The sequence below is a fragment of the Sulfurimonas sp. genome (assembly GCF_047622445.1).
Classification (GTDB): domain Bacteria; phylum Campylobacterota; class Campylobacteria; order Campylobacterales; family Sulfurimonadaceae; genus Sulfurimonas.
This window is the reverse complement of record NZ_JBLHOE010000010.1, coordinates 1-56034: the sequence shown is the minus strand read 5'-3', so window position 1 is coordinate 56034 and position 56034 is coordinate 1. Positions and strand designations below refer to the sequence as shown.

The 56034-nt window shown below is 33.0% G+C and carries 51 protein-coding genes and 2 pseudogenes; 23 read left to right on the top strand and 30 right to left on the bottom strand.

Annotated elements, in window-relative coordinates:
* Positions 1 to 231 precede the first annotated feature (231 nt).
* Both ACI9TV_RS03835 and ACI9TV_RS03830 read left to right on the top strand, forming a co-directional pair.
* The gene (locus ACI9TV_RS03835) at positions 232 to 717 is read left to right on the top strand and encodes a hypothetical protein (protein WP_415249433.1); all 486 of its coding nucleotides are present in this window, start codon (positions 232 to 234) and stop codon (positions 715 to 717) included.
* A gap of 16 nt (positions 718 to 733) precedes the next feature.
* Complete coding sequence (locus ACI9TV_RS03830) at positions 734 to 946, top strand: hypothetical protein (protein ID WP_415249432.1); 213 nt, start codon at positions 734 to 736, stop codon at positions 944 to 946.
* On the opposite strand, the gene ACI9TV_RS03825 is transcribed toward ACI9TV_RS03830, so the two are convergent.
* Complete coding sequence (locus ACI9TV_RS03825) at positions 943 to 1482, bottom strand: RBBP9/YdeN family alpha/beta hydrolase (RefSeq protein ID WP_415249431.1); 540 nt, start codon at positions 1480 to 1482, stop codon at positions 943 to 945. The genes ACI9TV_RS03830 and ACI9TV_RS03825 overlap by 4 nt on opposite strands.
* A 112-nt stretch (positions 1483 to 1594) precedes the next feature.
* On the opposite strand from ACI9TV_RS03825, the gene ACI9TV_RS03820 reads away from it, so the two are divergent.
* On the top strand, positions 1595 to 3601 hold the full coding sequence (locus ACI9TV_RS03820) for an EAL domain-containing protein (RefSeq protein WP_415249430.1): 2007 nt from the start codon (positions 1595 to 1597) through the stop codon (positions 3599 to 3601).
* Here the strand turns inward: ACI9TV_RS03820 and ACI9TV_RS03815 are convergent.
* From ACI9TV_RS03815 to ACI9TV_RS03805, 3 genes are all read right to left on the bottom strand, one after another.
* Complete coding sequence (locus ACI9TV_RS03815; protein WP_415249429.1) at positions 3593 to 4258, bottom strand: DUF234 domain-containing protein; 666 nt, start codon at positions 4256 to 4258, stop codon at positions 3593 to 3595. The two genes, ACI9TV_RS03820 and ACI9TV_RS03815, sit on opposite strands and share 9 nt — an antisense overlap.
* 257 nt (positions 4259 to 4515) lie before the next feature.
* The gene (locus tag ACI9TV_RS03810) at positions 4516 to 5655 is read right to left on the bottom strand and encodes a sensor histidine kinase (RefSeq protein ID WP_415249428.1); all 1140 of its coding nucleotides are present in this window, start codon (positions 5653 to 5655) and stop codon (positions 4516 to 4518) included.
* Positions 5648 to 6301 carry a response regulator transcription factor gene (locus tag ACI9TV_RS03805; protein WP_415249427.1) on the bottom strand — a complete coding sequence of 218 codons (654 nt, stop codon included), beginning with the start codon at positions 6299 to 6301 and terminating at the stop codon, positions 5648 to 5650. Before ACI9TV_RS03805 ends, ACI9TV_RS03810 begins: the two co-directional genes overlap by 8 nt.
* 146 nt (positions 6302 to 6447) lie before the next feature.
* Between ACI9TV_RS03805 and ACI9TV_RS03800 the strand changes: the two genes are divergently transcribed.
* Positions 6448 to 6825 carry a hypothetical protein gene (locus tag ACI9TV_RS03800; RefSeq protein ID WP_415249426.1) on the top strand — a complete coding sequence of 126 codons (378 nt, stop codon included), beginning with the start codon at positions 6448 to 6450 and terminating at the stop codon, positions 6823 to 6825.
* 17 nt (positions 6826 to 6842) lie between these two features.
* Here ACI9TV_RS03800 and ACI9TV_RS03795 read toward each other — a convergent pair whose 3' ends face one another.
* From ACI9TV_RS03795 to ACI9TV_RS03770, 6 genes and pseudogenes are all read right to left on the bottom strand, one after another.
* Entirely contained in the window at positions 6843 to 8720 is a 1878-nt protein-coding gene (locus tag ACI9TV_RS03795; protein ID WP_415249435.1) for a CHASE2 domain-containing protein, read from the bottom strand.
* 148 nt (positions 8721 to 8868) lie between these two features.
* Positions 8869 to 9738: an MBL fold metallo-hydrolase gene (locus ACI9TV_RS03790; protein WP_415249425.1), complete on the bottom strand. Its 870-nt coding sequence runs from the start codon at positions 9736 to 9738 to the stop codon at positions 8869 to 8871.
* Position 9739: 1 nt separating this feature from the next.
* On the bottom strand, positions 9740 to 10426 hold the full coding sequence (locus ACI9TV_RS03785) for a methyl-accepting chemotaxis protein (protein ID WP_415249434.1): 687 nt from the start codon (positions 10424 to 10426) through the stop codon (positions 9740 to 9742).
* Between the two features lie 208 nt (positions 10427 to 10634).
* Positions 10635 to 11000 carry a nitrate/nitrite transporter NrtS gene (gene nrtS, locus ACI9TV_RS03780; protein WP_415249424.1) on the bottom strand — a complete coding sequence of 122 codons (366 nt, stop codon included), beginning with the start codon at positions 10998 to 11000 and terminating at the stop codon, positions 10635 to 10637.
* Positions 10997 to 11632: pseudogene (locus tag ACI9TV_RS03775) on the bottom strand (HD-GYP domain-containing protein); the annotation flags it as partial. The pseudogene ACI9TV_RS03775 and the gene nrtS, both read right to left, overlap by 4 nt.
* A gap of 291 nt (positions 11633 to 11923) precedes the next feature.
* A pseudogene (locus tag ACI9TV_RS03770) lies at positions 11924 to 12097 on the bottom strand (YgaP-like transmembrane domain); the annotation flags it as partial.
* Between the two features lie 135 nt (positions 12098 to 12232).
* Here ACI9TV_RS03770 and ACI9TV_RS03765 point away from each other — a divergent pair.
* From ACI9TV_RS03765 to ACI9TV_RS03720, 10 genes are all read left to right on the top strand, one after another.
* Positions 12233 to 12673 (top strand): DoxX family protein, encoded by a 441-nt coding sequence (locus ACI9TV_RS03765; protein ID WP_415249423.1) that lies wholly within the window; start codon positions 12233 to 12235, stop codon positions 12671 to 12673.
* 5 nt (positions 12674 to 12678) lie between these two features.
* On the top strand, positions 12679 to 14433 hold the full coding sequence (locus ACI9TV_RS03760) for a glutamate synthase-related protein (RefSeq protein WP_415249422.1): 1755 nt from the start codon (positions 12679 to 12681) through the stop codon (positions 14431 to 14433).
* 315 nt (positions 14434 to 14748) lie between these two features.
* Entirely contained in the window at positions 14749 to 15015 is a 267-nt protein-coding gene (locus ACI9TV_RS03755) for a hypothetical protein (RefSeq protein ID WP_415249421.1), read from the top strand.
* Positions 15016 to 15110: 95 nt separating this feature from the next.
* Entirely contained in the window at positions 15111 to 15818 is a 708-nt protein-coding gene (locus ACI9TV_RS03750) for a substrate-binding periplasmic protein (RefSeq protein WP_415249420.1), read from the top strand.
* Positions 15811 to 18162: an EAL domain-containing protein gene (locus ACI9TV_RS03745; protein ID WP_415249419.1), complete on the top strand. Its 2352-nt coding sequence runs from the start codon at positions 15811 to 15813 to the stop codon at positions 18160 to 18162. The genes ACI9TV_RS03750 and ACI9TV_RS03745 overlap by 8 nt, the downstream gene beginning before the upstream one ends.
* Positions 18163 to 18173: 11 nt before the next feature.
* Positions 18174 to 19508: a hypothetical protein gene (locus ACI9TV_RS03740; RefSeq protein WP_415249418.1), complete on the top strand. Its 1335-nt coding sequence runs from the start codon at positions 18174 to 18176 to the stop codon at positions 19506 to 19508.
* Positions 19509 to 19548: 40 nt separating this feature from the next.
* Entirely contained in the window at positions 19549 to 19818 is a 270-nt protein-coding gene (locus tag ACI9TV_RS03735; RefSeq protein WP_415249417.1) for a hypothetical protein, read from the top strand.
* 56 nt (positions 19819 to 19874) lie between these two features.
* Positions 19875 to 21323 carry a hypothetical protein gene (locus ACI9TV_RS03730; RefSeq protein ID WP_415249416.1) on the top strand — a complete coding sequence of 483 codons (1449 nt, stop codon included), beginning with the start codon at positions 19875 to 19877 and terminating at the stop codon, positions 21321 to 21323.
* A gap of 14 nt (positions 21324 to 21337) precedes the next feature.
* On the top strand, positions 21338 to 22213 hold the full coding sequence (locus ACI9TV_RS03725) for a metal ABC transporter substrate-binding protein (protein WP_415249415.1): 876 nt from the start codon (positions 21338 to 21340) through the stop codon (positions 22211 to 22213).
* Positions 22210 to 22956, top strand: coding sequence for a metal ABC transporter permease (locus tag ACI9TV_RS03720; RefSeq protein WP_415249414.1), 747 nt, complete (start codon positions 22210 to 22212; stop codon positions 22954 to 22956). The genes ACI9TV_RS03725 and ACI9TV_RS03720 overlap by 4 nt, the downstream gene beginning before the upstream one ends.
* A 34-nt stretch (positions 22957 to 22990) precedes the next feature.
* Here the strand turns inward: ACI9TV_RS03720 and ACI9TV_RS03715 are convergent, their stop codons facing one another.
* The 3 genes from ACI9TV_RS03715 to ACI9TV_RS03705 all read right to left on the bottom strand — a co-directional run bounded on the left by ACI9TV_RS03715 (position 22991) and on the right by ACI9TV_RS03705 (position 26530).
* A complete protein-coding gene (locus ACI9TV_RS03715; RefSeq protein WP_415249413.1) occupies positions 22991 to 24616 on the bottom strand; it encodes an HD domain-containing phosphohydrolase in 1626 nt (541 codons plus the stop codon).
* 115 nt (positions 24617 to 24731) lie between these two features.
* The gene (locus ACI9TV_RS03710; RefSeq protein WP_415249412.1) at positions 24732 to 25061 is read right to left on the bottom strand and encodes a hypothetical protein; all 330 of its coding nucleotides are present in this window, start codon (positions 25059 to 25061) and stop codon (positions 24732 to 24734) included.
* Positions 25062 to 25150: 89 nt separating this feature from the next.
* The gene (locus ACI9TV_RS03705) at positions 25151 to 26530 is read right to left on the bottom strand and encodes a protein-disulfide reductase DsbD family protein (RefSeq protein ID WP_415249411.1); all 1380 of its coding nucleotides are present in this window, start codon (positions 26528 to 26530) and stop codon (positions 25151 to 25153) included.
* A gap of 117 nt (positions 26531 to 26647) precedes the next feature.
* Between ACI9TV_RS03705 and ACI9TV_RS03700 the strand changes: the two genes are divergently transcribed.
* Positions 26648 to 26944 (top strand): hypothetical protein, encoded by a 297-nt coding sequence (locus tag ACI9TV_RS03700; protein ID WP_415249410.1) that lies wholly within the window; start codon positions 26648 to 26650, stop codon positions 26942 to 26944.
* 38 nt (positions 26945 to 26982) lie between these two features.
* On the opposite strand, the gene ACI9TV_RS03695 is transcribed toward ACI9TV_RS03700, so the two are convergent.
* Positions 26983 to 28926 (bottom strand): GGDEF domain-containing protein, encoded by a 1944-nt coding sequence (locus ACI9TV_RS03695; protein WP_415249409.1) that lies wholly within the window; start codon positions 28924 to 28926, stop codon positions 26983 to 26985.
* 158 nt (positions 28927 to 29084) lie between these two features.
* Between ACI9TV_RS03695 and ACI9TV_RS03690 the strand changes: the two genes are divergently transcribed.
* The 3 genes from ACI9TV_RS03690 to ACI9TV_RS03680 all read left to right on the top strand — a co-directional run bounded on the left by ACI9TV_RS03690 (position 29085) and on the right by ACI9TV_RS03680 (position 31428).
* A complete protein-coding gene (locus ACI9TV_RS03690) occupies positions 29085 to 29276 on the top strand; it encodes a hypothetical protein (protein WP_415249408.1) in 192 nt (63 codons plus the stop codon).
* Positions 29277 to 29344: 68 nt separating this feature from the next.
* Complete coding sequence (locus ACI9TV_RS03685; protein ID WP_415249407.1) at positions 29345 to 29773, top strand: gluconate 2-dehydrogenase subunit 3 family protein; 429 nt, start codon at positions 29345 to 29347, stop codon at positions 29771 to 29773.
* On the top strand, positions 29722 to 31428 hold the full coding sequence (locus tag ACI9TV_RS03680) for a GMC family oxidoreductase (RefSeq protein WP_415249406.1): 1707 nt from the start codon (positions 29722 to 29724) through the stop codon (positions 31426 to 31428). The genes ACI9TV_RS03685 and ACI9TV_RS03680 overlap by 52 nt, the downstream gene beginning before the upstream one ends.
* A 20-nt stretch (positions 31429 to 31448) precedes the next feature.
* Here ACI9TV_RS03680 and ACI9TV_RS03675 read toward each other — a convergent pair whose 3' ends face one another.
* The 5 genes from ACI9TV_RS03675 to ACI9TV_RS03655 form a co-directional block, all read right to left on the bottom strand.
* Positions 31449 to 31643 (bottom strand): hypothetical protein, encoded by a 195-nt coding sequence (locus tag ACI9TV_RS03675; protein WP_415249405.1) that lies wholly within the window; start codon positions 31641 to 31643, stop codon positions 31449 to 31451.
* A 17-nt stretch (positions 31644 to 31660) separates the two neighbouring features.
* Positions 31661 to 32770, bottom strand: a complete 1110-nt coding sequence (locus ACI9TV_RS03670) for a methyl-accepting chemotaxis protein (RefSeq protein ID WP_415249404.1) — start codon at positions 32768 to 32770, stop codon at positions 31661 to 31663.
* 9 nt (positions 32771 to 32779) lie between these two features.
* Positions 32780 to 33163 (bottom strand): PAS domain-containing protein, encoded by a 384-nt coding sequence (locus ACI9TV_RS03665; RefSeq protein ID WP_415249403.1) that lies wholly within the window; start codon positions 33161 to 33163, stop codon positions 32780 to 32782.
* A gap of 62 nt (positions 33164 to 33225) precedes the next feature.
* On the bottom strand, positions 33226 to 34185 hold the full coding sequence (locus tag ACI9TV_RS03660) for an HD-GYP domain-containing protein (protein ID WP_415249402.1): 960 nt from the start codon (positions 34183 to 34185) through the stop codon (positions 33226 to 33228).
* A gap of 35 nt (positions 34186 to 34220) precedes the next feature.
* On the bottom strand, positions 34221 to 35540 hold the full coding sequence (locus ACI9TV_RS03655; RefSeq protein ID WP_415249401.1) for an MATE family efflux transporter: 1320 nt from the start codon (positions 35538 to 35540) through the stop codon (positions 34221 to 34223).
* Between the two features lie 131 nt (positions 35541 to 35671).
* Here ACI9TV_RS03655 and ACI9TV_RS03650 point away from each other — a divergent pair, with 131 nt between their 5' ends.
* Positions 35672 to 37078, top strand: a complete 1407-nt coding sequence (locus ACI9TV_RS03650) for an HD domain-containing phosphohydrolase (protein ID WP_415249400.1) — start codon at positions 35672 to 35674, stop codon at positions 37076 to 37078.
* 34 nt (positions 37079 to 37112) lie between these two features.
* Here the strand turns inward: ACI9TV_RS03650 and ACI9TV_RS03645 are convergent, their stop codons facing one another.
* The 11 genes from ACI9TV_RS03645 to ACI9TV_RS03595 form a co-directional block, all read right to left on the bottom strand.
* Positions 37113 to 40016 carry a CHASE domain-containing protein gene (locus tag ACI9TV_RS03645; RefSeq protein WP_415249399.1) on the bottom strand — a complete coding sequence of 968 codons (2904 nt, stop codon included), beginning with the start codon at positions 40014 to 40016 and terminating at the stop codon, positions 37113 to 37115.
* Between the two features lie 123 nt (positions 40017 to 40139).
* Positions 40140 to 40586, bottom strand: coding sequence for a rhodanese-like domain-containing protein (locus ACI9TV_RS03640; RefSeq protein WP_415249398.1), 447 nt, complete (start codon positions 40584 to 40586; stop codon positions 40140 to 40142).
* A 2-nt stretch (positions 40587 to 40588) separates the two neighbouring features.
* A complete protein-coding gene (locus ACI9TV_RS03635; protein WP_415249397.1) occupies positions 40589 to 41062 on the bottom strand; it encodes a rhodanese-like domain-containing protein in 474 nt (157 codons plus the stop codon).
* Positions 41063 to 41208: 146 nt separating this feature from the next.
* Positions 41209 to 42714, bottom strand: a complete 1506-nt coding sequence (locus ACI9TV_RS03630) for an HD domain-containing phosphohydrolase (protein WP_415249396.1) — start codon at positions 42712 to 42714, stop codon at positions 41209 to 41211.
* Positions 42704 to 43105, bottom strand: coding sequence for a hypothetical protein (locus ACI9TV_RS03625; protein ID WP_415249395.1), 402 nt, complete (start codon positions 43103 to 43105; stop codon positions 42704 to 42706). The genes ACI9TV_RS03630 and ACI9TV_RS03625 overlap by 11 nt, the downstream gene beginning before the upstream one ends.
* Positions 43105 to 44094 (bottom strand): hypothetical protein, encoded by a 990-nt coding sequence (locus ACI9TV_RS03620; protein ID WP_415249394.1) that lies wholly within the window; start codon positions 44092 to 44094, stop codon positions 43105 to 43107. The genes ACI9TV_RS03625 and ACI9TV_RS03620 overlap by 1 nt, the downstream gene beginning before the upstream one ends.
* A gap of 130 nt (positions 44095 to 44224) precedes the next feature.
* On the bottom strand, positions 44225 to 44956 hold the full coding sequence (locus ACI9TV_RS03615) for a DUF4395 domain-containing protein (RefSeq protein WP_415249393.1): 732 nt from the start codon (positions 44954 to 44956) through the stop codon (positions 44225 to 44227).
* Between the two features lie 5 nt (positions 44957 to 44961).
* Positions 44962 to 48078, bottom strand: a complete 3117-nt coding sequence (locus ACI9TV_RS03610) for an efflux RND transporter permease subunit (protein WP_415249392.1) — start codon at positions 48076 to 48078, stop codon at positions 44962 to 44964.
* Positions 48079 to 48088: 10 nt separating this feature from the next.
* Entirely contained in the window at positions 48089 to 49066 is a 978-nt protein-coding gene (locus tag ACI9TV_RS03605; RefSeq protein ID WP_415249391.1) for an efflux RND transporter periplasmic adaptor subunit, read from the bottom strand.
* Complete coding sequence (locus ACI9TV_RS03600) at positions 49063 to 50256, bottom strand: TolC family protein (protein WP_415249390.1); 1194 nt, start codon at positions 50254 to 50256, stop codon at positions 49063 to 49065. The genes ACI9TV_RS03605 and ACI9TV_RS03600 overlap by 4 nt, the downstream gene beginning before the upstream one ends.
* A 10-nt stretch (positions 50257 to 50266) precedes the next feature.
* Positions 50267 to 50647, bottom strand: a complete 381-nt coding sequence (locus tag ACI9TV_RS03595) for a FixH family protein (RefSeq protein WP_415249389.1) — start codon at positions 50645 to 50647, stop codon at positions 50267 to 50269.
* A 155-nt stretch (positions 50648 to 50802) separates the two neighbouring features.
* Between ACI9TV_RS03595 and ACI9TV_RS03590 the strand changes: the two genes are divergently transcribed.
* The 4 genes from ACI9TV_RS03590 to ACI9TV_RS03575 all read left to right on the top strand — a co-directional run bounded on the left by ACI9TV_RS03590 (position 50803) and on the right by ACI9TV_RS03575 (position 55655).
* Positions 50803 to 51948: an FIST signal transduction protein gene (locus tag ACI9TV_RS03590; protein ID WP_415249388.1), complete on the top strand. Its 1146-nt coding sequence runs from the start codon at positions 50803 to 50805 to the stop codon at positions 51946 to 51948.
* Complete coding sequence (locus ACI9TV_RS03585; protein WP_415249387.1) at positions 51941 to 53821, top strand: EAL and GGDEF domain-containing protein; 1881 nt, start codon at positions 51941 to 51943, stop codon at positions 53819 to 53821. Before ACI9TV_RS03590 ends, ACI9TV_RS03585 begins: the two co-directional genes overlap by 8 nt.
* A gap of 75 nt (positions 53822 to 53896) precedes the next feature.
* Positions 53897 to 54544 (top strand): response regulator transcription factor, encoded by a 648-nt coding sequence (locus ACI9TV_RS03580; RefSeq protein WP_415249386.1) that lies wholly within the window; start codon positions 53897 to 53899, stop codon positions 54542 to 54544.
* A gap of 106 nt (positions 54545 to 54650) precedes the next feature.
* Positions 54651 to 55655, top strand: a complete 1005-nt coding sequence (locus tag ACI9TV_RS03575) for a sensor histidine kinase (protein ID WP_415249385.1) — start codon at positions 54651 to 54653, stop codon at positions 55653 to 55655.
* Positions 55656 to 56034: the final 379 nt, after the last annotated feature.

The window sequence follows — 56034 nt, the reverse complement described above, 5'->3', positions numbered from 1 at the left end:
ACAAAAATATCGTTTAATTCCTCTCCTCATACCCTTAGAAATAACATTTTTAGATTGACAATTTATGCATATTTTAGAGCTTTTTTACAGCCATTTGTAAATAAACCTTTGTTTACTCCCAATATACTATAGTTCGAGAGGTGTTTTAAGCACCCATATTTTTCATTAAGTCTTAAATAATGATATTTTCGGTATAATTAATGATAGATATATCGCTTTGAAGGACATATTATGGAAGTATCTAGTAACTTAAATAGTTTTCAAAACTTACAACAGTTTCAAAAAAAACTTGATACTGCTCCTAATCCTGTTGGCACACAACCAGTAAAAGATGAAGAATCTGTAGTAGGCGATAAGCTTTTATATGAAGGTAGTGATGCTAATTTAGTTCGTAACCAAGAGGGAGATATCGCCCTTACTCCTCAAGCTAAAACAACTCTCTCAAGTGAGCAAGAAACAAGTGCTACACAAGTGCAAGAAGAGACTCAAGCACAACAAGATGCCAAAAGAGAAAATGGTGTTGATTATATAGGCGCTCAATCTAAAAAGTCTCAGGTTGAAATTTATTTAGCAGTTGCGACAGACAATAAAGTAGAGTTTTCGGATGATAAAACTCCAAGTATCATAGAATCTTTACGAGATGTTCAAAGACAAAACAATACGGTTGCGGCATATGCAACATATCAAGAAAATCAGAAAAGCGCGGAATTATTTTAGAATATAGGAGGATGTTATGAATGTTCAAAGTTATTTATTCCAATCACCTTCACCACAACAAGTGCAGGTTGGAAGACTAGATGCTAGTACTATAAAAGAAGAAACAGAATCTAAAACTACGTCAGATGACACAGTAAAAAGTACACAAATAATAGAAGAGGTACAAACGCAAAACACACAAAATCCTTTAGAGACAAATCCGAATCATATTTTAGACATTTACGTTTAATTTTTCAAATCTTTTTTTATTTCCTCTAAAATCCAAGGCCACTCGCCGTACCCACTATCCGCATTTATATGTCCAGCATTCTGTAGTATTTTCATTTCTACATTAAGTGACTTTTGTAATGTCTTCGCTTCATCAATATTCATATATGGATCATCTGTTGAACAAATGAGAAGTGTCTCTTGAGCATTAGTGTTTGTTGGCAATTTTAAAGGAAAAAACTCATCAATCTCTTCTATAAGACAAGTAAAACTTGGAGGAGCCACGAGGTAAAGTTTTTTTACTTCACCTATTTCATTTATTGTATGAAACCATAATGTGTTTGCTAAAGAATGACAAATGACAATATCAGGATTAAAGTTCTCTATTTCATTTTTTAGCTCTTGTTTCCAAATTGCCAAGTCAGGAAAATCAAAATTACTTAGTTTTAAAAAACTCACTGTTCCATACTCTTTTGCAAGTTCACCTGCTAACCAACTTTGCCAATGAGGAAAGTCACTCCCACCCCAACCGTGTAATAATAATATTTTTTTGTTCATCTCTTTCTCTTGTTCTATAATGTAAATAACATTATAGCAAAGTGAATTTTAGCATAAGAATATATAATAGATAATTCATGAAGGATTAAGCTTAATAGGATTAGCATAGCTTATGAAAGAATTTTTTACACTGAAGCTAGTAACGATGCTTACTTGGACTGTTATTGTGTTAATATCTTTAATCCTTGGTGGGTATACCCAGTATCAACATAGTGTGGGAATTGCAAAAGATGTACTAGATGCAAATTTTGATAAGGACCAATCCTTTCGCGCTTGGGGTAGTTCTCACGGAGGTGTTTATGTTCCTGTTGATATACCAAGAACACCACCAAGCCCATATATGAAACATATCAAAGAAAGAGATATTCAAACACCTTCTGGTAAAAAATTAACCTTAATGAATCCAGCATCTATGATACGACAGATGAATAATGAGTGGGTTGGTTTATATGGTTCGAAAGCTCATATTACAGCTTTGGAAATTTTAAATCCAAGTAATATAGCAGATACTTGGGAAAGAAAAGCTCTCAAAGCTTTTAAAAATGAACCCGAACTTAAAGAAGTTATAGAGTTCTCAGATATAGATGGTGTGACTAATATGCGTCTTATTCGGCCAATGCTTGTGGGAGATGGATGTTTGAAATGTCATGGACATCAAAAATCCTATAAAAATACAAAAACTGCTGGTGGGGTAAGTGTAAGTTTACCGATGTCAGGTATTTATTTTTTAGGAATAGAGTCATTGAAAAAAACGGCTTTCATTCATCTATTCTTTTTGTTGATAGGTTTGTTACTAATAAATTTTATTTTTAAAAAAGAAAAAAAGGCGATTGATGAACTAGAACATCTTGCAAACCATGACAATTTAACAGGCTTACCAAATAGACATGCTTATAATGATAAAGTTGAATCTTCGCTGAATGATTCAAGCATAGATAATATTTACATGCTATTTATGGACTTGGATAGTTTTAAAATTATCAATGATACATTAGGACATTCTGTTGGAGATTTACTACTTCAAAATGTTGCAAAAAGGTTAGAAAATAGAATTACAGGGTTTGAGATATTTGCTCGTTTTGGTGGGGATGAATTTGTCTTCCTTTTTACAAATGTCTCTAATTCTACTGCTATTGAAAAAATTACACAAAGAATTCAAAAAGTTTTTGAAGAAGGATTTATGCTAAAAGGCTGTGATGTACATACAAGTGTCTCCATTGGAATTGCTTCATATCCAAATCCGGCAGTAGATGCAAAAGCTTTACTCAGAAATGCGGACATAGCAATGTACTGCGCAAAGCGTGCAGGTAGAAGTCAGTATGCATTTTACGATGAGCAGATGAGTACAAAGTCAAAGGGTGAACTTCGTTTAGAAGGAGAACTTCATAAGGCAATCATTAAGGATGAATTATTTTTACTTTATCAACCTCAAATAGCGTTAGATAGTGAAAAAATTGTAGGAGTAGAGGCACTTATACGTTGGAATAATCCTAAAAGTGGTTTGATTTCACCGATTGTATTTATCCCAATAGCTGAGAATAATGGTTTGATTATTTCAATAGGGGAGTGGATTATAGATCAAGCCTGTAATCAGTTGGCATCTTGGAAGGATACTCCAATGGCTCATTTAACTTTGTCTATAAATATCTCAGCAAAACAGTTACTTCACCAGAATTTACATTCATATATTCGTAAAGCTATTACTAGAACATGTATTAATGGAGGTCTTTTAGAACTTGAAATTACAGAGAGTGTTATTATGGAAAATATCAATGAAACTATAGAAATTCTTAGAGATTTAAAAACACTTGGAATTACCATAGCTATTGATGACTTTGGAACAGGGTATTCTTCTTTAAGTTATTTGAAAAAGCTTCCGATTGATAAATTGAAAATTGATAGAGAGTTCATTAAGGATATTCCAGAAGATAAAGATGATATAGCTATTACAAACGCCATAGTAAGTCTTGCAAAAGCATTAGATTTTAAAATTGTTGCAGAAGGTCCTGAAAGAGGTGAACATGTAGATTTTTTAAAAGAGGTTGGTTGTGATATAGCGCAAGGGTATTACTACTCCAGGCCTATATCCTCAAAGGGAGTTGAAAAGTTTTTAAACTAAGTTTTTAAAGTTTTTTAGACTTAGAAGTCTAATACTTTCGCTCTTGAGTGATTTGAGTTCATTTGAGAATCCATTTTTTGAAACAAGTACAAAAATATCTGCATCAATCTTGGCTTTTTTACAATCTTCTTGAAGTTTTGTAAGTACGCTTTTATTCATTTTAGCGTTTGTGTATTTTGAAATCCCAGCTATAACTTTCCCAGATGCAGTTTTACCATAAATTTCTAATTCAATTTCATTATCCCAATAACTACCTATCTCTTTAATCGGGTCTTCTTTAGCGTTGATTTTAAGAACTTCATGTGAAAGCTCAGCGAATGTAAGTTGGATAAATTCACTTTCTCTATTTGCAAAACGCTCCTTTACTTCTTTATAATCCCCATCTCTTACACCTTTAAAAAGTGGGGAAACAAAGGCAAACCAAAAACGTAAAAATGGTGAAGTGAAAAAAAGTTTGTTTGAAATCTTTTCTCCATCTTCTTCTTCCCATGTGGTAAACACTTTTTTAGATTTATCTAGTCGTATGACACCTGCTTCACATAACTCTTCTATTGCTCTGTCTCCAACTTCTTTTGAGGTGTTCGCACGTTTGTAGGCTGTATGAGTTTTTCCATCGCCCATCGCGATACCGGTAAGTATAGAGTGGTAGAGAGGCATACCAGTCGTAAGTTCTGTTATATCATTACGAATGTATCGGAAGTCTGGAAGTATCAGCTTTTCTATGAGGCTGTATGTTGGTTGCGTAGTGTCAATCTTTTCCCATTCAACGGCACCGAAAACTGCAAATTTTTCTATTGCGTCTTCAAAATTTTTAGGATTATGTTCTTTATAGAATGAACGAAATTGTTGGAGTAATGTTTGTGTACTTAAAATGATGATAAAGCCTTTTGCTATATGTAATGTGAAATTATACTCTAAAAGTGGATGATTACTCGAGTGCCTTTGTTTTCTTGTGAATGAACGTTGATACTGTACTCATATTCTTTTACAATACTATCGACTATACTAAGCCCAATTCCAAAGCCACCAGCGTAGCTAGAGGCTCTTGCAAAACGTTTAAAAATCATGTTAATTTTATCTTGCGCAATACCAATACCCTCATCTTTAATGCTAAAAGAGTTCTCTTTAAGATCAATGATAATTTTTGTATTTGGTGGTGAATACTTGATGGCATTACTGAGTAGGTTGTTGATAAGCATTTTGGCTTTAGAGGGTGATATATGTAAAGAACACTGTGTATGTGTAAATTCTAAGGTCATTTTTTTCTTACTGAGTAACTCATTGAAGTATTCAATGGAGTTTTGAACAACATCATCAAAGTTTAGATCTTCATCTTTTTCACTACTAGTATCAAAGTTTAAAAAAGTTAAAGAAGCATATATCTCATATAGTTGTTTTGTACTTATGGAGATATTTGTAACAATCTTCTTATCATAAGATTCTTTTTCTTTTATTCTAGAGGTGCTCATCATGAGTGCAGAGATAGGAGTGTTAAGCTCATGGGTTGTGTCTTTTATGAAGTTTTCAACTTCTTGCATTTTATCTTTAAGAGGTTTTAAAAACATGTAAGAAAGAAGTACTGCGATAAGTATAATAATAAGTGCTACCATAAGAGCAGTATAGGCAACTGTGTTTTTTAACTTAGCAACATTGAAAGAACACTCATTACTTTGAATAACAATATATTCAAGTCCAAGATGACCACCCAGTGTTTTAGAGATAAGAGAGAAGGTCATTTCCTCTTTATAATAATCTTTTGAAAAATCAACCGGGCGAAGCAAAGAACCATACTTTAGATTTTTATTTATGTCAAATAGTGCAATATTGGCGTAAGGAAAACCTTGAAGTTTTAATTCTTTTTTCATCAAGTCTGCATAAATTACATCTGCAACAATTTTGTTTGAAGTGTTGTTCATCTTATGAAAATTGGAGTTCATTTCTGTGGAGAGTTGCGCCGTAAAAAACCAATATGAGGCTAAAGATAAAAATATAAAAGAGGAGATAAGATAAAGTGATAGGAATGAGTAAAATGATTTTTTTGTTATCTTATTCATAAATATACCCTGAGCCCCTGAGCGTACTAATCTTTCCTTTGCCGATGAGTTCGCGTAGGGTTCTTATATGAGAGCGAATCGTAGCATCACTTGGCAAGTGATCAAAATCCCAAAGATTTTGAATAAGTTCATCGTTACTTATGACTCGTTGTGTATTTCTAACAAAGTAGAGTAAGATTGCGCTGTCTTTTGTACTAAGAGAGATTTGAATTTTATTTTTGAGAAGTGTTTTTTCTTCTGGTAAAAAAGAAATGTCTGGTGTAATTTGTATTTCATTTTTTGTGTGTATATTAAAAAGCTTTTGTGTGTTTTGGATACGAACTTTTAACTCCGGAAGTTCAAAAGGTTTTTTGATGTAGTCGTGTGCCCCAGCCTCAAAAGCCTCTTCTAGGTGTTTAGTATCTGTGTAGGCGGTAATAATGATAGCAGGAGTAGTGTTATTAAACTCCCTTAATTCTCGTAAAAGTTCAAGTCCACTTTTACCTGCTACATTGATATCAAAGATGAAAAGACCATACTTATTAGATTCAAGTTTTACATATACTTCTTTGGAATCGTAGGCATAATCAACATCCCAAGATTCATTGAGATAGTCTAAAAGTATATCGGATAATACAGGGTCGTCTTCCATAAGTAATACTTTCATGGTAATAGCCTTTTTAAGTTCACTTCTTCCGTTAGTAATATAAGTGTATCATATTTTAAATGTTTTGAGAAATAAAGATCATACACAAACATTACACAAAACTTTTGTAAAATACTAAAAGTTTAATTTAAAACAAGGGTAAAAAGATGAAAAAGTTTAGTTTAACTGCGCTTATTGCTGGTGCTGTATTATTTGTTTCAATGGGAGCAACATCATTAAGTGCTGAGGCTATGAAATGTGGTGCTGGGAAATGTGGCGCGGCAATGGAAAAACCAGCGTGTTGTAAAACACCAGCTACGGAGCTTAAAAAACCGGCATGTTGTGAAGCGAAAGCTGCTGGAAAAGCATGTCAATGTGACGCAAATGTGAAGTGTTCGTGTAAAGATAAAACTAACTGTATATGTCCAGCAGGGAAGAAAGCTCCTAAAGCTGCTATGAAATGTGGGCCAGGAAAATGTGGTGGGTCAATGGCTAAACCAGCTCCAAAAGAAGCAATGAAATGTGGAACAGGGAAGTGTGGTTGAGTTTTACTCAACCTTCCTTAAACGTTTTGATCAGCATATAACTCTGCGATATACATAAACTCATCTTGACACTCTAGAAATGCATCAACCATGATAGGATCAAAATGTGTACCTCTTCCATCAATAATTATTTGTATAGTATCTTCATAGGAAAAAGCTTCTTTGTATACCCTTTTATTTATAAGTGCATCATAGACATCAGCAAGAGCCATTAAACGAGCCTCAATAGGTATCTCTAAACCTTTTATAGCTTCTGGGTATCCACTGCCATCCCATTTTTCGTGATGGTAGTGCGCTATATTTCTCCCAGTAATAAAGAAATCATTTGCACTATAGCTATTTATGGCATTGTTTATAATATGCACACCTAACATTGGATGTGTTTTCATAACTTCAAATTCCATGGTAGTCAATTTTCCAGGTTTTTTCAAAATGGAGTCTGGAATTCCAACCTTACCTAAGTCATGAAGAGGTGCAGTTCTGTATATAATCTCTATTTTTGTAGGCGATAATTGATCTCTGAAGTGACCTTTTTTATAGAGATGCTGCGCCAAACGTTTTACATACTCTTTTGTTCTGACAATGTGCGCGCCAGTTTCTATATCATGAACTTCGGCAACATGAACCATGCTATCTAAAAGTGCTATGTGCGATTTGTTAAGCTCTTCTATATACAATTTTCTTTCAAAAATTTCAAAAATAATCTCTAAAATAGTAATAATAAAAAAATGCAGTACAAATGGAATAAGAAAGTAACCTAAGGAGATATAAATCCCATCACTACAGTGAAGCAGAGTAAGGAAAAAAGAGACTATTATTGTTCCTGTGAATAAAACAATAGTACTTACGTTACGCTCTGTAAATAATAAGAACAGCATAATAGTACTTAGAATGAAGGAAAGAACAAGATTTATATTTTTGTACTTCTGCGGTTGTACCATTAAGGTACCATTGAGTATATTGTCTATCAGCGTGACATGTATTTGTACTCCAGCCATACTTTTTCCACTTGGGGTAATAACTTGGTCATGAAGTGCTACTGCGGATGAACCTATAATGATTATTTTTCCAGTTAAGTCGTCTTGGGAGACATTATCGTTAAGAATATCAAGTGCAGATATTTTTTTATACCAATTATCTTCATAGTAGTTAAGTAGTACATTAGAATTTTTATCCATAGAGATAGTATGATTTAAAAAATTCATTGTGTTATCAGTAGTAGAGTATATTTTAGAATCAATATTTTGGAGTATTGCTAAAGCTAATGTTGGGATTGTCTGCTCATTATATTCTCTAAAAAGAGGCATACGACGGAGGATTCCATCTTCATCTTTTGATGTGTTAATAAACCCAAAATTGTTTGAAGCATTACTTAATAAAGGTGTATTACATAATATATAAGAGGAATTTTGAAGCTCTAGCCCTTGTACACTTAAATCAATTCCTTTGATAGATGGGCATTCATTATTAATTTTAGAGGTATCACTAAGATAAATACTTAATGCACTTTGGGTGTTTTTAATTGCATTAGCAAAGAGTAGGTCATTGTTTTGTAGTTTTTCGTCTAATCCATGAATACTTGCATCAATATGAAGAAATTCTTTGTAAAAGGAAAGAATTTCAAGAGGTGAAGTTCTGTCTTTCTCAGGAAAGACGATATCTAAACCAACAGAACTTGGATTGTAGGTATTTATTTTACTTAAAAGTTTTGCTAGCATAATTCTTGGCCATGGCCATTGGCCAAGTGTACTTAAGCTTTTTTCATCAATATCTACAATAACTACGTGGGATGTACCATCTGTAGATTTTGTTGAAAATAAATCTTTGGTAATATCATATATTTTATAGTCTACATTTCTTATAAAATTATTATTATTGGAATAGAAGTGTGTGATAGATATTGTAAAAAATATAATAATGTAAAGATATAACTTATATTTTTTTAATGAATTAATATCTTAACCTTTACTCTTAGTATTTAGATAAACTATTTTAGCATAAAGTTAGTAAAAATGATTTTATATTATTTTTACTAACTAGTTATTATAATCTTAATCTCATTGCATCTTCTGCAAATATTACTTCACCATTAAATACATTCTTTATGATTTTAAGGCTTTCTTTTTCGTGCACTAAAGTACGTTTCATTCTATGAGAAAGAACTACTTTTTTTACAGTTGATTGAGATGCAATTGTAGCAATTTGAGATGGTTCCATATGTAAATCTTTAGCAAATTTTCCAGAGTGAGATGTGATAGCATGGTGTGCTATAAAAAGGTCTGCATTTTTTGTGAGGGCGCTGAGGTTTTCATTTTTATTGTTTGTGTCCCCACTAATTACAATGCTTTTCCCATCCACATTAATTCTAAGAGCAAGGGATGGGACTATTCCATGGTGTACGTTAATGAGTTGAAGCTCAAACATTTTATATTTTTTTGTAAGAATAGTGTTTGAATTGACTTCAAGTGGAATAATCTGGAAGGAGTCACTTTGTGGAGTGAGAACATCTTGCATATATTTGTATGCACCATCCGAGCCAAACAACTTTAGTAAATATTCTGAAATAGAAGGAAAAGATTCATTTCCAAAAGGCCCGACAATTTCTAGTACCTCACCTCGAGAACTAAAAAAACCAGCTTTGACAAAAGAAGGTAAATCAACGCTATGGTCTATGTGAAGATGTGTTAAAACTACAGCCTCTAATGTTTTTAGTTTTGCATTTGATTTTTCAAAACCAAGCATAGAACCGCTGCCCATATCTACAAGTAATTTTGCTTCACCATCAATCCAAAGTATGTAAGAACTACTAGCCCTTCCATCAAGCTCTGGTCCACCGGAACCTAAAATTTCTATCTCTATTTTTTGAGCAAAAAGAGTACTTAGTAAAAGAAAAAAGAAAAGAAAAAATTTCACTTTAGTGTTTTAACTCAAATATAAGGTTTTGGGCTAAAGTGACATTGTTGCTAGAACCCTCAATGGCTTGTTTAGTATCTTCCACAAGTTGCATCATGTCTGCTTTAATTGTCTCAGAATCTTTGAGTTGCATATCTATACATTTAAGAGCGATGGAGACCTCTTCTTTATTGTTAGAAGCATTAGATCCAAGTTCTTCTAAGATTCCAACAGTTTTTTCGGCGAGTGAAACGCTATTTTGTATACTCTTTTGCATAACTTCTTGACGTTCCATAACATCATTTGATATACCCATGATGAGACGCATTTCAAGTTGTACTTGATCAGCTGATTTATTTGTACTATCTGCAAGTTTTCTGACTTCGGTTGCAACTACTGCAAATCCACGACCATGTTCACCTGCACGTGCAGCTTCAATAGCGGCATTTAAAGCTAGAAGATTTGTCTGATCTGCTATATCTTTAATGGAAGCCACTAAATTACTAATACCGTTTATTTTTCCATAAAGCTCTGAAATTTGTTCTTGAAATTCATTTGTGAGTTCGTGGTTACTCTCAAGAGCGCTGGCTAAAAGGTTAATGTGTTGATTACTTTGAGAAGTTGAACTCAAGGTGTCATTAGCAATAGTGTCTGATTTTTGAGTTATATTTTTGATCTCTATAGATTGGGAGATAAATCCATCAACCATACTCTTTGTATTTTCTATACTCCCGAGACGTTTTTTAGAAGATTCATTTACTTTCTTAGCATTGTTACAGATTGTAGTTGCAGTTTCTAACGAATTTTGTGCAAGTATGGAGTCTAGCATTTGCGCTTTTTGCTCAAGTTCTTTTATTCTTGATTCTTGAGTAATAATTTCACCATGTTTTAGTTTAATTCCGAACAATGTGCAGCCTTTATTTTAGATTCCAGTGAGTTTTTATGCCACATTGTGGACACTCAGGGATGAGTTCATCTTTATGAACATGTATTTCTTGTGGACAAAGTTTACATTCTAAATCAGCTTCGATGATAGCTTTTGTACCTATGTGGAACTCTACTTTCATAGCAGTTGCAGTATATGTTGTTACGCTATAGGGTACAACATAGGTAAGGAGAAGTTTTACAAAGTTAAGTGTTTCTATGTCAAGGCTAAGTAAACTAGAACCTTGATTAATAAAATTAAGTAAAGTGCCAACAATAAGTGCAACTTTTAATGCTCTGCTTATAATTGGTGAAGATGTAGCAATGTCACAATAAATCTTGAAGTGCTTCACACTCATGAAATATCCTGAAATTTATCTCTAATGACTAAAAAGTCATCTAAGTTATTGAGAAATAAGTCTATGAGTTTTGGGTCAAAATGTTTGCCACGTTCCTCTTTAAAAAGCTTGAGTATTTTATCAAGTTCCCAAGCTTTTTTATATACTCGCTCACTTCCAAGTGCATCAAAAACATCAGCCACAGCAGTAATACGAGCATAAATATGAATATCTTCACCACTAAGAGCTCTTGGATAACCTGAACCATCCCACTTTTCATGATGTTCATTAGCTACTATTGCCGCAGCTTTAAGGATAGGCTTATTTGAACTTTTAAGCATTTCGTAGCCGAGCTCTGCGTGGGTTTGCATAATTTTCCATTCATCAAGGTCTAATTTTCGTGGAGCATTTAAAACAGCATCAGGTATACCAACTTTACCTATATCGTGCATTGGTGAAGCCATATGTAATGTATCTGCTGCTTCAAAAGAAAGTCCATAGAGTAGCGCTAATTCTTTTGAATAGAGTGCTACTCTTTTGACATGGTTCCCTGTTTCTTTAGAACGAGTTTCGCCAATTTCACCCATAGCGTAGATTACTTCCCTTTGTGTATCTTCTATCTCGTGATTGAGTTGGATAACTTCTGTTACATCGGTAAGGTATGTAAGTAAAATCTTTTCTTCTTTTAGCCCCTGTAGCTCTATTTGGTAGAATTTATTTTGATGCTCAAACATAATAGTTTCTATTGTTGAGTGCTCGGTAAGTGCTTGTGCATTTGTGATACCTAAACACTTTGTGGAAACTATATCAGGTAATTTTCTTGCCGCAGCAGAGTTTTTAAAGACTAAGTCTTCTTTTTCATTAAATATAAAAACAGCAGAAGGATTATGTTTTGGTAAAAAAGTTAGATAATAGTTTTTTGAACTAAACCTTTCATTTACTTTTAAAAAATAATAAGTAAAGCAAAATTTGTTAAATCCCGTATAGTAAAGAAAAGCACTTACTATGGCTAAGGCATAACACGAAATATAGATAGCATAGAACAAAATAACAGTGGCTACAAGAATTCTTATAAAAGAATCTAAAGGTTTTACGTTATACCCATGTTTAGCAAACATTACATATCTCCTTGCTTGTCTATATGTGCGAAGAGTATAGCATAAACAATACTCTTAGAAGGTTGAGATTGATACACACAAACTACACACTTAAGGAGTACAATTTTTAAATACTTAAAGCTACAGGAGCTTATTATGAAATGCAAACAAACTTATATGGAATTTTCTCGTTTGAGTGAATACGGAACATCTTTATCATTACTTTTGGCAAGATTTGCGGTGGCGTATGGTTTTTATGAACCAGCAATGATGAAATGGGGTGGTATCGAGAATGTAGCCTCTTGGTTTGGAACTATGGGAATCCCCTTTCCAACCTTAAATGCCTACATGGCAGCAAGTACTGAAGCCGCTGGTGTTATTTTACTTACACTCGGGTTTATGACGCGCTTTATCTCTATCCCATTGATCGTTATTATGTTAGTAGCAATCTTCATGGTGCATTTGCCTCATGGCTTTTCAGCAGGAGAAAATGGGTTTGAAATACCTTTATACTATATGTTGTTCTTATTTATTTTCTTAACAAATGGCGCAGGAAAATTTTCTTTAGATAGATTGATATTTGGCGATAAAAGTTAGACAGTATGGAGGCCTTACTTCAATTTAGTGACAATTTGGGCGCGTATGATTTTGCAATATTGACCTTTTTACTCAAGGCTTCTATGGTAGTATTTTTTCTTTTGGCTTTGTTTATTCTTATCTATGATAGATTTATCCAAAGAGAAGACCAACTCCTTATTAATTACCCGCTTATTGGGAGAATGCGTTACTTATTTTATTTACTTCGAGACCCAATGCGTCAGTATTTTGGTGATGAGAAGTTCTATGAATCTTTTGATAAAGTGAAGTGGGTATATGACTCTGCTGAGAATAAATCTGCATACACTTCCTTTTCTCCTGGGCAACCTCAAAAATCTGCAAGACTTTCTATTAAAAATGTAAATTGTGTTCTAAATACAGAGGATGTGAGTGATGATTTCTCTGTAGTTTTTGGGTCAACTTCACCAAATCCTTTTAGAACAAAGTCTGTCTTTGGCCGAAGTGCTATGAGTGATGGAGCAATTTCCCCTGAGGGAACACGTGCTTTTTCTAAGGGTGCATATTTAGGTCAATTTCCTATAAATACAGGTGAAGGTAGTTTAACTTCTAATTTTTTATATACACATATGTATAACAAAGATGACAACTGCTACATGGACGTCAAGGAAGGGACATTTTTTGCTAAAAGCGTGTACAAAATAATCAAGTTTTTTTCTAATAAAGCGATAGGACAAAGAATATACAAACACCTTGTTATTCATTCCCCTGATTATGAGAGTTATCTCTTTGATTCTGATGCTATAGTTTGTTATAGAGTAAATTGGAATGCTTCTTTAGAATCTTTTCCCACACATGTTCCCTCAGATATACCAGACATAATATTTCAAATAGGAAGTGGACTCTATGGGGTACGAAATGAAGAAGGAAATTTCGATGAGTTAAGATACAAAAAAACGATGTGTTTTGCGAAAATGACAGAAATAAAAATGGCACAGGGTGCTAAACAAACAGGTGGAAAATTACTAGCCTCAAAGGTAAGTGAATCTGTAGCATATTACCGTGGGGTTGAAGCACACAAAGATCTGTTTTCACCAAATCAATTTCCATTTTCGTCATCACTTGAAGAGCTATTTACTTTTATAGGTAGATTAAAAAAGATTTCACAAAAACCAGTTGGAGTAAAGATAGTAATCTCTTCTCAAGACTCTTTTACTGAGTATGCAAACCTTATCAAAAAGAAAATTGATGAAGGCTCAAATGATTACCCAGATTTTATGACTATAGATGGGGGAGATGGTGGAAGTGGAGCAGCTCCACTTGAGATGATGATGACAGTTGGGATGATAATTGCAAAAGCTTTATATATTGCGGACACTACGCTTAGAAAAGTTGGAGTACGAGAGAAGGTAAAACTTATAGCAAGTGAGAAAGTTTTGACACCAGATGATGCAGTAGTCCTTTTTGGAATTGGGGCTGATTATGTAGCGATTGCAAGAGCATTTATGATGAGTGCTGGATGTATTCGTGCGAGGGAGTGTTCTGGTGCTAATGGTAGGGATTGTCCTGTGGGGCTTGCCACACAAAACAAAGCAAAACGCGCCTCTTTTTTAACCGAACAAAAAGCAAAAAATGTAGCGAGATATCATGGACAACTAGTATATGGACTACGTAACTTATTAGCTATAATGGGCATTAATCATATCTCTAAATTGGATAAGAGCAATCTCATCTTTAAAGATCATACCGGAAAAACCTATATGAATGTAGATAGATATTTTAAAGAAAGTATAGTTGACTAAGTGTATTAGTATAGCAATTTACAAGAAAAGGTTTAAAGGTACATTAAAATAAAGAAGAAACTGTGTATATAAAGGGCATATGAATAAGTTAGGATATATTGGGGATGTATTTACTAAGATTCATAATGACCCTTTCTTTTAGCAAGAAGTTCGAGATAACTGAACCTTTACCTACTGGGTGCTTATATTAACAAAAAAAGCGTGAATAAACTCTTTAATAAACAAAAACATTTGTATTTAGTTTTTATATGTCATTATTATGTAGCAATTTATTGATATAATATTGTTAGAAAGTTATTTATTTAAGGATATAAAATGAAAAGATATAGTTGTCTTTTACTGGTGTTTGCTTTATTTCTACCTTTACATGCAGGGAATGTATCTGCAATGATTAATCTACAGCCGACAGCGAAAGATAAAAGAGACCTTGCGGTTGATAGAAGGGATTTCTTGTCACAAGGAAGAGATGTAAGTGTAGATAGAAGAGAGAACCTCGCTCAAAAAAGATACAACAAGCATGATCGTATGGATGCTAAGAGACAAAAACAGTATGATAGGTTAGAATTGAAACTAAAACATTAGATAAAGAGCATCACATTTTTGTTATATATAATTTTTAACAATACCTTAACCTTTGGTAATATATACTATAGTTTATATATTAATAAGGTGAAAAAATGAAAAAAAATCTTTTCTTATTATTATTTCTATTTTTTTTACCTATTCATGTCGCTGCATTATCTTTAAAGATTAGTTCAGGTTTTGATGCTCCGGAGACGTATCTTATTGAATCAGTCTTGAGAGAGGGGTTTAAAAGAGCAAATATTGATTTAGTTTTTCAGACACTACCAAATCAACGTTCGCTGCTCAATGCTAACAAAGGTATAAGCGATGGGGAAGCATCTAGAATATGGAAGATTAATGAGTACTATCCTAACCTTATTCGTGTGCCTGTTTCAACCCACTCGATTGACTTAGTGGTACTGAGTAAAGAGAAAATAGATGTAAAAGATTTTTCCCAACTTAAAAAATATAATGTTGGTGTTGTAAGAGGCATGAAAATAGCAGAAAAACTTGTTCAAGAATCAAAACCACGCTCCTATATAGCAGCGACAAATAATCTAACACTTATTAAAATGCTTGAAAACAATCGTATCGATGTAATTGTTTCAAGCAAAATTGGATTACTTGTTAGCCTCAAAGAATCTAAAAGTAAAGATTTATATATGATAGAAAGACCTTTACTCTCGCTTCCTTTGTATATGCACCTACATAAAAAGCACCAAGAACTTATCCCACGGTTTGAAAAAGCATTTAAGTCAATGATAGAAGATGGAACGTATCAGAGAGCTAGAAACTCATTTATTGGTAGTTTCAATGATTAGGAATTTTATTTTTGATTATTTTGTAAATCAAAAAGTATCTTTTAGACTACTCGTATTTACCCTACTCTTTAGTGCGTTGATTACACTATTTATTACAATAGTACAGTTATATATGGACTACAAAAATGGAATAAAGTCTATTCATACGCAATTAGAACTAGTTGAATCAAGTTATACAGCGAGTGTATCTCAAAGTATTTGGGTGTTTGATGAAGAACAAATTAATCTTCAACTTGAGGGTATAGTTAGTCTTCCTGATATACTCTTCACTTCTTTAACTTTAGGGGATAGTGGATACTATGAATATGGAAAAATTACTGATGAATATCAAGTAGAAAAAAAATTTAAACTCATATATAAATATAATCTTAAAGAGGTATATTTAGGTGAACTAAAAGTTGTTGCTGATTTAGACAAACTCTATGAACAGCTTGAAGAGAAAATATTTGTAATTTTACTTTCACAAGGTGTTAAAACTTTTTTTGTTTCACTTTTCATCCTTTTCCTTTTCCAAATTTTAGTAACAAGACATCTTGAAAGCATCGCTTCTTATGCAAAATCTTTACGAATCAATCAAGAGAATAAACCATTAGTTTTAAATAAGATTGTATCAACAACTAAACATGATGAACTAGATTTACTTGTAAACTCTATAAATGTTATGCAGAGAGAACTTCATAGTTCTTTTAAAAATGTCACAAGGCAACTTGAAAAAAGAAAAAAACTAGAGAAGACATTAGTTGAGTATAAGAAAGCAATGGATGCGAGTGCATATGTGTCAAGAGGTAACTTAGAAGGCAATATAACGTATGTTAATGAGCTCTTGTGCCAAGTGAGCGGATATACGGCAGAAGAACTCATAGGTAAATCTCATAATATTTTTAGACACCCTGATAGTTCTGATGAATTTTTTGCGGATATGTGGAAGACTTTACTCAATAAAGAAGTGTGGAGCGGAGCTACAAGAAACATAAAAAAAGATGCTACTTCTTTTGACTGTTTTCAAACAATTATCCCTATATTAGATGTTGATGGAAATATACGTGAGTACATTGCTTCACGGTATGATATTACAGAATTAGTAGAAAAAAGAGAATCTTTAGAGAAAGCTTATCAAACAGACTCTCTTACCGGGCTTGAAAACAGAATCAAACTTTTAAAAGATATAAAAGAAGTGCAAGAGCCGGCTCTTGCGATTATTGATATTGATTCATTTAAGGAAATAAATGATTTTTACGGTCACGAAATAGGTGATTATGTTATTTTGGAAGTTGCTAAGAGACTTAAAAAACTAAGTGAATCTAGGTATTCAAAAATTTATCGTCTTCAGGCAGATCAGTTTGCACTTTTTTGCACTGATTATCAGAGTAAAGAAAGATTTGAAAAGGATATAACTACACTAATCTCCGAGTTGGTAGACTCCCCTATTTATAAAGATCCTTATGAGCTTTTAATTGGAATAACCGCGGGTATATCATTTGGTAGCTCTAATCTCTTCATTAATGCCGACATTGGATTAAAGGTGGCAAAAAAAGAGAATAAAAATTACCTAGTATATAACAGTAACTTCAATATAGAAAAAGAATATGAATCAAATTTACATTGGACTAAAAAATTAAAAAAAGCTCTACATGAGAAAAAAATAGTTGCCTACTATCAGCCCATTTATAATAATAAAACAGCAAAAATTGAAAAATTTGAAGCACTTGTCAGGATGATTGATGAAGATGGATCGATAATTTCACCATATTTCTTTTTGGATATTGCAAGAAAAGTAAAACTCTACCCACAGATTACAATGATTATGATTGATAGTGGGATTAGGGCAGCCAAAAATCATGACTATGAGTTTTCTATAAATCTGACAATTGATGATATATCTAATGAAGATGTCAGTAAGTACTTTTTAACGAAGGTAAAAGAGAGCGGTGTTGGTCATAAAATAGTGATGGAACTTGTTGAGTCTGAGGGGATAGAAGATTTTCAAAATGTCAAAAAGTTTATTGATAAGATTAAAGGATTAGGATGTAAGCTGGCTATAGATGATTTTGGTACAGGATACTCCAACTTCGAGTATCTACTAAGACTCAATGCTGATTATATTAAAATAGACGGTTCACTTATAAAAGATATTGATAAAAATAAAAATGTAGGCTTGGTTGCAGAGACAATTGTTGCGTTCTCAAAAATATCAAATATGAAAACAATTGCAGAATTTGTATCGCATAAAGAAATTTTAGATATTGTTCAAGGCATAGATGTTGATTATCTACAAGGATATTATATTTCTGAACCTATTGCATATGAGGATATTTCTAAATTTAAAGAATTTAGAATTACTTAAAGGTAAAGAAAATGAAAAAACTTCACATACTACTTATTTTATTACTATTAAGTTTATCCTCATATGCTAAGGATAATAATACATCAGACTTTGGAAAAGTTGAAGGACTGATTCGTCTTTATCATGTTTTTGAGCCTGCTTATGTTAAAAGTGGTCGAGTAAAAGATTACGATATAGATGGAAGTACCATCGGAGGGCATATTCGTTATTACACTCCTGAGCTTTCAGGTTTTGGAGCGACTACAGCTCTTTACTATACAAGAGGAACAGGGCTTAACAACAAATATGACATAAATACAATAATGGCTGCAGGACGTTTTTTTACACAAAACTATTCGCCTAAAGCAGTTTTAGGAGAACTAAATCTTCATTATACAGACAGTATTCATAAAATAGTTCTAGGTCGCTTTAAAGTTGATTCACCAATAACAAATGCTATTTTTACATATATGCCAAATATGTATGAGGCTTTTTTGTATGAAAACTCTTCGCTTAAAAATACTAAGATAACTATAGCTCAGATAGAACGCATGGCTTATGGTAGCAGAGCCCCTGTAGAATTTGGTCTTATTGGTGAAGCAACAAGAACAGGTGGAACTACTCAAAATGCAATTAACATAAGAGGAGACTTTATCGATGTTGAGAAGCAGACTTTAGCCGACCCTTTGGCTAAGACTAATGGTATTACCGCACTCGGTGTTGTAGATACTTCTTTAGAAGACATAACTATAAGAGTATGGGATTTTTATGCGCATGATATTATTAACATGCTCTATGTTGATGCTACGTATAAAGCAAAAGACAGAACTCTTCCTTATCGCTTATCTGCCCAGTATCTTCGTGTAGATAGTATTGGAAAAGATTTAGCTTTAAAATGGATGGATGCAAAGAGTGCATATTTCATAGGTGCAAAAGCGACTCTAAAATATAAAAAAGCATTTGCATATATAGCTTATAATCACTCAGGCAATGCTAAGATATTAAACCCATGGAGTGGTGATCCAGCGTATACTTCATCATTCTTTTCCAAAAATGCATACCGTGCAAATGTAGATGCTTATAAAATAGGTTTTAACTATGACCTTGTGAGTAACCTCAAACTAATTACAAGTCATGCAAGTTATTCAAAATCAACAACTTTAGGTACATTTGCCCCAGCAAGACCTGTTGAAGTACTAAAAGAACCTGAATATGATGCTTTTGAATCTGCTATATTACTTTCATATAATCCCTTTAGAGAGTTAAATATACTAGGTGGATTTATCTATAAAACAAGTGAATACTCTTACGCAGGAGAACAAGTCAAGTTACTTGATGCTGACTTGTTGATTACATATAGATTTTAAACCCAGAGTATGTAATCTAAATTATAGTATAATTGCATTTATGAAACTAAGAGTACTTATATCGATACTTTTTATTATTGCTACAACATTTACTGCTGTACATGAGATTGAACATATACATGGTGAACATGATAGTTCAACGTGTGAAGTATGTATAGTTGATAATCATTTAGTTTCGGCTGATATTATAGATATTGTTTCCTATGAAATATATGTATCATTCGATATTATTACTTTAAAAAATCAAATTCAAAACCCACATTTAAAAAAGACTACGAATCAAGCTACCGCACCTCCAGTAATTTCCTAAATACTAACAATACAACAAAAAACTTTACAAAAATAAAAAATATTTAGGATAAAACTATGAAAAAACTATTAAGTTTATCATTAGTTGCTTCTTCATTACTTTTAGCAGATGCAGATATGGATCAGCTAAAAAAACAAATGGAAACTCAGCAATTAGCGATGGAAAAATTATTACAAAAAATTGAAAAATTAGAGCAAAAAGATAGCTATCAAAAGCAAACACAGATTCAAGTAGCAGGGGATAAAACTCCTACAATTATTAAAAAAGAATTAGCGCAAGAAAAGCAAGCACCCTTTACTATAAGTAAGAAAAAAAGTTTTTTTCAGGCAGCATATATGCCAGATCTCTCGCTTATAGCAGATATGTCTTATGTAAGTAGAGATACAAGAGATGATGCTTTACCTCACTTAGAAGTACCAGGTGTGGCACACGGACTTATGGGTTCACATGGACATGATGGAAATACACATGCACCATATAATGCAAAAAGAGGTTTTAATCTTAATTATGCTGAGCTTGGTTTATCAAAGTCAGTTGATCCAAGTCTAAAGTTAGATGCGATTTTTCATTTTTCTGAAGGTTCTGTAGAGATAGAAGAATTGTATTTTACAACTCCTGCACTTGGATACGGTACACGAGTTAAAGGTGGTAAGTTTAATTCAAACTTTGGTTATTTAAATGAGCAACATCATCATTATTGGAGCTTTGCCGATATGCCTTTAGTGTATGAATCATTTTTAGGAATGCACGGTATCAATGAAAATGGTTTACAAATACAGTGGACTGCTCCTACAGAAACATATTTAATGTTTGGAGCTGAAGTGCTTCAAGGTGAAAATGAACAGATGTTTGGAAATGCAAGTATTGGAGATGCAGAAAACCCAACAGCGGGTTCCGAAACTGCTCCCTCTTTATTTATAGGGTACGTAAAAACATCTTTTGATATTGAAGACACATCAGTGCTTGCCGGCCTTTCATATGCAAGAGGAAGCTCAAGAATAGACCATAGTGATGATGAAGAAGGTCCACATGCATTTGCAGGAGATAGCTCATTATATGGAATGGACTTAGTAATAAAAAATTATTTTGACTCGTACAGCTATATAACTTGGCAAAGTGAAGTTTTATATAGAGATATGGATGGTGTACAATATAATTTTGACAGTTCAGGCGATGTTGCCTCAAGTCCAAACTTAGCTAAGAAACAAGCTGGACTTTATTCTCAACTTGTATATGCTCCAAATAAAACTTGGAAGATGGGTGTGCGATACGATTCAATATTTAAAAATGATGTATTTGCAAATGGGAATAATCTAAACAAATCTACAGATTTATATAAATACTCTGGTATGTTAGAATACAGTACAAGTGAATTTGCACGTTTTAGATTACAGTATAATCATAATAGTGCGCTTTTTGATGAAGATGGTAGAAAGCAAGATATTAACTCGCTTATACTTCAAGTAAATTTAGCGATCGGTGCTCACGGAGCGCATTCTTTTTAATCAAGGACGAATGAATGAATAGATTTTTACTACTAGCTTTTTTACCGCTAACATTGTTTGCACATTTAAATATTGCTGTAAGTTATCCATATATTGGAGCTTTAACTAAGAGTATAGGTGGCGAACATATTAATACAGTAGTTTTAGCAAAAGGAAATTGGGATCCACATTTTGTGGTTCCTCGTCCTTCGCTTATAGCAAAGGTAAGAAATGCGGATGCTTTGATTATGAATGGAGGACAACTTGAGATTGGTTGGTTACCACCTTTACTTAATCGTGCTTCAAATCCTAAAACGCAAGTGGGAGCGAAAAGTTTTTTAAATCTTTCTCATTATGTACATATGCTTCATAAACCACATAGTGTTGATCGTTCTCTTGGAGATGTACATCCTGATGGAAATCCTCATTTTCATCTTGATCCTAAAAATATTTTACGTCTAGCATACACTATAAAAATCTTTCTTACTTCTATGGACAGTGAGCATAAAGTTATATATGAAAAAAACTATGTAGAATTTTATTCAATGTGGGTTAAAAACATAGATATATGGAAAGCTAAAATGAAAGATAAGAAGGGTTCAAAGGTTATACAATTTCATGATAATTTAGCGTATTTCAATCAAGCTTATGGACTTGAAAGTATAGCTACTATTGAACCTCTTCCTGGAATTCCACCAAGTTCTCGACACACTATAAACCTTATTAAACTTATTAAAGAGAAAAAACCTTGTTGTATTTTGCATGATGTGTATCACTCTACAAAAACAGCAGAGTTTATTGTCTCAAAAACAGGTATAGCATTGGTTATTATGCCTCACGATATTGGTGCATTAGATAACGTAGAAGACTTGGTCTCACTTTTTGATCATTTAACAAGTGCAATAAAATGATAGATATTCTTCTTGTCCCTATCGCCCTTGTTATAGTCTTAGTTATGATGCATGCATGGTTTGGGGCTAGGATATTACAAAAGGGAATCATTTTTACAGACTTAGCTATCGCTCAGTTTGCAGCACTTGGTTCTTCTGTGAGTCTTGGATACTTTCATGAAGAATATTTTTATATTTTAACACTTTCCTTTGCACTTTTTAGTGCTTTTTTAATTGCCTATGCATCTCAAAGAACTTTAAAGCTTGAAGCTTTCATAGGTCTTTTATATGTACTAGGAGCGAGTGGGATTATGATGGTGCTTTCCCATTCTGCAGAGGGAATGGAGCATTTTAAATCACTTCTAGCGAGCGATATTTTGTTTACACCTTTAGAAGATGTTATTAGTAGTTCTGTTATTTATGCAGTGATTGCACTTGTGTTATGGAAGGTGTATCCAAAGACAAGTGGATTTTTTAAAGAGTTTTTATTTTTCTCTTTGTTGGCAGTAACTGTAACATCTTCAGTCGCACTTGCCGGTGTGTTAGTAGTTTTTGTACTGTTGATTGCTCCGGCAATGGTAGCACTCTCTTTAGATTACAAGAACAAACTTTTAAGTAGTTTTATCTTTGGATGGTTTTTTAGTATTACGGCTATTGTTATCTCATATTATTATGATTTACCAACAGGCTACACAATCGTTTTTCTAGGGGCATTATTGAGCGCAATAATAGTGCTAGCAAAATCTAAAAAAAGTGAAAAGTAGTATAGAGTAAGGTGGTATTGTAATAGTATCAGCTTTATTCTATACTCATTTCTAATTCTTGCCAAGAATCAATTTCAACATTCTTTAAATCGTAATGCTTTAATTCAATACTAAGACAGGTGTCTTTAATGATATTCCAATTATTTATTGTGTCTACATCTATATCTAAGTGCTCAGGATTTAAGATAATAAAGTCATCGCCATATACTCGATATATATTTTCAATACTAGTTAATTCTAGTAATTTTTCACTAAAATCTTTAAGTAACTGATTGCCTTTATCCCAACCTTTATCAGTATTATATTGACCCATATTATGTATTTTAATAAAATTAAAACACTGATATGTTTGGGTTATATTATTTTCTTGTAAATGTATATTTAAGTAGTCGCCATTATATACATTTGTTAATCTATCTTTAAAAAAATATGAAAACCTTTGTTTTTCAATGTCTGTTTTAGGGAGCTGATTTACCTGTTTAACTTCTGGTAAACTTTCTAAAAACTCTATTGCTTTGTTTAGTAATGTTGGTTCAAACCATGTTCCACTTAATGTTTTAAGTTCATCCATAGCTTGACGTACAGATTTTCTAACTTTATAGATTCGGTTTGTAGTCATCGCGTCAAAGGTATCAGATATAGCTAATATTTGTGAAATAAGAGGAATTTCATCGCCTTTGATTCCGCTAGGGTAACCACTCCCATCATAATGCTCATGATGATGTACTATTATCTCTGCAATCTCTTCATACATAGAAATTGGTTGTAAAATATCATAACCAGATTGTGGATGCTCTCTCATTAGTTTTAATTCTAATTCATTAAAGCTTCCAGGTTTAAGTAAAATAGATTCAGGAACAATAATCTTACCAATGTCATGTAACATTCCTGATTTATATACAAGATTGATAGTATTCATATCCATACCCATATTCTCAGCGATTTTACTTGAGTAAAAAGCTACTCTCTGTGAATGTCCAGCTGTGTAACCATCTTTTTGCTCATTTATATTAATAAAAGAATAAATTGTTTCTTCATAACTTTTTAAAAATTGTTGTTTATACTTTTGCTCATTACTTATATCTTCCAATATGCAATGTGTGTATTCTGGTTGATGTAACTCATTGTATTGGATACTACCATGAACTCGTATCGGAATGATAGTATCATCTTGAGAAAGCATATCAAAATCAGCATCATCTACTCTACCATTTGATACAAATGTACAAAATTTTTCTGATAACACAGTTTGTGATGCTTGGGTTAAAAAGCTTGCTATATTTTTCCCTATTACATCTTCTTTTTTATATTTAAACCTTTCAAGCCATTCTTTATTAACATTTTTTATTATCCCATTTTTATCAAGACTTTGATAAGGTAAAGGTGTATTCTCAAACAAACTTTTATAATCAGAAATATTATTAGCTTCATTTAAATTTTGTATATAGAGATAAAGTGAAATATGTTTGTTTTGGGAGATTGGAGAAGCTATATATTTATACAAATTCTTTATTTCAAGAGAACTTCTACCAATGATATCAGGCTTCTCGTTTTCGGTTTCTAAAAAAGATTCATTTATAAAGAGAATGATATTTTCACTATCTGTAATACATACAGGATTATCTACATATTCATAAGCTAATTTTAATTGCTGTAGCATAACCATAAATATCATCCTTTATACGTCATTATATCATAAGCTTATGATATCCATCGTTATATTTAATGTTAGTTATCAATTATTTACTGTTTATTTTAATTAAAGTATTAGCTTCCTATTCATTATGTTTGAACCCTAAAATAGATATATTATCAGTATTCTCTAAAAATTCAATATTGTGTTGATTCGCCCAAACAACAATATCTCCATCTAACATAAGTAACTCATCTTCATTATATAAATCATTTCTAATCTCTATTAAATCATAATCATCTTTTAAAGATATATAGAAATCACTATGTTGCAAGTATGATTCAAGATCAAGTAATGCTGTTACAATATTAGAAAACTCAGAGTAGTTTTTCTTTATCTGTTCTACTCTATGAAGCGAACTAGAATTTTGTGTATACCCGCATAGTCTTAACAATTTTTTTGATGTGTCCATTTATCTCCTTAATACGGCAATAGCCTAGAACTATTTTATAACTACTTGCATTAAAAGTATCTTATTACAATGTCTACTGCATAAATAAATTACTCATCATCTTCTCCAACTAACTCTAGAGTATCAAGAAATTCCTCTTGGTCTTGGTATCCATAAGATGTTTTACTTTCTTCCCCATCTTTATCAAAAAAGACGAAGGCTGGAGGACCGAAGATATTGAACATTTCTTTTATCTCTTGACTTTGTATATCTCCCTTTGAGCTCATGTTTACTTTTAACGTAATATAGTTTTCTTCTAACTCTGCCACAACATCTGGATCGATAAGTGTAGTAGCCTTGAGTTTTTTACATACAGGACATGTATCTGTATAAAAATAGATGACAAGTAGTTTATCTTCTTCTCTTGCTTCTTCTTGTTTGAGAGTTAGTTCATCAAGGCTTTGTACTGTTTCGAAGATAAAGCTTGGTTTAGCATCTGGATTTTTATTAGTCTGTGATTGACTCAATGAGAGCTTAGCTAATGGTTGCAACATATCTTTTCCTCCATACGCCCCACCAATAAGAAGAAATACACCCCAAATAAGTAATAGTGTAGCAGAAGACTTGATGAGTTTATCCCATCCACTAGCTTCGTGACTTAAGGATTGCGTAGCACCCAGGTAGATACTTATTCCAACAAAAAATGCACCCCACACAATAAGTATAGGTAGGATATCCAAAGTATTGAAAATATAAATAGCTACACCTAAAAGTAAAACTCCAAATATATACTTAATCTTGTCCATCCATTCTCCGGCACGAGGAAGAAGGTGTCCAGCTCCAAATCCGATGAGAACTAGAGGAACACCCATACCAAGAGCCAGAGAGAACATTGTTATTGCACCTAAGATAGCATCGCCGGTGGAGATAGCGACACTTAAAAAGGAGATAAGGACAGGTGAAACACAAGCCCCTAAGATAAGTGCAGTAATCATTCCTAAAACAAATACACCTACGAGGGAACCACCCTTAATACCTTGAGATTCAGAATTAAGTCGTGTTTGGATAAATGACGGTAGAGCAATACTAAAGAGACCAAACATAGATAGGGCCATAATGACAAAGATGAAACTAATACTCCCTATGAAGTAGACATTTTGAAAGTAAGACTGAAGTTGTTCTCCCGTAGCTCCAGCTAATGCGCCCATAACTGCATAAGAGACGGCTGTTCCTAAAACATAAGAAAGAGATAAAGAGACGGCTTTACTTTTAGAGATGTCTTTGCCTTGTCCTGCAATAATACTAGATACTATGGGCATCATAGGGAGTACACAAGGAGTAAATGTAAGTAAAACTCCGGAGAAAAAAGCTCCAGCTAAAGTACTAAGGATACTTTGAGTTAGAGTGTTGTCATTAGACGCTAGTAGTGTGCTTGTGAGAAGCAATACGCTTAAGGGTAAAAATATGAGTTTTATGTTTTGTATTTTCATCTAAGTAGTATAGAGTAATCTTGTGTATAGTTTGTGTATGGATTATTTATAGTAATACACAAAGACTACACACTTAATGAATATACTTCCTATACTTAAAAGATAAAAGGATATAAAATGAAGAAGTTTAACTTAGGCGCTCTCTTACTGGGTGCTGGATTATTAATGGCTATGGGTACAACTACTCTCAGCGCAAAATGTGGTGGTGAAGCTACAAAATGTGGTAGCGAAAAAGCTGCAAAGTGTGGTGCTACTAAAAAAGCTGCGAAATGTGGCACAGATAAAGCTGCTGCAAAATGTGGTACAGATAAAAAAGCTGCGAAATGTGGCACAGATAAAGCTGCTGCAAAATGTGGCGGAGATAAGAAAGCTCCTAAGTCTGCTGAGAAATGTGGCGCTGGGAAGTGTGGTTGATTTAACTTAGAGACTTTTATAGTCTCTAGTTGTTGCTTTTATAATACCTCTACTCTATTTCTACCATTCTTTTTAGCAATGTAAAGTGCTTTATCACATCTGTTGAAAATACTTTTTAATGTATCTCCTTCTTGATATTGTGTCACTCCAAAACTTGCAGTTATTTTTCCAGCTTCCGGGTGTATATTTTCTTCAATCCTGTCTTTGAGCTTTTTGGCCACTACTTTAGCATCTAAAGATAATGTGCTTTTAAATAGAATTACAAACTCTTCTCCTCCCCATCGTGCAAAAGTATCTGTTTCTCTTACATGCGTATTGACTGTTTGAGCTAATACAATCAAAACTTCATCTCCTATAAGATGTCCATATGTATCATTAAATTCTTTGAATCTATCTACATCCAAAATGGCAATAGAGAGAGGAGACTTATATCGTTTCGTACATAAAATTTCTTTTTCAAATATTTCATCAAATTTACTTCGATTATATACATTTGTAAGTCCATCAATATATGCTTTCTTCTCAGCAATTATTTGTAACTCTCTCATCTTTGTTATATCAGATAAAGTTACAAGACAGTTTTGCTTGTCTTGTGTTTTAGTAACATTTATTTTAAATGCTTTAGCTTCAAAATTCTCATCTATAATGGTCACTATTTTATTTTCATCTGTAGTTCTCATTAATAAAGATATAAACAATTCATCTTCGCCCAAGAGACCTTGATGTAAATATCCATCTACATTTTGAAAAATATCCAATACATTGTGAGAGGTTGCTTTATTTATCTCTTGAGAATTTACTATTTTCAAAACTTCTTTAAATTTATCATTTGAAAACTTTACATCTTTAAAATCGGTAATAAACATAATATCGTCCGTTAAATTTAGCACTTCATGTAAAAATTTATGCTTTTGATTTATATCCTTATTTTTTTCTTTTAACATCTCTTTTGAATGACTTTGTTTAATAATAAAGTATATTATGAGTAAAGAAATGAGTAGGCCTATGATTTTTAAAATTAAATCATTAAATAAAGTAGACTTAATAAGAGGACTTTCTTCATACGAAACAATCCATGCAAGAGTTTTATCTTCTATATTTTTTATAGGTAAAAAAGATATGACTTGGATGTGAGGATTATCTTTGCTATGTTCTACATATATACCAAATTGTTTTCCTAGAAGTATATTTGAGTTTATCTCTTTTTTGTAAAGTTGTAATTTGCTTTTATTATCTATAATACATATTTCCATGCTATGCATATTGTTAAGAGTAATCATATACTCATCATTTTCACTAGACTGATGATATTTTAAAACTAAATCATCTCTTACCCAAGCCTTACTATCGAAGATACTTTTTTTAACCAAAAAATGAGAGTGTATGTTACTAATGTTATTTAAATACCATTGAATACTATCACTTGCAAAAGATACTTCCATAGCCCCTATATGAATTCCCTTGGAATCAAAGAGTGGAAATGTATTTCTAAACCCATGCGCTACTCTTCCTTGCACTAGTCCTCTCGTTGGCATTTTTGTCGCATTTGTGTATTTGAAATCTGTTCTTACATCTGTTAAATTATCGCCAAACTTACTTGGTTTATGTGCTCGATAAAATGATTCATTTGTTGGTAATAAAAATTGATACTGCAGGACACCTTTTTGTTTGATAATTTGATATTTTTTATCTAGTAATGTGTGGAACTCTTTTCTAAGTTCATCTTTTTTTTCTTTTGTAGCATTATTAGCTTGGGAAAGTATTTCAAGTACTCTAGGTATTTGTACTGTTGATTGATGAACAGTAGATGCTGTTATTTTTTGTGTTTCAAGCAGAATTTTATAATGTGTAGTAAGTGATTTCAAATTTTCTTTAAAAACCATGTCTATTTTATCTTGAGTGTTTACTTCGATAATAAGGTAGTTGACAGTATTAATACCTAAAAAAAGGAGTATTAAAAGTAATTTTATTTGTATATTCATATTAGACTATTTTATCACAAGTAATATAAATTTTTACAAGAGTACTTAGTAACTCGATTGGAATGTATCAAGCTAAAGCTCCATTTTTACTGTACACAAACCATACACACAACTTCGATATACTTAGAATATAAAAAATTAAGGATAAAGGAGACATTATGTGTATTCCTCATGGAGGCGTTGGTGGCAAAAGCAATGGATTTGTAAAAGAAGAGAAACCTAAAAAACATATAACAGGTGTCTCTCAGTCAGAGTTTGAAAAAGGTGATCCAGATTTTATAGATGAGCGAACATCTGAGTATGAGCCTAAGAAAAAAGAATCATTTTTTTCTTCATTATTTGGCGTATAGTCTAGATGATTTTGAAATCTCGAAGAAACTTTTTTAAAACTACCTTTCTTAGTGGCTTGGTTATGGTTATGTCAAATAACGAGCTTTTTGCTAGCGTAACACCAATGCAAACTTTAGCTATTGTTCAAGAAGATTTATTTCCTAAAGAGATGATTACTTCCTCAAATGCCTACTCATATATAAGTCTTGTATTTAAACACTCTCGAGTAACCGAGGAAGATAAACACTTCTTACGTAATGGTACGAAATGGCTCAACGAAGAGGCGGTACTGAAGTATAAGAAAGTGTATACAAAACTCTTAGCTAAAGAACGTCAAAATGTACTTGAGGCAATTGCACAAGAATCGTGGGGAGAGAGTTGGATAAAAACAGTTCTTTCTTACATCTTAGAAGCTACCTTGGGTGATCCTATTTATGGGATAAATAAAAATAAATCAGGCTGGAAATGGCTGAATCATACAAGTGGATTACCTCGTCCAAAAGAGAGATACTTATGAAGCACGATTATGATGTATGTATAGTGGGAAGTGGGGCAGGTGGTTCACCGATTGCGTATGAACTTTCAAATGCTGGATATAAAGTTGTAGTTTTAGAAAAGGGAAAAAACCTTACAGAAGAGGATGTCTCAAAAGATGAACTTGGAGTCTCTCGTCGGGATATGTATACCCCTGATTTAAAAGAGCAACGCCATATAATTAACGACCGTAATGAAGATGGAAGTATTACCCGTTATGACGGTTACGAATACTCTTGGAATTTTTGGAATGGTTCCATGGTTGGTGGTTCATCTAATCTTATGAGTGGATACTTTCACCGTATGAAGCCAAACGACTTTAAACTAAAGTCAGTTTTTGGTGAAGTAAAAGGTGCAAATGTAGTTGACTGGTGCATAGATTATGAAGAATTAGAACCTTATTATGAAAAAGTTGAAAGAGTGGTTGGGGTTTCCGGTGAAGTAGTACAACATAAGTTTTTAGAACCTCGTTCTACAAAAAAATTCCCTTATCCTAAGCTTGAAGAAAATAGTGTGACTGGATGGTTTGATAAAGCTTGTGAAAATTTAAAATATGAATCTATTCCTACACCACGTGCAGTTTTATCCCGTAATGCACTGGAGAGAAACACTTGTTCTTATAGTAATTTTTGTGGTAGTTTTGCATGTGCAACAGGGGCAAAAGGAAGTGCAAGAGCGGCACTTTTACAAAAGTGTAAGGTAGAGATAATTACAGAAGCCTTTGTGTATAAACTAGAGAGTGATGCAAAAAAAATTACTAAAGTACATTACTACGATAAAGATTTAAACTCACATGAGATTACTGCAAAAATCTTTGTGCTTTCAGCCCAAGCAATAGAAAGTTCACGCTTACTTTTAAACTCAAAAAATGAATTTTTCCCAAAGGGTATGGCGAATAATAACGGTGAAGTAGGAAAGAATCTCATCTTTTCAGCTGGTGGAAGCGGACAGGGTAGATTTCGTTTTGAAGACCTCAATGAGGTGCAACAAAAAGAGCTTATGCAAGTAGGTTTGTTTTTTAACAGAAGTTTACAAGATTGGTACGCTTACGAGAAAGATGCTAAAGTATATAAAGGTGGAACAATAGACTTTTTGTTTGAACATGCAAATGTCATCTCACGTGCAAGTCGAGAGTTTTATAATGATGAGGGGAAACTTATTTGGGGTGCGGAACTTCAAAAAAGAATACATAAACAGCTCACAACTTCAAAAGTTTTAACATTTGAAGTCTTTAATGATTGGCTTCCAACTGATGAGTGTTTTGTAAGTGTTGATGAAAAGGCTAAAGATAAATTTGGTATGCCACTTGGTGTTATAAATCTTTGGGGACACCCCCAAGATGTGAAAGTTGGCGAGTATTTAGCGAAGAAAGCTGTAAGCGTTTTAGAAGAGATGGGTGCACAAGAAATCTCGTATAATATTTCGGCGGCACCACCTCCAAACCTCGTGGCTGGTGGGTGTAGATTTGGAGATGATCCCAGAACTTCAGTACTAGATAAAAATTGTAAAGCGCATGAACTAGATAATCTTTATGTTGCAGATGCGAGTTTTATGCCAACTGGAGGAAGTGTCCCGTATACATGGACTATTTATGCTAATTCGTTTAGAATAGCAGACCGTATAAAAAAAGTAATATAAATATTTACTATATTGATAGCTTAATTACTCCGAGCTAAGGCAGCAAAATCAATTTGCTCCGTTTTGGTTTGTGCGGCTTTTTTATCATCTTCAAAGTTTCCTGTACTAAAGGTGTACTCACTTGATTTTAAGATACAACCTTTCATTCCAGGTACGCAAGGTTTTTTGATAAGTTTACACCGTCCATTGTGGTCATGTTGACAAGTCCAGCCCATAAAGATCCTTTTATTTTTTACTTAGACAGTTCATTTAAAGTATCAATAATCTCATCCATTTTATGACTTACCTCATTTACTGCGTCAGATATTGAATTGACTTCTTGAGCATTTTTGTTGAGAGAATCTGAACTATCTGAAATGGATTGAATTAAAACATTTGTAGTAGCGGTACTTTCAGACAAACTCTTCTGTGTTCTCTCTGCGAGCTTTCTTACTTCATCAGCAACAACAGCAAATCCACGGCCATGTTCACCGGCTCGGGCTGCTTCAATAGCTGCATTTAAAGCTAATAGATTGGTTTGTTCTGCAATATCGCCAATAGTTGATAAAATCTCTTTTGTTTCATTCGCATTTTGGACAAGAGATTGAAGGTTCCCAACCATTTCATCCTCTCTTTGAGATACATCATGGATACGATCAACAATAGAATTTATTTTGTTTTTAAAGTCAATAATGGTAGTGTTTGTGATATTTTCAATAGTTTCATTTAAAACTTTTGATGATTGTGTAATTTGCAGATTAGAATCTGTATTTTGTTGTTGCATATCTTCGAGAGATTGTCCAAGAGAGTTGATGTTATTTAAAAGTTCTGCCATATTTGCTTCTACATTTACAGTACTTCTTGTTGCAAAAGAACCTTCTGAAAAACTTTTTAATGTACTAATCGCATTATCTAAATTGTGCTCGGAGGAATCAAGCATATTGTTCATACTGTTACGTAAAACATGTACATAAGGAGTCTGTGTGTCAGCACCAACTCTAGATGAAAAGTAGCCTTTTGAGACTTTATCCGCTATAAGAACCATTTCTCCCGCAACTTTTGTATCTTTTTGGACTGTATCTTCATATTTTTTGATGAGAGTGTTTAGTGACTTTTCTATCTCACATGTTGATTCCGTGTTAATAATGATTTTGTTTCTTTTAAAGCTAAGTAGTTCATCTATCTTTGTGACAAGATCTACATTTAAAATAGAGCCTGATGAAAAATTTTGAAATCCTAAAGCTAGTAGAGCTGCAACTAATGCAAGAATTATTTGAAGTAAAGTTGAGTCAGTCAGAATTACAGAAGCAACAAGCAGAGTAAAAGCAAGAATCAGAACTATATTTTTTTGTAAGTTATTCATAAATGTACCTTAATTAAGTGTTTTATATAATGATCTTGCATCTTCTATCTCTTGAGTAGAAGGCTTACGTCTACAAGACATATAAGTTGTTTTATGTGAGACTGGATCTAGCATGGGATATACTGTTGCATATACCCAGTAGTTACCACCATCTTTTGTGGCATTTTCCACATAACCACTCCAGATTTCACCTTTTTTTACAGTAGTCCATAAGTCTTTAAAAGCAGCACGAGGCATATCACTATGACGAACAATATTATGAGGTTGCCCAACGAGTTCATCTAGTGAGTAGCCTGCAATTTTACAAAAATCATCATTAGCAAAAATAATGATTCCTTTGTCATCAGTTTGCGAGACTAAAAAATCATCATTCTTTAAAATATATTCATTCATTATAACTCCTAGGTAGTAGTGGCATTATATCTCAAAATGAATCAAGATGTAATGAAGGTTGTTTATTTTACGAAGGATTGTAGAAATACTTTGAAGTATTTTGGGTGAAATCTATGTAGCATAGTTTCATCTTTCATCATCATTGTTAATGCTTCAAACGATGAATGCTTTTTACGATATGCTTTATCATTTGTTAGTTCGTCAAAGGTATCACTAATACTAAGAATAGAAGCAAATGTTTTTATATTTCTACCAATTAACCTATTTGGATATCCACTTCCATCGTGGGATTCATGATGATGGAGAATTGCATCAAGTATATAGGGATTAAGAATACGGTTTTTTTGTACAATATCTCTACTGTATTTAGTATGTTGATGCATTGCTTCTAACTCCATGAAATTGAGCTTAGAGTCTTTATTTTTAATGGAATCATTGATTTTTTTTGTACCAACATCATGTAATAATCCAGCCAGACCTAACTGGCTTAATTCCTTAGTCTCAAGATGAAGAAAATGACCAAGATGAATTGCATACAACGATACATGCAGAGAGTGATATGCTAAAGAATAATCTGAAGAAAAGTATTGCATTGCATTTTTAATATAATTTGTATTTTCTTGTATTAAATAGAGGGCATTATTTACAATCTCTTGTGCACAATTTATATCAAGAACATCTTCTTTTGAAGCCATAAACTTACGAAATAAATTATTGTTGATTTCATACAATAGCTCCAGGCTATTTTTAAAGTTGTGTTTATCTTGTTTAATAGACCTAAATAAGCTTCTATAAGTAGGAGCTTTTTTATTCTGATGTTTTTTTGATATATACAGATAATCTTTTGTTTGTAACATCTTATAAAGTTTTTCGCTAAGAAGAGTTCCTTCTTCGATGATAATTACATAATTATTGTCACGTTTAATAAAGATATCAAACGATAGGACTTCACCTATAGATAAAGAATTAATATCTAGTAGTTCATAATTGTTGCCATTTATATTTGTTTGTATTATTTTCATATTTGATATTATAACATTTATTAGTTGAGATTATATTATTTATATTTTAGAGATTCTAATTTTTTCTCCCCATACCACCATAAAAATAATGCTGAAGAGAAAATAATAATATCTAAAGTAATCCACAAAGATAAAATACCTACGCTCATCCATGCGAGTAGAGAAAATACAATGAGAGGTGCGATGACTTGTCTGTAAATACTTACCGGCATAATCACATTAGGTTGGCCTATGCCTTGAAGCATTGCTATGTAGATAAAGATTACTACAAATGCATATGATGCAACTCCAGATATACGTAAATATAATGCAGTATGTTCTATAACAGCCCCGTCAGATGTCATAAGTGAAGCGAGAAAGGGTGCAAAAATTAAAAAGGTTGTTACTCCTATGCTACTTATTGCCCATCCGTATCGTAGTCCTAAATGAACTGTAGGTAAAATACGGGTGTATGCTTTGGCTCCATTATTTTGAGAGACTATAGCAAGAGTAGCAATGTTTAAACCAATCACAGGCATTAAAAATATTTGCTCTATACGCATACCTATACCGAATGCAGCCACTGCTTCTTTTCCAAATGGAGCTACAAAGTAGGTAATAATATACATACCAAATGCCATCATGAACATATTTATACTTGGAGGAAAACCCTGTTTTAGTAATTCTATGATAACTTGAGAATCATAGGTAAATGTTCTAAATCCTGTGTAGAGTTTTGTTTGTTGTACTTTATAAAATAGGTAAACCATTGAAATGGCTTCTGAGATAACAGTGGCAATTGCTATACCGCTTACTCCCATGTCAAAATATTTTATAAAGAGATAATCTAAAAAGATGTTGAGAAAGGCTGTGATGATAAGGATGTTTCGAAAGGATTTTGTATCTCCAATAGCATTAAGAAAAGCATTAAAGAAAAAGGTACCAATAAAAAAGATTGAACCATATAAAATGAGGTTGATATAATCAAGTGTTTCTTGTCTATAGGAAGGATCCCCAAGTGCTTCTATGAGTAAGGGAACAAAAAGCACACCAAGTATGGCAAGAGCGATAGAGAGAAAAAATGCAAATACAATCGCGTTAAGTACAATATGCTGTGCTTTTTTAGTATTTTTCTCACCGAGTGCATTTCCTACTAAAGAGGTTACTGCTTCACTCATACCTATACCAATTGCAAGTATCATAAAAAACACTGAAGCAGATAAAGAAAGGGCAGCTAGCGCTTGAGTAGAAATAAGCCCAGCAAAAAAAGTGTCAGTGACGTTAAACATTGTATGAAAAAAGTACCCAACAACTGCGGGTACAGCAAGTTTTACCATATGCTCTTTGATGATACCTTGGCTGAGGTCTATATGCATGAGAAGTCCATTATAAGTATAGTTTCTTTTCTGGAAGTATAGCTATTTTTTCACTTCAAAACATAAGCAATACTGTCTAATTAAAAGATTTATTACTATATAATGAGTTATTAATGAAAAATGGAGTTTCTATGTCCTTTAATCTTCTCAAACAATATCAGGATTTGATTGCACAGAATGAAGAAGTTGTTTTAGAAGATTGGCTTCACCATAAAGATGTGCAAGATATATTTATTGAACATGATATAGATGCGAAATTTTTTAAAGAAAACTATGCAAGAAATATCTTTGCATACTATATGGGAGTTATTGATGGTTCCACTCAAATAGGAGACTGTCCCGTTATGGGGGAGTATCTTGACTTTTTATATGACAAAAATGTTATGCCTGACCAGCTCTTTATGATTTGTACATATTTCAGAAAATCCTTAATGCATCTATCTTTTAATACAAATATTATTTCTTTGGAACTTTATGATGAACTTAGTTACATAATTGATCATAATTTAAAAGGGGTTTTAGAACGTTTTAGAAAAATTATCTTTGATAAAGATCAAGCGATTGAAACACAATCACAATTATTAGTACAGTATAAAGTAGTGATTGATGAAGGTTTTATTGTGTCAATGGCAAATTTATCTGGAGAAATTATTTATGTTAATGATAAATTTTGTACTGTTTCTGGTTATGAAGAAGAAGAATTATTAGGTAACCACTATAGTATGATTAAACATCGAGATACAGATCCTGATGTATTTAAAAGCATGTGGGATACACTTCTTTGTAAACATAGCTGGCAAGGTATTTTACAAAATCGGAAAAAAAATGGCGATTCATATTATGTACAAACTCATATAACACCTATTTTAGATACGAGTGGAAATATTGTTGATTATTTTTCCATAAGCCATGATTTAACAGAAGTATTTATGCTGCAAAATGAATTAGTTCAAACACAAAAAGAAATAATCTTTAGATTAAGTGAATTGAGTGAATCAAGATCACAAGAAGCTGGTAATCATATAAAAAGGGTCGCTGGATATGCTAAACATTTAGCTTCGCTCTTAAATCTGGATCAAAAAAGTATTGATGATATCTATTTTGCCTCTCCAATGCATGATATTGGAAAAATTGGTATCCCAGATAGTATTTTAATGAAAGCTGGTCCTTTAAGTGAAGATGAATGGAAAACGATGAAAACACATTCAGAAATTGGTTATGAAATTTTTAAAGACTCCAAACGTTCAATACTCCAAGCTGCCGCAACAATCTCACATGAACATCATGAGAAGTTTGATGGAAGTGGTTACCCAAGAGGTATAAGAAATGATGAGATACATATTTATGCTCGTATTGTAACTATTGCAGATGTATTTGATGCTCTTGCTACAGATAGAGTTTATAAAAAGGCATGGTCTTTCGAGGATATTATCGCTTTATTTAAAGAGGAAAAAGGAAAGCACTTTGATCCTGAAATAGTAGAAGTTTTTTTAGACAATTTAGATGACTTTATAGAGATAAAAGCAAATAATACATAAATTTTACCAATAGATCTTAGTTCTAGGTTTCTCCCTATAAAATCTTCTTTAAAATAGATACAATATCTTTTTCCGTATATGGCTTAGAGAGATATTCATCCATACCTGAGTCTAAAAATATCTGCTTATCTTCACTTAATGCATTGGCTGTTACAGCAACTATAGGGGTACGGGGAACGTGTTTCTCCCTCTCCATACTTCTAATGTGACGTGTCGCTTCAATTCCATCCATATTTGGCATATTTTCATCCATTAAAATAGCATCATATTTATTTTTTTGATACATTTTTAAAGCTTCTCTTCCATCATTGGCTATATCAAAAGTTATACCTGCATCATCTAGTATAATAGAAAGTAGTATTTGGTTTGTTTTGTTATCTTCAACAACCAGTAAGTGGCCCGATATTGTTGTAGACACGTTATCTACAGTTTTTCCAGTTTCATCTGTCATTGTAATTTCTTCTTTATGTTCCTTACAGGGGATGGTAAAGTAAAATTTACTTCCACCACCTAAGGTACTTTCAACTTCTAGTTTTCCATCCATAAGTGAAACAAGTTTAGAACATATTGAAAGACCAAGACCCGTCCCACCAAATCTACGTGTTGTAGAATTATCCTCTTGGTTAAATGCGTTAAATATTTTCTTTTGATTTTCTTTTGCTATACCTATACCAGTATCAGACACGCATGCATACATGGAACTACTGCTGGAGTCATATTTTATATCAAGTGAAACTGTACCATTATTAGGAGTGAATTTAATCGCATTACCTAAAAGGTTAAAGAGTATTTGTTTTACTCTTACATTATCAGTTTCTATATATTGAGGCAGTTGCGATGCAATGTTGCATTCAAATTTTATTTGCTTATCTTCAAGACTTTGATGAAAGAGTAAAGTTGTTTCATTGATTAAAGTTCTAATCTTGTGTGGATGTTTTTCAATATCTATTTTCCCGCTCTCTATTTTAGACAGATCAAGAATATCGTTTATAATATTGAGAAGTGTATGACCAGAACTTCTTATAATATCGAATTGTTTTTTTCGTCGTGTAGTAGTTTCTTGTTTACTTAGTTGATCTACAAATCCTAAAATTGCATTCATTGGAGTCCGAATTTCATGACTCATATTGGCAAGAAAACTAGACTTAGATTGGTTGGCATTCTCGGCAATCTCTTGTGATTCTAAAGCTTTTTTCATAGCAATGTCGAGATCTTTTGTACGTTCTTCTACTCGAGATTCTAAATTTTGATTTGTATTTATTAAATCACGTTCTAATAATTCTCTATGTTTAATTTCATTAGATAGTTCTTTGGCTACACTTTTCAACAATATTGCCCGACCAGTTAAGAGTAATAAAAACAATTCTAGTAGTGTTGCAAATAAAAGACTTGAGGTAAGCATACCCCACATAAATATTGATTGATTTTCTATAACATAAGCTGGTGTAGCATACATTTCGAGTATCCATTTTCTTTGCCCAATAGAGATTTCTTTATTTATCCGAATCGTATTTTTTAGGTTTATTGAGAGTGAATTATCCATGAGTTTTCCATGACCATTACCATCAAAAGAATATGTTGCAATAGGTAAAGGATTATTTATGTCAGTTTTATCTTTTAAAGATATAACAATATTATTCAGTTTGAAATTTCTTAGTAACTCTTCAATAAGGTTGCTAGTGTGATACACTCCAACTATATAACCTTTTAATGAATTTTCTTTTTTTATTGCACCTGTAGGTGTTTGAATACTTTGGTATAAAGGTAGAAAAAACAATATACCAGTTTGATTACCTTTTTCTTGGACGAGTATAATAGGCTCAGTAGCTGTGAGTTTGGCTGATGAACTTGCCTGATCCAAGGCAATACGTCTAGAATGGTTAGAGTAGACATTGTATCCAATAGCTTTTTCATTAGCTAAAGCGGGCTGGATATATGTAATGACCACATATTTTTCATGTTCTTCTGCTGTACTCATTAAACCTTTGATACGCTCTTTAATTGTGAAGTTTTCATAACCTTTTTTCTTCATTTCTTCTTCATACTCATCTCGTTGTTCCGAGTGTATGACAGGGTTCCAGGATATTGCATGAATACTTTTATGACGTTGAAAAGCATCTTCTAGATACGTTTTAAATTTTTTTTTACTTACATAGTCTGAACTGTTAAAATAGCTGCGGACCGAATAAATAACTTCTAAATTAGTTGCTAGTATCTTTTCAAAAGACTTACTAATTATCAATGTTTTTTCAGTAAATTCACTTTGGATACGCTTATTTTCTCTTCTGTTATTTATACTAAAAAATACAATAATTAATGCAAAGATAAAAATCATGGGAAGACCTATACTCATTTGTCTTTGCACCCACACAGTTTTTGGCTTACCAAATAAAATAAATATCAAAGGAACAATTAAAAGTATACCAACGGTATCTCCAATCCACCATGTTAATAAGCTAAAAAAGTACTCATTGCTACTAATTACATCAGATATGAATAGGGTGTTCACACCCCATGAAGAAGCGATGATAGAGGAGACAGGACCTGCAAGCATATAAAATAAAAGTATCTCTTTAACTTCTATTAACCCATTGTTTAAATTAACATATTTATTGATTAAGTAAGCGGCAACTGTTACTTGTAAAGTAGATCCAAAAGCTATGCTTGTAGGTATGATAAAAGATTGAATGTCAGAACTAAAGCTAAATATTCCAAGACCTATTGGTAAGTTGGTTATAAAGGAGCCGATGAGTATACCGGGCCACACTCTATATCCAAAAAAAAGCAACCCAGCTAGTGCAATACCTGCCGAGGGCTGGATAAGAGAGACATAACCTGATGGATTGTCAAGTATTAGGCCAAGACGACCGAATACGAAATATACTATTGCTAAACTTATGATAGGAAAAATCATATTTGTTCTATAGACTATATGCATACAAATATTCTAACATATTATTCATTATGAATTCACTATTATAGTTTTATTACAAAAATAAATATTTAGAACTCTAGAATTTCTATTAAATCTTTTTTCTGATTCCCGAATGCCCAGACTATCTTATAAAGATTTATACTCTTGGATAAATTCTTTTGCATTATCCCCTCTCCAGTACTGAGCAAGTCCAATGAGCCCATCTTTGAGATAACGTGTGTTATATCCCCTGAGTTTTAAAAAAGTTCGTGCCATAATTGCTCTATCTTTATGCGGACAAGCTGTAACTATGAGTTTTGATTTGTCCAACTCTTTTAAACGTTTTGGGAGTTCGTTGAGTGGGATGTTGATTGAGCTGGGCATATTCCATGCTTCATACTCTTCTTTAAATCTGATGTCAACAAGTTGTGCAGTTCCTTCTTCAAGCATCACGCTTAGTTCAAGTGCACTGATTTTCATATTTTTACGCTCTTCGTAGGTAAAAGAATTTAAGTAATTATCATGACTTATAGCTTTTGAATCAGCAATTAAAGCTATGCTGAAGTAGACACAGAGTAATAGAATTGTTTTCATAGTTATTCGTCTTCTTCTTTCGTGAGTATAACTACACCCAAACCTGTTTCTATAGGATAACCAGCTTTTGCCCATCCTTTGAGACCACCTTTGAGGTTAGTTGCGTTCTTATAGCCAAGGTTTTGAAGAGTTTGTGCAGCTAAAGCCCCTCGACTACCACCTCTGCAATAAGTGACAATGATTGCATCTTTATTTTTAACTTTGTTAAGAATCTCAAATTCTAAGTTTCCTCTTGTTATCGCATAACTTTCATCAGCATAGATTTCACCCTCAGATCTTTGTTCTGATTCTCTAATGTCAAGAACAACAACTGCATCTTCGTTGTCAAGCATCTTCTTAAGTTTTTGAGGTTTCATTTCACCTGCTTCTTTTTTTGCTTGTACTAAGAGCTTATCTGTCTCTTTAAATCCTGCAAGAAGTGCTGTTGTTGAAGTGAGTGCGATTAGAAGGATTATGTTTGTTAGTTTGTTTTTCATGTGTACAACCTTTTAGTTTGTTTTTATAATGATAGCTTAGTTGTGCAAAATTGAGGTACTTCACTAGATAAATCTAATTGAAAATTCTATTTTCTAATGTAAAAAACACCATTTAAAGTTGGAACCATATCTTTAAGTAAGTAGTCCTAGCTATCTTTAAATGTATCTCTAATAGATAAAAATTTATCTAAGTCTTTAAAGAAAATATCTATGAGATCAGGATCAAAGTGTTTTCCTCTTTCCTCTCTAAAGAGTTCAAATATACGTTCATCCTCCCATGCTTTTTTGTAAACTCTATCACTACCGAGTGCGTCAAAAACATCTGCTAATGCTGTAATGCGACCATATATATGAATATCTTTTCCAGCGAGACCATTTGGATATCCAGAACCATCCCACTTTTCATGATGCTCGTTAGCAACAACGGCTGCAGTTTGTAGTAGCGGCCTTGTGGAATGGTGTAACATTTCGTACCCTAGTTGGGCATGTTTTTTCATGTGTTCGAATTCTTCGGGAGTAAAGCGTGCAGGCTTATTTAAAATAGCATCAGGGATTGCTACTTTTCCTATATCGTGCATCGGTGAAGCTTGTTTTATCATATCTGCTTCTTCCTGGCTAAGTCCATATGAAAGTGCAAGTAGTTTGGAGTACTCTGCTACTCTTTTAACATGGTTGCCTGTTTCTTTAGATCTACTCTCTCCAATTGCACCCATAGTAAAAACAACTTCTTTTTGGGTTTCTTCAATCTCGCGGTAGAGTATTTCATTTTCTTGAAGTGCTTTATCAATTCCACTTAACATTTGGTTAAAGGCATCAGCAAGGGTAGCTATCTCATCTTCACCATGAATGGGAACTCGTTGGGAATAATCTTGTGTATTTGTGATTTTCTCAACAATAAGAGATAAGTTAAGTAGAGGTTTTATTAGTTTATCTATAAAGTAAAAGGCAATTACAGAGATTATAATAGCACCAAATATCAAGGCTAAGATAAATATATTTTCATATCTTTTTAGTGAATTTAAAAATACATTTTGATTTTGTTCTAAGACTATTTCTGTATTTTTCATTGTATTTAAAGACTGTTTAACATGGATCTCATTTGTAAAGCTATCTGTTTTATATAAAGTTTTTGTTTTATCTAGTCTTATAAAATAATGTCTCTCCGGCGAGTTTTCAAAAAAGTTAATTATATTTTTTAATGAAAAATCTAAAGCGAGTTTTCCGATGATAGAGCCATCAATTTCTGATTTTATATCTATTAAAAACATAGGAGCAGTGTCAAGCTTTTTATATAACAAAGTAGCATCGCTTGTTGCAATTATATTCTCTGTTATATCAAGAAGATGAAAATTACCATCAAGGTTCAGTTCTTGTTTTTTATCTTCGAGTAAATTGGAAATACGTCTATCGACATCTTTTGAATATATATCATTCATAATATCTAAGTGACTGATAAAAACCATATCTCTTTTTAAAGTTGTTAAATATTGCTCTATTCTCTCAACAGTTAAAGAGAGTTGCATCTTCATCTCTTGTTGCGTATTTTCATAGTATTTATCACGAAGTATATTTCCAGAATATATCATGATGAGGATATAAGGTGCAAGACTCACTATAAGGATTAAAGATATGATTTTTATTCTAAAATTCAAAAAGAACCTTTAAGCCAGAGTCTATAGATGAAAGTGGTAAATAGCCTATGGCACCATTTACATTTTTTATAAAAAGTTTTACAGAGACGTTTGAGGATTGTACTACGGGTGGTCTAATTCCTTGGAAGTGTTTTTTAGTCCAGTATCTATTTAATTTTTCTCGATTAATCTTTAAAATCTTTTTTTCAAAATTTTCTCGGACTTTTGATGAGGCAGACATATTTACTGGGACTAGTTTAGTCTCTTGTACAAAGTGTCTTTTCATTATAAATATATCTTTAATTTGCTTTTTAGAAAGCTTTGTAATAGGACTATTTACATTAATGACAACTGCATATTCAAGTGATAAAAGTGATCCTGTTAAGAGAAACATTAAAAGTAAAGTTTTCATTAAAACAGCACCGAGAATGAAATAAGGGATTTACTAAGTTTAGAATCAGAATTACATTGGTATTCAGCTTTTATAGAAATAGCATAAACAGGTCTGTAGCTATATCCGATGATTCCAATTTGATTAATCTCAGAAATTTCGTTATTATCAAAATACTCATAACGACCAATAATCGCATGTTGCATATTGAAATTGTAAAGCCCCTGTGTATATCCAGCAAACTGATGGCTTTTAATTTCAAGGTCTCTATTGTCTATATCATTGTACGCGATTTCTGTTTGAAGCATGAAAGGGTAGTTGTCATATTTTGCATTAAATTGTATGAACTGTACAGCTTTATTATCCTGAGTGGTAATATATTCACCTAATGCTCCACCAAAACTTATTTCTGATGATACTTCATACTCTAAAGAAGCACCTAGAAAATGCTTATTTTCTATATTGATATAGTTTTTATCTAAGTCTTCATTTTTTTGCATAAAAAGATGATACTTTAAAGTGTTGTCTTCATCTAAGTAGCCATAGAGATCTAAACCAGTAAGAAGTTTTGGAAACATTTTACTGCTGTAGTATGGATTAGAACTTGTATCTCGAAGTACATTAATGGGCTCAATATTCCAGTAGCCAATAGGCGAAATTTGTTTACCAATTCGAATGTTAAATAATTCAGAATGAGCATAATCTACATACATTCTTTCGTAATGGAATCGTGTATCTTTAGTTTCTATATCTGTTGTATAGTTTTTGGTATAAAAAGGGGCAGCTTCTAACTCTAGAAGATAAGAAAGCTTTTCAGACAAACTACCATAGGCTAATACAGCAACATCATCGAGTCTAAATCGCTCCTTATCATCCCCTGTTTCATAGTCAGTAGAAACATAAGCTCCAAAGTTAAGTTGATCATTAAGTCTTAAGCCATGACCCAGTTCGTATTCATCTGCTTGTAGAAATAGAGTTGATAAAAGTAGTATAGATATAAAAAACCTCATAAATCTCCCTATATTTTAGGGATTATTATAACTAAAAATAAGCTATTTGTGAAGTCTTTCTTGTACATAAAGTTACTGGAGAATTGGAATAAGTCCCTCTAAATGGGGGGGGGAGCTATAATTTACTTTACTAAAATTCTTCTTCCTCAAACTCTTCTAAATCTCTTTGATATTGCATTTCTTTTTCTTTTGCTAAATCCTCTTTACTCATAAACTTGTAAGCAACAGCTTCACCAAAATTAGTTCTATTTTCAGTGTGATAGAGATATGCATATAAACCATATGATAATAGTATGATTGTTATTGTGACTATGATTTTTTGAGTGAAATTAAATTGTTGCACTCTATCTTTAAAGGTTAATCCACAAGAACCACCAGGACAATTTTTTGACTTCTCTGGCATAATAATATTGTATATCCAACATCCCAAACAAAATGAAAAAGCTGCTTCTAGAAATAGTAAAACCAAACAAAAGACACATACAAGTATCTTTATCATTGAAGGTTCCCAGTTGAGCACTAAATAATAAAACATAGGCAATGATAAGAAAAAGCCAATTGACCAAGCAAATCTTTTTTGTAATGCACCAACATATTCTGGTTTTTGATTTTGAATAAACAATCTCCCAAGTAACATGCTTGGGGAATATTTTGGATTGACTACTCTTATTAAAAAATCAAAGGTAAAAAATGCTAAATAATATTTAGTTACAATGATGTTTCCAATCATTAATGCATTAAGTAAACTCAATAAACCAACCAAGAATAAAATACCTGCGGCTGCTCTTGCCTCTCTTTCATTTAAAACTAATACATCAAAATCTGGTACTTTATTACCATACTGAAAGAAATTTCCCCACATAATATCTACCCCTTTTTAGTTATCTCTCTTTTGACATAACTCTCATAAAGTATAGGAATTATAATCAAACTAAGCACGGCAGAACTTACAACTCCACCTATCATAGGTGCGGCGATTCTTTGCATAACTTCACTTCCTACTCCGTGAGTATACATAATCGGTAAAAGCCCTGCTAAGATGGCGAAAACTGTCATGAGCTTTGGTCTTACACGTGCTACTGCACCTTCATAAATTGCATCACGTAGCTCTTTACTTGAAAAGCTATTTTTGAATTTTTCTTTTGCTTCACTTACTGCTTCTTGTAAGTATACTATCATAACTATGGCAGTTTCAGCGGCAACTCCTAGGAGTGCTAAGAAACCGACTATTACAGCTATAGACATGTTAAAGTTAAGTAAGTCTATATAGATAAGCCCACCTAAAAGTGCAAATGGAAGGGTAAAAAATACTATAAGTGTTGGCATTATCTCTTTAAGAGCAAAATAAATTAAAACCAAGATTACTAGAAGTGCAATGGGGATAATCCATACTATTTTTGCCATTGCCGAGTCTAAGTACTCACTCTGTCCTGCCCACTCTATGTAGTAACCAGCTGGTAGATCGATTTTCTCTAAGAGTTTTTTTGCTTCTTCTTTGTACTCCGTTGCAGAAACCCCTACATTTGGAGTGATATACACAAAGGTAACAGGTGAAGCCATCTCACTTTTAATAACCGAAGCACTCTCTCGGTATGCAACTTCTGCAAAGTGTGAGAGAGGTACAAAGCCAAGTTTTGTTTTAATCATGATATTTTTTATAGAGTGTATGCTTCTTCTTTCTTCTTCTTCAAAACGTAGAGCTATTGGATAACGTTCTATCCCTTTGTACATGGTAGATATTTTCATCCCACCCACAGCAGTAGATACATACTCTAGAAGATAGTTCTTCGTTATGTCGTATCTCGCTATAGACTCTTCGTTTATCTCAATATCGAGATAATAACCTGCACTTGCTTGATCTGCAAAAACAGAGAGAGTTTTAGGGTATCCACGAAGAACAGATTCTATCTCTTTACCGTACTTTTGAAGACCGTCTGCATCTTTACCATAAAGTTTTATACCAAGGGGAGTTCTTATTCCACTTAAAAGCATATCAATACGTCCACGAATTGGATATGTCCATGAGTTTATAAGACCTGGAATTTGTAGCGTCTCTTCAAGCTCTTCCATCAGTTTTTCATATGTCATACCCTCACGCCATTCTTTTTTAGGTTTAAAAGTGATGATAGTCTCAATCATTCCAAGTGGAGCAGGGTCGGTTGCAGAGTTCGCACGCCCACCTTTACCAAACACAATGTCGACTTCTGGAAATGATTTTAAAATTGCATCTGTTTTTTGTGTAAGCATCTTACTTTGGTCTACAGAAATTCCATAAGGAGTAACAGGCATATACATGACACTTTGCTCATTGAGTGGTGGCATAAACTCCCACTTAAGACCTTTGTAAAGTGGGTACATAAACCAAAGTGAAACAAGAACAGCTACCATCACAACGTACTTGATTTTTAACGCTATTGTGATGAGAGGATGGTAAAGCCAGATAAAAAATCTGTTAAGTGGATTTTTGGCTTCTGATAGAATTTTCCCTTTTACAAAATAAAGCATAAGTATAGGAACAAGTGTAATAGAGAGAATCGCTCCAGCCATCATAGCAAATGTTTTGGTAAAAGCTAGAGGGGTGAAGAGTAAACCTTCTTGTCCTGAGAGTGCGAAGATTGGTAAGAATGAAACTACAACAAGAGCAAGTGCAAAAAAGATTGGACGACCAACTACTTTTGAAGAACTTGCAATTGCGCTAAATCTTTCTTCTTTTTCTAAAGATCTTCCTAATGCTTCTTCTTGTTTGATGATAGTTTTATGGGCATTTTCTATCATAACGATAGTCGCATCAACCATCGCACCAATCGCAATGGCAATTCCACCTAAACTCATGATATTTGAATCAATTCCAAACAATTTCATAAGCAAAAATGTCACACCAATAGTAAGCGGTAAAATGATGATAACGATAAATGAAGAGCGTAAGTGCATCAAAAATAAAGCGATGATAATAATAACAATCACACTCTCTTCAATGAGGGTAAATTTTAATGTATCGACCGCTTTTTCTATAAGCTCTGAACGGTTATATACTTCAACAACTTCTACATCATCAACTTTAAGTTCATCGATTTTTGCTTCTATCTTTTTGATTGTTTTATATACATCTTCACCGTAGCGAACCATAACAATCCCACCAACAACTTCACCCTCCCCGTTTAAGTCAGCCATACCACGGCGTGCGCCAGGTACAAGTTCCACTCTTGCTATTTCACCAATGGTTACAGGGATATTTGCTTTTGTTGTGACTGCTAAAGAGCGGATGTCATCAAGATCTTTTACATAACCTTTGGCTTGAACCATCCACTCGTACCCATTTTGGATAACAATCCTACCACCGGTGTCGTTGTTGTTAGCCTTGAGTGCTTTGGCTACATCTTGTACACTTAAGTTATAACGCACAAGTACATCGTTTTTAACACTCACTTGGTAAGTTGGTACAAATCCACCAATCGACGCAACTTCGCTTACTCCATCAACTCCTAAGAGTGCATATTTGTAGTAGTAATCTTGTAAGCTTCGTAACTCTGCAAGATTTTTCGTTTTTGATGTGAGTGCATACTCGTAAACCCAACCAACACCAGATGCATCAGGACCAAGATTTACTTCCATAGTATCTGGTAAAGACGATTGGATAGAAGCGAGTTGCTCTAGCACACGAGTTCTTGCCCAGTAAAGATCAGTTCCCTCTTTAAAAATGATATAGATAAGTGCATTTTCATACGTAGAAAAACCGCGAACAGTCTCAATGTTAGCAATTGCTAAAAACTGAGAAACAAGTGGATATGTTCCTTGATCTTCTATAATCTCAGGGGATTGTCCAGCCCAGTTTACTTGTACGATTACCTGCGGTGGTGAAAGATCTGGAATCGCATCAAGTGGTGTGTTTTTTACAGCCCAAAAAGAGCCGAAAATTAAAAAGAGTGTAGCCATAAGAACTAAAAAGCGGTTTCTTATGCTGAAGTCTATTATTTTTTCAATCATCTTTTAGCCTTTAATATAACCCATTTACTTGCGCGTCACTATCCATCATGAAGAGCGCGTTATTTACAACTTCATCTCCAACATTTAATCCACTTTTTACTATGTAGGTATCTGGGTTTAACACTTCTACTTCAATTTGTAAAGGTTCATATTCACCTTCATATTCACCAACAACAAAAACATAAAATACACCATTTTTTCTGATAACAGAAGTAGTGGGAAGTGTTAAGTATATTTTGTTAGCTTGGCTCATTGTTGCAGTCATATACATTCCAGGTTTAAGTTGTGCATTTGGATTTTTTACTTCAAGGCGAAGAGTAAAGCTTTCTTCTTTTTCATCAAGCTTTGGATAAATTCCAGAGTTTGTAGCTTTAAAAGTTTTACTAAGAGCGGGGGAAGTAAGTGTGAATGTGTCTATTTTATTTAAAAGAGGAAGTTGGTTCTGATGGATTTTTACTTCTACCCAAACTGAGTCAAGATTAATGATCTCAAAAAGAACTTTTTTGGCATTAAACGCAGAGTTATTGTTGAGCGATTTTTTGAAAATATAACCAGATGCTGGCGAAACTATAGTGGTAAAGTTTCTATTCTTTATTTTTGCATTTATTTCATTTGTTGGTACTTTTAAAAGTTTTAGTTTTGTCATAGAACTATGAATCATCCCTTTATTCTTAGAGTATCTAACACTATTTACGTATTCGTCTTTGGCTTTTAAAACTTCTGGTGAATATACTTTTACTAAAGCTTCACCCCTTTTTACTTTTTTATAGAGTGTATCTGCATATAGAATTTCAACATAACCGCTAAATCTTGGGCTTACATCATAAACTTTTGCGTCATCAACTTTAACAAAGCCATAACTTTTTATGGATTTTGCATAAGAGCTTTGGGCTACTTTTACAGTTTGAACATTAAAGAGTTGCTCTACTGTGACTTCTTTGGCATTAGCAAAGATTGTTATACATACGAGTAAAATTATAAGTCTCATTTCATTTCTCCTACAAGTGCTTCAAGCTGTGCTAAGTACTTGTTGTATGCAGCTACAACTGCAATACTTTTTTCATCAAGAGATAATTTTCTCTCGAGTAAATTTATATAGATAAAAAGTTCATCTCCATTTTTTATAGAACTTGAACTTAATTCAAACATATGCTCAATTTGAGGCATACTTTGGTTGTGAATAATGTCGTAGACTCGAAAAGAATCTTCGATTTTTGAATGAATCTCTGAGAGTTGAGACTCTAAAAGAGAGTTGAAATCAGCTATATCACTTTTATTTGCAAGAGCAAGTTTTTTAGATTTTTGAATTTGTAAATCTTGCGTCCCATACAAAGGTAAAGAAAAAGCTACACTGATACTCGCATAGTCATTAAACTTTTCACGGTAAAAATAACCAGCTTTGAGAATTGGGTCTGAATATTTATCTAACTCTCTAACTTTGATCTCTTCTTGAGCGACTTTGAGTGAAGCGACTTTACTTTTATATGAGATATTCTGATGCTTTTCATTAGAGAAGATATCTATGTGTTTATGTGGTTGTATCTCCAAACTCAGCTCTAACTTTTTGACTTCCATTGCGCTTAGATAACTTAGCTTTTTATAAAAACCATTGAGTAAGCCATGCAATCTACTTTGTTTGATCCTCAGTTCTGAGAGTGTCATCTCAGCAGACATAATACTCATGTGCGATTTGGAATCACTACTTGCATAACCGCTTGATAGGCTGATATTACGCTTTGTAAGGGTAAAGTATTCTTCTATAATTTTGAGTTCTTCTTCTATCTGCCAAATAGAGTACGCAGTAATTTTTATAGCTTTAACAAGTTTAACTTTCATCTCATCTATACTAAGCTCGGCTACTTCTTTTTGGGCACGTAGTTTCTTTTTCTTTGCATCTCTTTTCCCAAAGTATGGAATACGCTGTTGTAAGCTTAGTGCAGTTGACTGCATAGGTTCACGTCTTCTATCTACTATGTCATTAAATTGTATGTCATTTACACTTAAAGAGACTAAGGGATCTGCAAAATTTTGTGAAATATCTATAGAGTCGTCAATAGCACTTACTCTTTGCTCAATCGTTTTTAGGGACTGATGATTATTTTTTGCATTTTGTATTAATGTTTCTAGAGATACGGCCAGAAGCCATATTGGTAATAGAAGTAAGACAAAGAATTTCACTTTAAATCCTTTATATATTTAAAGAAGTTTTTGCTCTAACTTTTTTACCAGTCTTAGGAGTTAAGAAGATATGTACCTGCCATGTACCACCCATAGATATATTTACATTTGTTGTAAATTTTCCATTACCTAAACTCTTTGCGTCAGTTATACTTTCCATATAAGGCATACCTGGCATTGCTGGCATAAATACTTTTACTTTCATTGTAGAGTCTTTGTAGTTTTTATGTCCAACTTCTAAAAGAATTGTATTGTTTCCAGTACTGAGAGGTTTTTCTGAACTCATCATAATCTGTGTAGCACGTGATTTAGCAACTTTCTCAAAAGCAGCACCTTGAAGTAAAGAAACTCCTAAAAGAGCAGTTAAAATTATTTTTGTAAATGTTTTCATTTTCTATCCTTTTTTAGTTCGTATAAGAGAATTATATTGATAGACTGTGTGAAGTTTGTGTGAAGGTAGTATAATTGGAATATTTAAAGACACTTAAAGTATTATATATTATGATGTTAGTAGGTTTAATAGATTAAAGAAAGTTAGGAGTGAGTATGAAACTTCAAACATATACATATAGAGATAATTGGAATAGAAAATTCGATGTGAATCTCAATGTAGATAAAAGTTTGATAATAGTTTTTACAAGTGCGAACAAAAGTATTGTTGAGCAGCCTTTAACAGAACTTGTATCATTCTTTTCTAAAGCAACTATTATTGGAGCATCGGGTGCAGGTCAAATAGCACAAGATGAGCTTCTTGAAAATAGTATGGTAGTTGCAGTTCTCACATTTAGATCAGCACGTATAAAAAGTGTATCAGAGCGACTCCTCTCAAATAGAGAATCTTTTGAAAATGGAGTTTCAATTTCAAATAAACTTCGTGAAGATGATTTAAAAGCTATATTTTTACTCTCAGATGGACTCATAACAAATGGTTCTAAACTCACAAAAGGTATAGCATCAATATATGGAAATACTATTGTTGTTACCGGTGGTCTAGCTGGTGATAACCATGAGTTTAAAAACACGTATGTGATTGTTGATGGTAAACTTACTCAAGGATATCTAAGTGCGGTAGGCTTGTATGGGGAACATATACATGTTGGACACGGTTCAGGAGGAGGATGGGATAATTTGGGCGTGAAGCGTCTTGTTACCAAGTCTAAAGATAATGTACTTTATGAACTCGACTCTCAGCCAGCCCTTGATATTTATAGGCGTTATTTAGGAGAAAAATCCTCTGAACTTCCTTCTATTGGAGTACATTTCCCAATTAAACTCTCAAATACATTTACATCAAAAGAAGAAGAAAGCAATATTAGAACAATTTTAGGCATTGATGAGCAAAATAAGACAATTACTTTTGCTGGAGACATTGACGAGGGAAGTTATGCTAGCTTGATGCGAGGAAATAACGATAGACTAATAGATGGTGCTACTCTAGCTGCGGAAAAAGTAAATTTAGATGGACATGGGAATGAAGATATCCTGAGCATTGCTATCAGCTGTGTTGGTCGTAAATTTTTACTTAAGCAACAAACTGAAGAGGAATTAGAAGCTACTCTTGAAGTACTCCCACAAAAGACAATGCAGATAGGATTTTATGCGTATGGTGAAATTGCACCAATATCTTCAGGTATCTGTGACTTACATAATGAAACGATGACCTTAACTGTTATATGGGAAGATAATGCATAAACTTTTAAAAAGACAACTCAGGAAAACGGACATCATTGTTGAAGCATTGGAAGATATTCGTTTGAAAAAACTCATAGAAATGGTTGACCAAACATATAATGATGATGATGAAAGTAGAAATTTCTTAGAACATATGCTAGTAACATCTTCAGCTGAAAGACAAGAGTTATATGAAGAGTTAAAGGAAAAGTCACAACTTGCATTAGAAAGAAGTGAAGAAAAATACATACGCTTAGTGGAAAATCTTCACAATCATTACTTTTTTTATACACATAATACTAAGGGTGTTTTTACGCACTTAAGTGACTCTATAACTAATATGCTAGGTTATAATCAAGAAGAATTCATGACTCATTATCAGAGTCACTTAACAGATAATCCAATAAATGAATACGCGAGTCAATATACAGAATTGGCTATCAATGGGACACAACAACCTCCATATAATTTAAGTATATATCATAAAGATCGGACAATTCGTTACCTTGAAGTTACTGAGGTTCCAGTTTTTGATGAGAATAAAAATGTAATTTTTATTGATGGTATTGCTAGAGATGTTACGCAACAGTACCGTTTAGAACAGGAATTGACTGATTTAGCAAGATACGATGTTTTGACATCTCTTTCTAATAGAGTCTATTTAGAAGAACAATTATGTACCTTGATAGCGACTTCAAATAGATTGGGAAATGAGTTCGCACTACTTTTTTTAGATTTAGATCACTTTAAACAAATTAACGACACACTTGGACATGATGTAGGGGACAAACTTTTACGAGAAGTGGCAAGCCGTATAGAACCAAATATTAGAGTTGAAGATATTTTTGCTCGTATAGGTGGGGATGAATTTGTAATAGTATTGACAAATATAAACGATACATACTTAAGTACGATTGTAAATAAAGTTATGGATTTAATGCGTAAAACCTGGAATGTTGATACCTATGAGCTTAATGTTTCGATGAGCATTGGGGTGGCATTATATCCCCAAGATGGAAAAACGATAGTAGAGTTAATGAAATGTGCTGACATCGCTATGTATCAAGCGAAAGGGTCGGGACGGAATAACTTTAGTTTTTTTACTGATGAGTTAAATACAAAAGTACATCATGATATGAAACTGGAACAAGAGATGTCCGATGCACTTAATACACATCAATTTGTACTGCATTTTCAATCAAAACAATTACTGAAAAATGATAGGATAATTGGAGCTGAAGCACTTATCCGATGGAATCATCCCGAACTTGGTCTCATTTATCCAAATGACTTTATAGAACTAGCAGAAAGTACTGGTTTTATAATGCGACTCGGTGCATGGGTCATCGAAGAAGGCTGTAGAGTAATAGCTAAAGCAAATAAAATAGACACAGCTAAGAAGTTACACATATCTGTTAATGTCTCAACAAGGCAACTTCAAAATGCGGGTGTATATAAAACAATAAAAGAAGCTTTGAGAGTTAATGATATTAATGTGAATCAATTAGCTATAGAAATTACGGAAAGTATCATGGTGGACAACAGCGATAAGATGCTAAAAATACTTAATGATATAAAGTCTTTAGGTGTGCACATTTGTATGGATGATTTTGGAACAGGGTATTCTTCTTTAGCCTATTTAAACAGATTGCCAATAACTTCTTTAAAAATTGACAAAACATTTGTGGATGAAATTCCAAAAGAGGAAGATAAAAAAGTGCTTCTGAATACGATTATAGCAATGGGGGACACCTTAGGTATTGGAGTAATTGCTGAAGGTGTTGAAGAAGAATACCAAAGAGAATATTTACTAAAAGGAGGGTGCCTTTATTATCAAGGATATCTTTTTTCTAAGGCAATTCCTGAAGAGGACTATTTGGCTATGTTAAAGTAAGGTATTGTCAATAAGCTATAATATCTTTATAAAAACACTCCTTCTAGAAGAAGTAAGCATAAAGAGGCTAATACCGTGAAAATACTCCTTTTAGAAGACGATACAGTTTTAGCAGATATATTAGTCGATTACCTGCAAGAAGATTATGAAGTCTCACATACATACAGTATGAAAAAAGCATTAGTGCTTAGTGAAGAGCAGTCTTTTGATTTGTATATCTTTGATATTAACGTTCCTGATGGAGATGGAATCTCTTTACTCAAAGAGCTTCGAAGCTTTAATGATGAGACTCCTACTATTTTTATAACAGCCTTTCACGATACAAAATACCTTAAGTCTGCTTTTGAATCTGGGGCAAATGATTTTATAAAAAAACCATTTGACTTAGAGGAACTCGGACAAAGGATAGATAATATAAAAAGACATTTTGGACTTAACTCCCTTATAAAGCTTACTTCAGAGATAACATTTGATACACAAATACATCTGTTAAGAAACGGTGAAGTTACATCAACACTAAGGGCAAAAGAAAGTGGATGTTTGCAGTACCTTTATAAAAATAGACACCGTGTTGTAAGTGATGATGAGATGCTTCAAAATATGTGGGAGTACGATGAAATGCCAACAGGAGACGCTATAAGGACTATAGTAAAAGAGCTTCGAAAAGCACTTGGAAAAGAACATATTATAAACGTTCGTGGTGAAGGGTACCGTTTTGAATAGCTTGGAGAAGAAGTCGTTTTATTCTTTTCTTTTTCTTTATCTAGGTTCTTCTTTTATTTTTGTACTTCTTTCTGGTTTTTGGTACTACTCTGCACAGAAAAGTTCATTGGAAAACACAACCTACTATAAACTACAACATTTAGCAGATACAGTTTCAGGTTTAATTATAAATGCACATATGATGGGTACAAAGCTCATTTTACCAGCTACTGAAGATGGTTATGAATACATTATGATTCCAACAAAAGCAAAAAAAATATTTAAAGAAAACTATTTTGAAAAAAATGGGATGAAGATACTTGTTTCATCTGCTCCCCAAGAACATTTGATGATAGAGTATGTAGTTGCAAGAACAGATTCTTTTCATAAAAACTTAGCCAAGTTACAAAAAAATGTAAGTATGATTATGGTTGTAGTATTTTTTTTCATTGTTGTTATTTCATGGATATTGTCCAAACTTTTCATGCGACCAGTACGTCAAAAAATGGTGCAAATAGAGCAATTTATTCAAGATATTTCACACGAGTTAAATACCCCAATTACAGCGCTAAGCATGAGTTCAAAACGTGCATTGCAAAAAAAAGTATATGATGAAAAGATCTTAAGAAATATCTCTATAAGTACAAAGCAACTCTACAGTATCTACAAGTCATTAGCATATTTGAATTTTTCATCACAAAATGAAGTAGTTAAACTTTTAGAACTTAAACCCATTCTCGTCCAAAGTATAGAGTACTATGCAGAATTAACTATGGCTAAAAATATACAGATAGAACAAAAGCTAGAAGATACGCATGTAGAGGCAGTAGAATCAAGAATCGAGTTAGTTTTCTCAAATCTAATCTCTAATGCCATAAAATACTCTATGCCGGATACGAAGATAACGATTACTTTAGAAAATGGACGTTTTAGTATTACTGATGAAGGGGTAGGTATTGCGCAAAAAAAGTTAGATGATATTTTCAAGGCTTATGAGCGAAACTCAAATCTAGCAGGTGGTTTTGGAGTGGGTTTGAGTATAGTAAAAGAGATTTGTGATACGTACAACATAAGTATAGCGGTCAAGTCAGAACTTGGAAATGGAAGCAGTTTTATTCTGGAATGGAACTAGAAGAAAACTTAACTTTCTTCTATATCTTTATTTATGGCTTCTTTAAGTTGTTGTAGTGTTAAATTATTATTTAAAATTATATGAAAATGAAGGAATTATATTTGCTTATATAATTAAACGGGTGGAAAATCCCTAAAACAAAGGCTAATCAGAGATAGGAGCGACAGCCAAGAAAGAGAAATATTATGAAAATACAATCACATGAATTGACAATGGCATCCAAACACGTAGAATACAAAAGTATGATAGAGTAAAATATGAGTTTTGAAACTTATTTCACTGACCTACCTAATGGCATAGAATTTGATGAAAAACCCCAAGAAGTTACCCCTGCACATGAATCTTGTATGTGTTCTTTTTTAGATGATAAAAACCGTAC

What these genes read in the sequence shown, in the direction of transcription:
- ACI9TV_RS03835 (WP_415249433.1), top strand. Translation starts at nt 232, where the DNA reads ATGGAAGTATCTAGTAACTTAAATAGTTTTCAAAACTTACAACAGTTT.
- ACI9TV_RS03830 (WP_415249432.1), top strand. Translation starts at nt 734, where the DNA reads ATGAATGTTCAAAGTTATTTATTCCAATCACCTTCACCACAACAAGTG.
- ACI9TV_RS03825 (WP_415249431.1), bottom strand. Translation starts at nt 1,482, where the DNA reads ATGAACAAAAAAATATTATTATTACACGGTTGGGGTGGGAGTGACTTT.
- ACI9TV_RS03820 (WP_415249430.1), top strand. Translation starts at nt 1,595, where the DNA reads ATGAAAGAATTTTTTACACTGAAGCTAGTAACGATGCTTACTTGGACT.
- ACI9TV_RS03815 (WP_415249429.1), bottom strand. Translation starts at nt 4,258, where the DNA reads ATGCCTCTCTACCACTCTATACTTACCGGTATCGCGATGGGCGATGGA.
- ACI9TV_RS03810 (WP_415249428.1), bottom strand. Translation starts at nt 5,655, where the DNA reads ATGAATAAGATAACAAAAAAATCATTTTACTCATTCCTATCACTTTAT.
- ACI9TV_RS03805 (WP_415249427.1), bottom strand. Translation starts at nt 6,301, where the DNA reads ATGAAAGTATTACTTATGGAAGACGACCCTGTATTATCCGATATACTT.
- ACI9TV_RS03800 (WP_415249426.1), top strand. Translation starts at nt 6,448, where the DNA reads ATGAAAAAGTTTAGTTTAACTGCGCTTATTGCTGGTGCTGTATTATTT.
- ACI9TV_RS03785 (WP_415249434.1), bottom strand. Translation starts at nt 10,426, where the DNA reads ATGGTTGATGGATTTATCTCCCAATCTATAGAGATCAAAAATATAACT.
- nrtS (WP_415249424.1), bottom strand. Translation starts at nt 11,000, where the DNA reads ATGAGTGTGAAGCACTTCAAGATTTATTGTGACATTGCTACATCTTCA.
- ACI9TV_RS03765 (WP_415249423.1), top strand. Translation starts at nt 12,233, where the DNA reads ATGAAATGCAAACAAACTTATATGGAATTTTCTCGTTTGAGTGAATAC.
- ACI9TV_RS03760 (WP_415249422.1), top strand. Translation starts at nt 12,679, where the DNA reads ATGGAGGCCTTACTTCAATTTAGTGACAATTTGGGCGCGTATGATTTT.
- ACI9TV_RS03755 (WP_415249421.1), top strand. Translation starts at nt 14,749, where the DNA reads ATGAAAAGATATAGTTGTCTTTTACTGGTGTTTGCTTTATTTCTACCT.
- ACI9TV_RS03750 (WP_415249420.1), top strand. Translation starts at nt 15,111, where the DNA reads ATGAAAAAAAATCTTTTCTTATTATTATTTCTATTTTTTTTACCTATT.
- ACI9TV_RS03745 (WP_415249419.1), top strand. Translation starts at nt 15,811, where the DNA reads ATGATTAGGAATTTTATTTTTGATTATTTTGTAAATCAAAAAGTATCT.
- ACI9TV_RS03740 (WP_415249418.1), top strand. Translation starts at nt 18,174, where the DNA reads ATGAAAAAACTTCACATACTACTTATTTTATTACTATTAAGTTTATCC.
- ACI9TV_RS03735 (WP_415249417.1), top strand. Translation starts at nt 19,549, where the DNA reads ATGAAACTAAGAGTACTTATATCGATACTTTTTATTATTGCTACAACA.
- ACI9TV_RS03730 (WP_415249416.1), top strand. Translation starts at nt 19,875, where the DNA reads ATGAAAAAACTATTAAGTTTATCATTAGTTGCTTCTTCATTACTTTTA.
- ACI9TV_RS03725 (WP_415249415.1), top strand. Translation starts at nt 21,338, where the DNA reads ATGAATAGATTTTTACTACTAGCTTTTTTACCGCTAACATTGTTTGCA.
- ACI9TV_RS03720 (WP_415249414.1), top strand. Translation starts at nt 22,210, where the DNA reads ATGATAGATATTCTTCTTGTCCCTATCGCCCTTGTTATAGTCTTAGTT.
- ACI9TV_RS03715 (WP_415249413.1), bottom strand. Translation starts at nt 24,616, where the DNA reads ATGCTACAGCAATTAAAATTAGCTTATGAATATGTAGATAATCCTGTA.
- ACI9TV_RS03710 (WP_415249412.1), bottom strand. Translation starts at nt 25,061, where the DNA reads ATGGACACATCAAAAAAATTGTTAAGACTATGCGGGTATACACAAAAT.
- ACI9TV_RS03705 (WP_415249411.1), bottom strand. Translation starts at nt 26,530, where the DNA reads ATGAAAATACAAAACATAAAACTCATATTTTTACCCTTAAGCGTATTG.
- ACI9TV_RS03700 (WP_415249410.1), top strand. Translation starts at nt 26,648, where the DNA reads ATGAAGAAGTTTAACTTAGGCGCTCTCTTACTGGGTGCTGGATTATTA.
- ACI9TV_RS03695 (WP_415249409.1), bottom strand. Translation starts at nt 28,926, where the DNA reads ATGAATATACAAATAAAATTACTTTTAATACTCCTTTTTTTAGGTATT.
- ACI9TV_RS03690 (WP_415249408.1), top strand. Translation starts at nt 29,085, where the DNA reads ATGTGTATTCCTCATGGAGGCGTTGGTGGCAAAAGCAATGGATTTGTA.
- ACI9TV_RS03685 (WP_415249407.1), top strand. Translation starts at nt 29,345, where the DNA reads ATGTCAAATAACGAGCTTTTTGCTAGCGTAACACCAATGCAAACTTTA.
- ACI9TV_RS03680 (WP_415249406.1), top strand. Translation starts at nt 29,722, where the DNA reads ATGGCTGAATCATACAAGTGGATTACCTCGTCCAAAAGAGAGATACTT.
- ACI9TV_RS03675 (WP_415249405.1), bottom strand. Translation starts at nt 31,643, where the DNA reads ATGGGCTGGACTTGTCAACATGACCACAATGGACGGTGTAAACTTATC.
- ACI9TV_RS03670 (WP_415249404.1), bottom strand. Translation starts at nt 32,770, where the DNA reads ATGAATAACTTACAAAAAAATATAGTTCTGATTCTTGCTTTTACTCTG.
- ACI9TV_RS03665 (WP_415249403.1), bottom strand. Translation starts at nt 33,163, where the DNA reads ATGAATGAATATATTTTAAAGAATGATGATTTTTTAGTCTCGCAAACT.
- ACI9TV_RS03660 (WP_415249402.1), bottom strand. Translation starts at nt 34,185, where the DNA reads ATGAAAATAATACAAACAAATATAAATGGCAACAATTATGAACTACTA.
- ACI9TV_RS03655 (WP_415249401.1), bottom strand. Translation starts at nt 35,540, where the DNA reads ATGCATATAGACCTCAGCCAAGGTATCATCAAAGAGCATATGGTAAAA.
- ACI9TV_RS03650 (WP_415249400.1), top strand. Translation starts at nt 35,672, where the DNA reads ATGTCCTTTAATCTTCTCAAACAATATCAGGATTTGATTGCACAGAAT.
- ACI9TV_RS03645 (WP_415249399.1), bottom strand. Translation starts at nt 40,016, where the DNA reads ATGCATATAGTCTATAGAACAAATATGATTTTTCCTATCATAAGTTTA.
- ACI9TV_RS03640 (WP_415249398.1), bottom strand. Translation starts at nt 40,586, where the DNA reads ATGAAAACAATTCTATTACTCTGTGTCTACTTCAGCATAGCTTTAATT.
- ACI9TV_RS03635 (WP_415249397.1), bottom strand. Translation starts at nt 41,062, where the DNA reads ATGAAAAACAAACTAACAAACATAATCCTTCTAATCGCACTCACTTCA.
- ACI9TV_RS03625 (WP_415249395.1), bottom strand. Translation starts at nt 43,105, where the DNA reads ATGAAAACTTTACTTTTAATGTTTCTCTTAACAGGATCACTTTTATCA.
- ACI9TV_RS03620 (WP_415249394.1), bottom strand. Translation starts at nt 44,094, where the DNA reads ATGAGGTTTTTTATATCTATACTACTTTTATCAACTCTATTTCTACAA.
- ACI9TV_RS03615 (WP_415249393.1), bottom strand. Translation starts at nt 44,956, where the DNA reads ATGTGGGGAAATTTCTTTCAGTATGGTAATAAAGTACCAGATTTTGAT.
- ACI9TV_RS03610 (WP_415249392.1), bottom strand. Translation starts at nt 48,078, where the DNA reads ATGATTGAAAAAATAATAGACTTCAGCATAAGAAACCGCTTTTTAGTT.
- ACI9TV_RS03605 (WP_415249391.1), bottom strand. Translation starts at nt 49,066, where the DNA reads ATGAGACTTATAATTTTACTCGTATGTATAACAATCTTTGCTAATGCC.
- ACI9TV_RS03595 (WP_415249389.1), bottom strand. Translation starts at nt 50,647, where the DNA reads ATGAAAACATTTACAAAAATAATTTTAACTGCTCTTTTAGGAGTTTCT.
- ACI9TV_RS03590 (WP_415249388.1), top strand. Translation starts at nt 50,803, where the DNA reads ATGAAACTTCAAACATATACATATAGAGATAATTGGAATAGAAAATTC.
- ACI9TV_RS03585 (WP_415249387.1), top strand. Translation starts at nt 51,941, where the DNA reads ATGCATAAACTTTTAAAAAGACAACTCAGGAAAACGGACATCATTGTT.